The sequence below is a fragment of the Stutzerimonas stutzeri genome (assembly GCF_013522825.1).
In the GTDB taxonomy this organism is placed as follows: Bacteria; Pseudomonadota; Gammaproteobacteria; order Pseudomonadales; family Pseudomonadaceae; genus Stutzerimonas; species Stutzerimonas stutzeri_AK.
The window spans coordinates 1-55867 of record NZ_JAAMQZ010000018.1; the positions used below are offsets into that span (position 1 = coordinate 1).

The window sequence follows — 55867 nt, forward strand, 5'->3', positions numbered from 1 at the left end:
CCGGCGCTTGAAGGGGTTTCGGCGTATATTCTCTCGCTTCGAGAAGCTTGATGTGATGTTCATCGGATTCATCAACTTCGCGCTAATAGTTGACGGACTGAAGATGTGTTAACACGCCCTAGCCGAAGGCGTAATCCGACGATCTGTCAGAACAGTACCTTGATCACGTCGCTGAAACGCTTGGCGAAATGTACCGTCAGGCCCTCTTTCAAATAATCGGGCAGCTCCTGAAAGTCGCCGCGATTCGAATCCGGAATGATCAGCTCGTACAGCTTCAGGCGTCGCGCGGCGATCACCTTCTCGCGCAGGCCGCCGATGGCCAGCACCTGGCCGGTGAGGGTCAGCTCGCCGGTCATCGCCACGCCCTTCTTCGGCGCCTGGTTGCGCGCCAGCGAGAGCAGGGCGCTGGCCATGCTGATACCGGCGCTGGGGCCGTCCTTGGGCGTCGCGCCTTCGGGCACGTGCATGTGGACGAAGGCCTGGTCGAAGAAAGCCGGGTCACCCTTGAACTCCTTCAGGTGCGCATTCACGTAGCTGTAGGCGATTTCGGCAGATTCCTTCATCACATCGCCGACCTTGCCGGTCAGCTTGAAGCCCCGGTTGAGAGTATGGATGCGGGTCGCCTCGATCGGCAGTGTCGCGCCGCCCATGCTGTTCCAGGCCAGGCCGGTGACCACGCCGATCCCGCTGAGCAGCTGTTCGGGATGCCAGAACGGCAGGCCCAGGTAGCCTTCGATGCTCTTGGGGCCGATCTTGATGGTGCTGTCCGGCTCGTCGAGCAGCTTGACCACCGCCTTGCGCACCAGCTTGCCGAGCTGCTTGTCCAGTTGGCGCACGCCGGCTTCGCGGGCGTAACCCTCGATCAGCGTGCGCAGGGCCGCGTCGTTGATGGTCAGGCGATTCTTCGGCACGCCGGCCCGCTGCAGCTGGCGGGGCCAGAGATGGCGCTTGGCGATCTCCAGCTTTTCCTCGGTGATGTAACCGGACAGGCGCACGATTTCCATGCGGTCCAGCAACGGGTCGGGCACCGAATAGAGCGTGTTGGCGGTGCAGATGAACAGCACCTTGGACAGATCCAGGCGCAGATCGAGGTAGTGGTCGAGGAAGCCAGCGTTCTGCTCGGGGTCAAGGGTTTCCAGCAGCGCCGAGGCCGGGTCGCCCTGATGGCTGTTGCCGAGCTTGTCCACTTCGTCGAGCATGATCACCGGGTTCATCACCTCGACTTCCTTCAGCGCCTGCACCAGCTTGCCGGGCAGGGCGCCGATGTAGGTGCGCCGGTGGCCCTTGATCTCCGCCTCGTCGCGCATGCCGCCGACGCTGAAACGATAGAACGGTCGCCCCAGGGATTCGGCGATGGATTTGCCGATGCTGGTCTTGCCGACACCGGGTGGCCCCACCAGCAGCACGATGGAGCCGGAAATCTCGCCCCGGAAGGCGCCGACGGCGAGGAATTCGATGATGCGACTCTTGATGTCGTCGAGCCCCGCATGGTGCTTGTTGAGCACCTTGCGCGCATGGGCAAGGTCGAGCTTGTCCTCACCATAGACGCCCCAGGGCATCGAGGTGGCCCAGTCCAGGTAATTGCGTGTGACGGCATATTCGGGCGAGCCGGTTTCCAGCACCGAGAGCTTGGTCAGCTCGTCGTCGATGCGCTTCTGCGCTGCGGGCGGCACCACCTTGCCTTCCAGTCGCGAGCGGAATTCGTCGGCATCGGCGCTGCGGTCATCCTTGGTGATACCCAGTTCCTGCTGGATGATCTTCAGCTGCTCCTTGAGGAAGAATTCGCGCTGGCGCTCGCCGATCTTGCGATTGACCTCGCCGGTCAGCTCCTTCTGCAGCTTGGCGACCTCGACTTCCTTGCGCAGCAGCGGCAGCACCTTCTCCATGCGCTTGAGCACCGGCACGCTGTCGAGCACCTCCTGCAATTCATTGCCAGGCGCGGTGGTCAGCGCTGCGGCGAAATCGGTCAGTGGTGAGGGCTCGTTGGGGCTGAAGCGGTTGAGATAGTTCTTCAGCTCCTCGCTGTACAGGGGGTTGAGCGGCAGCAGCTCCTTGATCGCGTTGATCAGCGCCATGCCATAGGCCTTGACCTCGTCGCGCGGGTCTTCGTCGCTTTGCGGGTAGTCCACTTCCGCGAGGTACGGCGGCTTGCGCCGCAGCCAGCCGCGGATACGCACGCGCGCCATGCCCTGGGCCACGAACTGCAGCTTGCCGCCTTCACGCGAGGCGTGGTGTACGCGCACCATGGTGCCGTGCTCGGGCAGGCTGTCGGGATCGAAGCTGGCCGCATCCTGCGCCGGGTTGTCCATGAAGAACAGCGCCAGGCGCTGGTGCGGCGTCTTGCCGACGAGCTCCAGCGTCTGCGCCCAGGGCTCTTCATTGACGATGACCGGCAGCACCTGGGCGGGGAAGAAGGGGCGATTGTGGATCGGGATGATATAGAGCTTGTCCGGCAGGTTCTGGTCCGGCAGCACCAGGCCGGTGGCGTTCTGCTCGAAGTCCTGATTGGTCTCGTCGTTCATGCGGCACCCAATGTCGATACATGACCTGTTAGATAGGTCTTGTGCGAATGATTTCAATCTCGCTCGATCGGTTGCCGCTCTATTGATGATTTCCTACCCCGGACTAAGCAGGAGTCACGGTCTGTCAGTCGTCAGTGATGAGGTTTTCTCGTTCATCCCTGGCGCCGGCTGCAATCAGGTGCTCGGCCTGGTCTTCGGGCAGGTGCACGCTGACGCTGTCGATATGCGCGACTGACATGCGTGCCTGCGGGTCGGTACTGATCCGGACATCCATGATCGCGCTGCGATGAGTGATGCCGTCGCGTGTGGTGGAGCAGGTGCCGGTGGCGGTGTCGATGCTGACTGTCATGGATGGCCTCCTGATGGCGCACGAAGCCGCGTGCGAATACACGCGACCGATACCCATCCGACCTTTTTCGGCTCGATCCGTTGCCAGGATGATGGCTCACGAGTTGTCGGCGGGAAAACGGTCGAGGCGCTATGCTTTGCAGCAGGCCGCTGAAAACGCAGGTGGTTTTCAGCGACCTGCCAACCCGATCATTCGTTGCCAGGGTCTTGCCCGCATTTGGCCAGTGGATGCGTGATGCAGGGCAACATGAGGAAAACCCAACATGAACATGAGCAACCCAACCCTGATCACCTTCGTGATCTATATTGCGGCGATGATCCTCATTGGCTTCATTGCCTACCGCGCCACCAAGAATTTCGACGACTACATCCTCGGTGGTCGCAGCCTCGGCAGTTTCGTCACGGCATTGTCGGCGGGCGCCTCGGACATGAGCGGCTGGCTGCTGATGGGCCTGCCCGGCGCCATTTTCGTTGCGGGTCTCTCGGAAAGCTGGATTGCCATCGGGCTGATCGCCGGCGCCTGGCTCAACTGGCTGTTCGTCGCTGGCCGTCTGCGTGTACATACCGAGCACAACCATAACGCGCTGACCCTGCCGGATTACTTCACCCATCGTTTCGAGGACAACAGCCGCCTGCTGCGCATCTTCTCGGCGCTGGTGATCCTGGTGTTCTTCACCATCTACTGCGCCTCGGGCGTGGTGGCCGGTGCGCGACTGTTCGAGTCGACCTTCGGCATGGACTACGGTACGGCGCTTTGGGTTGGTGCCGCCGCAACCATCCTCTACGTGTTCATCGGTGGCTTCCTGGCGGTCAGCTGGACTGACACCGTACAGGCGACGCTGATGATCTTCGCGTTGCTGGTCACGCCACTGTTCGTGATTCTCGCGCTGGGTGACATGGGCACCACCATGGCCACCATCGAGGCGCAGAACCCGGCCAACTTCGACATGTTCCGCGGCCTGTCCTTCGTCGCGATCATCTCGCTGTTGGCCTGGGGCCTGGGCTACTTCGGCCAGCCGCATATCCTGGTGCGCTTCATGGCGGCCGACTCGGTCAAGACCATTCCCAACGCACGCCGTATCGGCATGACCTGGATGATCCTCACCCTGGCTGGCGCGGTTGCGGTTGGCTTTTTCGGCATCGCCTATTTCGCCGATCATCCCGAACTGGCCGGGCCGGTCAGGGACAACGGCGAGCGGGTCTTCATGGAACTGGTGAAAATCCTCTTCAATCCCTGGGTCGCCGGTATCATCCTGTCGGGCGTTCTTGCCGCCGTGATGAGCACGCTCAGCGCCCAGCTGCTGGTGAGCTCCAGCGCTCTGACGCAGGACTTCTACAAAGCCTTTCTGCGCAAGAGTGCCTCGCAGGGTGAGCTGGTCTGGGTGGGCCGTGGCATGGTGTTGTTGATTGCGCTGATTGCCATCAGTATCGCCTCCAACCCCGAAAGCAAGGTGTTGGGGCTGGTTTCCTACGCCTGGGCCGGCTTCGGCGCTGCCTTCGGGCCGGTGGTGCTGATCTCGCTGCTGTGGAAGCGCATGACCCGCAACGGTGCGCTGGTCGGCATGCTGGTCGGGGCCGTTACCGTGGTGGTCTGGAAGGAGTTCATCGGCCTGGGCCTGTACGAAATCATCCCCGGCTTCCTGCTCGCCAGCATCGCCATCTACGTCGTCAGCCTGGTGGACAAGGAGCCTGCCGCCTCCATCCAGCAACGCTTCGAGACGGCGGACGCGGAGTATCGAGCGGGTTGATCACCGACACCTGCCGCTGCGAACGGGTCTTTTAGCGTTCCGGCTGGGGTTCAGGCAAGGCTCTGACGGGTCTTGCTTGCTCCTTACTCAAACTTTCCGCGACCTTGTTCTGATGACTCCCATGCTCCAGCGTGAGGAGCATGAATCTTGCTTAAAGCCCTTAATTGTTATGATATAACATGGTAGATTCTTCGCCGCCTGTCTGACTGCCAAGCAGGGCGGTCGTTATTTCCTTGGAGAATCCCATGAAACTGAAGCGTCATCCTCTGGCCTGGGCTGTCAGCCTGGCTCTGGTTCCGGCTGCCTGGGCCGCCGATCCGGTCGAACTTGATTCCGTGGTCGTCAGTGCCAGTGCTCTTGGCCGGCAAAGTCACGAAATGACGATGCCTGCGGCGGTCATAGAAGGAAGCGAGCTGGTGATGCGCCGGGAGGCAACGCTGGGGGAAACGCTGCAGGGGCTGCCGGGAGTGCATTCCAGCAGTTTTGGTGCCGGTGCTGCGCGACCGGTCATTCGTGGCCTCGATGGCGCACGAGTGAAGGTGCTGAGCGATGGTGTGGAGTTGCTCGACGCATCGACCATCAGCCCGGATCATGCGGTAGTCAGCGAACCGTTGCTGGCCGAGCGTATCGAGGTGTTGAAGGGGCCGGCGAGCCTGCTGTATGGCGGCGGCGCCATTGGCGGTGTGGTCAATGTGATCGATCGCAAGGTGCCGACCCGAGTGCCTGAGAAGGGCTATGAGGGTGAGCTGGAATTGCGTGCCAACAGCGTCGCCAATGAGGGGGCCGGTGTCTTCGGCATCACCGCCGGTAGCGGCAACTTCGCGGTGCGTGCCGAGGGCGCCAAGCGTCAGGCCGACGAGTACGAGATTCCCGGCTCGCCGAGCAGGCAGCCAGGTTCCTACAACGACACCGATAGTTTCACCCTTGGCGCCAGTTTCATCGGTGCGCGCGGTTATCTCGGCGCGGCCTACACCGAGCAGAACAATCGCTACGGGCTGCTGGCCCATGAGCACGCCGACTGCCATACCCATGGCAGCGACTGGCACTGTGGCGGTCATGGGCACGGCCATGACCATGGCCATGATGACCACGAGCATGAGCATGACCACGAACATGGCAGTGTGCCTTATGTCGATATGCAGCAGAAGCGCTGGGATCTGCGTGGCGAGCTGAGTGATCCGCTACCCGGTTTCGAACTGGCGCGCCTGCGTGTGGGGCACAGCAACTATCAGCATAAGGAAATCGAAGGCGGTGAGGTCGGCACCCGTTTCGATAATGACGCCACTGATGCGCGTCTGGAACTGACTCATCAACCATTGTTCGGCTGGCGCGGGGTGCTGGGTGCGCAAACCCTGCGCCGCGATTTCGAGGCCTCAGGTGAGGAGGCCTACGTTCCGCCGACATTGACCCGCAACCATGGCCTGTTCCTGCTGGAGGAATACACTGCCGGGGCATGGCGCTACGAAATCGGCCTGCGCCATGAATGGCAGGATATCGATGCCGATGGCCAGCGCGACACCGATCACAGCGGCACCTCGGTTTCTGCCGGTGCAGTCTGGACCTTCGCACCGCAATACTCGCTGGGCTTCTCGCTGTCACGCTCCCAGCGCCTGCCCACCGCTGAAGAACTCTATGCCTACGGTCCCCATGCGGCGACCCGCACCGTCGAGCTGGGCAATGTCGAACTGGACGAGGAAACCTCGCACAATGCTGAACTGACCTTGCGCAAGTTCGCCGGGCGCACCACCTTCAGCTTCAGCCTGTTCCGCAATCAGGTGGATGACTTCATCTTCGCCGCCGATACCGGGCACGACATCGGCGGTGGCTACCGTGAAATCGAGTATCGCCAGCAGGATGCCGTACTCACCGGAGCGGAAGGTGAAATACGCTTCCAGGCGAGCGACGCCACTGCGTTTACCCTGTTCGGTGACCATGTGCGCGGCAAACTGCGCGATGGTGGCGGCGATCTGCCGCGTATTCCGGCAGACCGGCTGGGCGTGCGCCTCGACCAGAGCTTTACGCCCGCGCTCAATGGGCAGCTGGAGTTCTACCGTGTACAGCGCCAGGACCAGCTGGCCGATTATGAAACCGAAACCGGCGGCTACAACATGCTCGGTGCGGGTTTGAGCTATGCCGGTTCGCTGAAGCAGAGCGACTACCTGGTCTATCTCAAGGGCAACAACCTGCTGGACGAAAAGGCTCGCCAGCACACGTCCTTTATCAAGGATGAGGTGTTGCTGCCTGGTCGCAATCTGACCCTTGGGGTGCGCCTGGCGTTCTAAGCGTTTTCAGCGGCCAGTTACGCCGGCACGCCGACAATCACGCTGGACGCCTTGAAGATGGCCGTAACGGTCTTGCCTTCCTCCAGGTCCAGCGCGCGGCTGCTTTCGTTGGTGATGATCGCGGCCAGCGTGGCGCCGCCCGGCAGATCCAGTATCACCTCGGTGTTCACCGCACCGGGGTGGACTCGCGCAACGCTGCCGGTCAGGCGGTTGCGCGCCGAGAAGCGTGCGCCGCCCACATCGCTCATGAGAATGACCGATGACGACTTGATCAGCGCCAGGGCCTCGGCGCCGGGCTGCAGGCCGAGTTCCGTGGTGCTTTCATGGGTGACGATGGCCACGAGCTTCTGGCCGCCGGGAATCTCCAGCTCGATTTCATCATTGACCGCCCCGGTTTTCACCTGGACCACCTTGCCGCGAAACTGATTGCGTGCGCTGGTTTTCATACTCATCCTGCGGATCAGAAGATAGTCATCGGCAATGCCAGTGGCTTGCCGGCTCAGTTGCTCGACGAAGCGCAGGTGTTCGCGCTCGATCAGGCGAAAGTTCTCCACCAGTTGCTCGCCGCGCCGGGTCAGGCGCGTGCCGCCACCACCCTTGCCGCCGGCGACGCGCTCCATCAAGGGTTCACCGGCCAGGTTGTTCATGGCATCGATGGCATCCCAGGCGGCCTTGTAGCTCATTTTGATTGCCTTGGCGGCCTGGGTGATGGAACCGCATTCGGCGATCTTGGCGAGCAGGGCGATACGCTGTTCGCCTCCGAGCTTTTCCCCGGCGACGGTCAGCCAGACTGAACCTTGCAGCTCAATCGCGCGATCTTTTGTATCCATGAGCATTCCACGGTCGTTGTGTGGTGTGCCGGAAGCATAAGGGATTCAAGCCGGGAGGGGTGAAGCTTCGGGCATGTCGAGGGTTCCATCGCGCAGATGCAGTACCTGATCGCCGAACACCTCGGCGTCCTCCTGATCGTGGGTGATCAGCAGCATGGGTACCTGCAGGCGCCGCTGCAACTCATCGAGTTCCCGGCGCATATGGCTGCGCAGCGCGGAGTCCAGGGCCGAGAAGGGTTCGTCCAGCAGCAATGCTTTCGGTTTCGCCACCAATGCCCTGGCCAGTGCGGTGCGCTGGCGCTGGCCTCCGGACAGTTCTTCGGGCAACTGGTCGGCGACCGGCTGCAGATGGAAGGTTTCCAGCCAATGCTCGACCGTCTCGTGATACCGGTCCGAGCGTGGATTGAGCAGGCCGTGAGTGAGGCCGAAAGCGATGTTCTGTCGCACGCTCAGGTGTGGGAACAGCGCGTAGTCCTGAAACAGGTAGGCCATTTTGCGCTGCTGTGGCGCAAGATCGATCTTCGCCGCCGCATCGAACAGGGGCGTGCCGTCCAGGCGGATATGTCCGTGATCTGGACGCATCAATCCGGCGATGGCTTTGAGCAGCAGGCTCTTGCCCGAGCCGGACGGCCCGAGCACGACCAGCCGCTGGCTGCTTGTCTGGAAGCCCAGTTGTAGCTGGAAGACGCGCTTGCCGGAGCGAAGGGTCTTGCTGATGTCGATGTCGAACAGCACGGGTAGCTCCGTCAGCGATTGGCGATACGTCCGGGCGCCAGGCGTCCGGCGATCAGTAGCACGGTCACGCAGACCAGCGAGGTAATCAGCACCAGGGTGTTGGCCACGTCATCCTGACCGGCCTGGACCGCCTCGTATACGGCGATCGACAGGGTCTGCGTCTTGCCGGGAATGCTGCCCGCCACCATCAGGGTGGCGCCGAATTCGCCCAGCGCACGGGCGAAGGCCAGCAGCACGCCCGCCAGGATGCCGCGCCAGGCCAGCGGCAACGTCACCCGAAAGAAGATTGCCAGCTCCGAGATGCCAAGCACCCGCGCGGCGTTTTCCAGCTGCCCGTCCACACCCTCGAATGCCGCCCGCGCGGGTTTGAATACCAGTGGAAAGGCGACGATGGCGGCGGCGATCACGGCGCCCTGCCAGGTGAAGATCAGGTTGATGCCGAAACTGTCCTGCAACCAGGCACCAAAGGTACTGCGCCGTCCCAGCAGCACCAGCAGGTAATAACCCAGCACGGTGGGCGGCAGCACCATCGGCAGGGTCAGCAGGGTGTCGAGCAGGTCGCGACCGGGAAAGCGCAGACGCGCCAGCAGAAATCCCGTGGCGGTCCCCAGCACCAGAGTGATCGCCGTGGCAAAGCCGGCGACCTTGAGCGAGAGGGCAAGTGCTGTCCAGGCCGATTCCATGTTCTTCTCAGGCCGAGTTCAGGGTTTCAGAAAACCATGCCGGGCAAGAATTTCCTGTCCGGCGGGTGACTGCACATGGGCGATGAAGCGTTTGCCTTCCTCGGCATTGGCGCTGTCGCCGAGCTGGGCAATCGGGTAGCTGATCGCTACATCCAGTGGTACGGCGAAGGCAACCTTCACCTTGTCTTTCATGATGTGGGCGTCGGTGGCATAGACGAATGCCGCCTCGACCTCGCCTCGGGCTACGTAATCCAGCGATTGGCGTACGTTCTGGGTATTGATCGCCTTGGCCTGCATGGCTTCCCAGAGATTGGCCGCTTCCAGGGCGCGTTGGCTGTATCGGCCCACGGGGACGCTGGCCGGATTACCAATGGCGACCCGTTCGACGGCGGGTTGCTGCAGGTCGGCCAGCTGCTCAAGCTGGATCCGGCTGTCGTTGGGCACGATCAGCACCAGCGCATTTTGCGCAAAATCCTCACGGGTTCCGGCTGCAAGCAGGTTCTGCTCGGCTGCCATGTCCATCGTCTCCTGATCGGCGGAAGCGAACACGTCTACCGGCGCGCCCTTGGCCATCTGTTGCAACAGTGCTCCGGAAGCAGCGAAATTCAGCAATACCTTGGCGTCTGGATATTCGGCTTCGTAATTGCGGGCGATTTCCTGAAAGGCATTGGTCAGGCTGGAGGCGGCTGAAACCGTCACTTCGCCTGCCTGGGCCAGGCCACAGGAAAACGCCAGGGCAATACCGACTCGTTTGACCCATGAAATACGCATGACTTTCTCCGGTGCATGATGATTTGAGCGCCATATAAGCACTTGTATAGCGCCTAAGGAAATAGCCTACGAAGAAAATGACTGGAATCGGGGGCATCGCATGGATGTGGTGACTTGAGCCGGTTAAGTGCTCGCAGGACAAGTCCAGTTGCCCGATATCAAGCGCGACGCTGTGGCGTTGGCATGCTGCGGAAACGAAAAAGCCCTGTAAAAACAGGGCCTTAGCTTTTCGATTCTGGAGCGGGCGATGGGAATCGAACCCACGGCTCTAGCTTGGGAAGCTAGGGTATTACCATTATACGACGCCCGCGCAGGGAGCTTTGTACCAGAAGGCTGGCTGAAATTGAAGCGGTTTCAGATTTCGCCGCGAAAGGCTCAGATTAGAGCGATTTCTTCCGCTGTCAGGTGCCGATATTGGCCGGGCTGGAGTTGCGGGTCCAATGTCAGCGGGCCCATGCGCTCGCGGTGCAGGCGGGTGACCTTGTTGTTGAAGTGGCCGAACATGCGTTTGACCTGATGGTAGCGACCTTCATGCAGCGTCAGACGGGCCTGGCGCGGGCCGAGCAGTTCGAGTTCGGCGGGGCGGGTGGTGAGGTTCTCGAAGCGGAAGTAGAGACCTTGGGCGAAGCGTTCGATGCAGATGGGATCGATCGGGTCTTCGGTTTCCACCCGGTAGGTCTTGCCCAGCAGGCTCTCGGGCTGGGTCAGGCGGCGGGACCAGAGGCCGTCGTTGGTGATGATCAGCAGCCCGGTGGTGTTGAAGTCCAGGCGACCGGCAATATGCAGTTCGGCCTTGTCCGGCTCGTCGAGCAGGTCGAGAACCGTCGGGTGCTGCGGGTCGGAGGTGGCGCTGACGCAACCGGTCGGTTTGTGCAACATGAAGAAGCGCGCGGCCTTGCCTGCCTGTAGCGTCTGGCCGTCAAGCGACACATGATCGAACACTCGGATATCGCAGGTGCCGTCGCGTACCGCCTGGCCATTCACTTGCACCTGTCCCGACGCCAGCAACAGGCGGGCTTGCCGATGGCTGCAGTGGGGCTGGTTGGCGAGGAAGCGGTCGAGGCGCATCAGCTATCGGAAGATGACTCGCCGCGGGCGCAGCGCGCACAGAGACAGGTCTTGTTCCGTGCCTCGCTGGGAATCCGTTGGCGAGCATCCGGCGCGATGATGGCGCTGAAGCACCAGCAGGGCTGCTCGGCGCCCTGCGGTTCGCACTGGCCGCACTGGTTGGGCTGCCCGCACAGCGGGCAGCAAGTGGGGGCGCAGGCCTGGACTGTCACTTCACCCGCTGACCGGGCTTGGCCCCGCTGTCGGGGCTGAGCAGGTAAATGTCCTCACCGCCGGGGCCGGCGGCCAGCACCATGCCTTCGGATACACCGAACTTCATCTTGCGCGCCGCGAGGTTGGCCACGTACAGGGTCAGGCGGCCTTCAAGCTTGCTCGGGTCCGGGTAGGCGCTCTTGATGCCGGAGAAGACGTTGCGCTTGGCATCGCCGATGTCCAGGGTCAGGCGCAGCAGCTTGTCGGCGCCTTCGACGAACTCGCACTTCTCGATCAGAGCGATGCGCAGATCGACGGCGGCGAACTGGTCGAAGGTGATCTCGGCAGCCAGCGGATCTTTCTCCAGCTCGCCATTACCTGTCGGCACAGTGCTTTCGCTGGCGGCCAGGTCTTCCTTGGAAGCTTCCACCATGGCTTCGATCTTCGCCGGTTCAATACGGGTCAGCAGCGGGTTGAAGGCGTTCAGCTGATGATTGGCGAGTAGCGTCTGGTGATCGTCCCAGGCCAACGGCGCGACGTTGAGGAAGCGTTCGGCATCGGTGGCCAGGTTCGGCAGCACCGGCTTGAGAAAGATCACCAACTGGCGGAACAGGTTGATGCCGGTGGCGCAGATCGCCTGGACCTCGGCCTGCTTGCCTTCCTGCTTGTTCAGTGCCCAGGGCGCCTTGTCGGCGATCCAGGCATTGGCGCGGTCGGCCAGGGCCATGATCTCGCGCATGGCGCGGGCGAAGTCGCGGCTCTCATAAGCTTCGGCGATCGACGGCGCGGCGCTGCGGAAGGCGTCGGTCAGCTCCGGCGCGGCGTTATCGGCGACCAGCATTCCGGCGTTGCCCTTGTGGATGAAACCGGCACAGCGGCTGGCAATATTGACCACCTTGCCGACCAGATCCGAGTTGACCTTCTGCACGAAGTCTTCGAGGTTCAGGTCAAGGTCATCGACGCCACGCCCGAGCTTGGCTGCGTAGTAGTAGCGCAGGTACTCGGGGTTCAGGTGGTCGAGGTAGGTGCGGGCCTTGATGAAGGTGCCGCGCGACTTGGACATCTTCTGCCCGTTCACCGTCAGGTAGCCGTGCACGTTGACGGCGGTCGGCTTGCGGAAGCCCGCGCCTTCGAGCATCGCCGGCCAGAACAGGGTGTGGAAATTGATGATGTCCTTGCCGATGAAATGGTACAGCTCGGCGCTGGAGTCCTTGTTCCAGAAGGCGTCGAAGTCCAGTTCCGGGCGGCGCGCGCAGAGGTTCTTGAAGCTGGCCATGTAGCCGATCGGCGCATCGAGCCAGACATAGAAGTACTTGCCCGGCTCGTCGGGAATCTCGAAGCCGAAATAGGGCGCATCGCGGGAGATGTCCCATTCGTGCAAGCCGCTGTCGAGCCATTCGGCGATCTTGTTCGCCACCGAATCCTGCAGGGTACCGCTGCGGGTCCACTCCTTGAGCATGGCCTCGAACTCGGGCAGCTTGAAGAAGAAGTGCTTGGAGTCGCGCAGCACCGGTGTCGCACCGGAGATGGCCGAGCGCGGGTCTTTCAGGTCGGTGGGCTCGTAGGTCGCGCCGCATTTCTCGCAGTTGTCGCCGTACTGGTCTTCGGCGGCGCATTTCGGGCAGGTGCCCTTGATGAAGCGGTCGGCGAGGAACATGCCCTTCTCGGGGTCGAAATACTGGGTCACCGAACGGGTGGCGATATGCCCGGCATCGCGCAGCTTGCCGTAGACCAGCTCCGACAGCTCGCGGTTTTCCTCGGAATGGGTGGAGTGGAAGTTGTCGAAATCCACCAGGAAATCGGCGAAGTCGGCACTGTGTTCGGCCTGGACGTTGGCGATCAGCTGTTCCGGAGTGATGCCTTCTTTCTCCGCGCGCAGCATGATCGCCGAGCCGTGGGCATCGTCGGCGCAGACGTAGATGCACTGGTTGCCGCGCAGCTTCTGGAAGCGTACCCACATGTCCGTCTGGATGTACTCCAGCATGTGGCCAAGGTGGATCGAACCGTTGGCGTAGGGCAGGGCGCTGGTAACGAGGATCTGACGAGCTTCGGACATGGAAATGGCTGCACCGGTAGAACGAGAAGTCCGCAACTATAAAGGAAGCGACCGCATGCAGGCCACCGCCGGGCAGTGAGGACGGGATGTCGCAAGGGCGCGCGCCGGCGTTGTCGCTGCTGTTAATATGGCCTCCTGTTTTACTCGGTCTTTCCTTGGAGTAGTCATGTCCGTCACCCGTGAAGCTGTGGAAGCGGTACTGCGTCAGTACACCGACCCCCATTTGAACCAGGATCCGGTCAGCGCCGGATGCGTGCGTTCGATCGAGATACAGGGCGAGCGCGTCAGCGTGCAGCTCGAACTCGGCTACGCGGCCGGACTGTTTCGCAGTGGCTGGGCACAGACGCTGGCCATGGCCATCGAGCAGCTCGACGGCGTGAGCCGCGCGGACGTACAGGTCGATTGCGTGATCAAGCCGCACAAGGCGCAGGACCAGGTGCCGGCGCTGGCCAACGTGAAGAACATCATCGCGGTGGCGTCCGGCAAGGGCGGGGTGGGCAAGTCCACCACGGCGGCCAACCTGGCGCTGGCACTGGCCCGTGAGGGCGCGCGGGTCGGCGTGCTGGACGCCGATATCTATGGGCCGAGCCAGGGCATCATGTTCGGTATTCCCGAGGGGACCAAACCGGAGATTCGCGACCAGAAATGGTTCCTGCCGCTGGAGGCGCATGGCGTGCAACTGATGTCCATGGCGTTTCTCTCCGACGACAAGACGCCGATGATCTGGCGCGGCCCGATGGTGTCCGGCGCGCTGCTGCAACTGATCACCCAGACCGCCTGGAAGGATCTCGACTACCTGGTGGTGGACATGCCGCCCGGAACCGGTGACATCCAGCTGACCCTGGCGCAGAAGGTGCCGGTGACCGGCTCGGTGATCGTCACCACGCCGCAGGACCTGGCGCTGCTGGACGCCAAGAAGGGCGTCGAGATGTTCCGCAAGGTGAATATTCCGGTGCTGGGCGTGGTGGAGAACATGGCCGTGCACATCTGCTCCAACTGCGGCCATGCCGAGCACCTGTTTGGCGAAGGAGGCGGCGAGCGACTGGCGGATGAGTACAACGTCGATCTGCTGGCGTCGCTGCCGCTGTCCATGGCCATCCGCAGCCAGGCCGATGCGGGCAAGCCGACGACCATCGCCGACCCGGAAAGCCAGATCGCCATGATCTACCAGGAAGTGGCTCGTACCGTCGGGGCGCGCATCTCGCAGAGTGGGCAGATCATCGCCCAGTCGATGCCGAACATCGTGGTGACCGACGACTGATCGGTTTCAGGGCGGCGTGGGTCGGGTTGGCCGAAGGCGTAATCCGACAACCCCCAGGCACAGCCCCGCGCTCGTGGCGTAACCTTGGCGCCGCTTGTCGGGTCGATAAAGCGTGACCCGACCTACAAAGGCGTAATCCAATATTTTGCAGCTACAAAAAAGCCCCGCCGAAGCGGGGCTTTTTCAGAGAAGACTCAGGTTAGATAACCTGAACTTCCTCAGCTTGCATGCCTTTCTGGCCGCGGGTAGCGACGAAGGAGACTTGCTGGCCTTCTTTCAGGCTCTTGAAGCCGTCACCCTGGATGGCACGGAAGTGAACGAAGAGGTCGTCACCGGATTGCGGAGTGATGAAGCCGAAGCCTTTTTCATCGTTGAACCACTTAACGGTACCGGTTTGGCGATTGGACATTTGAAATGTCTCCTTGAACAAGGTGTAGAGATTGTTTGAACGGGCAAATACCCCGAACGGTGACTGTGTGCAAGGAGTTAAAGGAGTCGTAGCAATGATCGGATCGAAATCTAAACATGTAGCGATTCACGGTGACACATGCATCAGCAGCCAACGCAAGATACCGTATTTGCGTAGCAATGCGAGCATTATTTTCAGTTTCTGCCAGGCGCCCGGTGGAAGCGGTATACGGTCCCAGGCTGCGGGCTTGGAGAAGGCTGCACAGGGCCGGTAATATGCACCTCTTTTTTATTGACCAACCAGCACAATCAGGACGCCTGCCATGAGCATCAAATCGGACAAGTGGATTCGCCGGATGGCCCTGGAGCAGGGCATGATCGAGCCCTTCGTCGAGCGCCAGGTGCGCAACGAGGGCAATGAACGCCTGATTTCCTACGGTGTATCCAGCTATGGCTACGATGTGCGTTGCGCCGATGAATTCAAGGTGTTTACCAACATCAATTCGGCGACGGTCGATCCGAAGAATTTCGACGAGAAAAGCTTCGTCGACATCAAGAGCGACGTTTGCATCATCCCTCCGAACTCCTTCGCTCTGGCCCGCACGGTCGAGTACTTCCGCATTCCGCGCAACGTGCTGACCATCTGCCTGGGCAAGAGCACCTATGCCCGCTGCGGCATCATCGTCAATGTCACGCCGCTGGAGCCGGAGTGGGAAGGCCACGTGACGCTGGAGTTCTCCAACACCACCACGCTGCCGGCGAAGATCTACGCCAACGAGGGCGTGGCGCAGATGCTGTTCCTCGAATCCGACGAGGAATGTGAAGTGTCTTATCGCGATCGGGGCGGCAAGTACCAGGGCCAGCGTGGCGTGACATTGCCCAAGGCCTGATTTTCTCTGCGATCTGATCGCTGTCGATGCGGGTGGCTGCCGAAGGGCGCCACCCGCATCGTCGTTTCAGGGTGCTGCTTTACCAGGGCAGCGCTTGGCCCTGATAGTCGATGAAGCGATGCCCGCCCTGGCCAGCGGAACGGGTGACCTGCTCGACCATCCCCCGGCAGCTGGTTTCCACATCCAGTGGCGCCTGGTCGCCGCCCATCTCGGTTCTTACCCAGCCCGGATGCATGGAAAGCACTGTCAGGCCGCTGTCTTCGCCGAGGCTGGCGATAAAGTTGCGCGTCAGATGATTGAGCGCCGCCTTGCTGGCGCCGTACAGTGGCATGCCCATTCCGGGGCCGAGTTCGATGCTGCCCATGATCGAGCTCATGAAGGCGATCACGCCGCTCCGTGACTCCATCAGTGGCAGCAGGCGCTCGGCCAGGCGAATCGGCGCTACGGCGTTGGTCATGAAGAGTGCGCCGAGGTCTTCCAGGTTCACGTCACTGGCCGAAGCGTTGCGTGGGCCGGAAATGCCGGCGTTGACGAAGAGCAGATCCAGTTGCGTACCGGCCAGACGCTGGGCCAGCGCATCGACGCTTGCGGTATCGTCGATGTCCAGTGTTTCGATACGAACATCGCTCAGGGCGCGGAGTGCGTCGGCGCGTTGCGGGTCACGGACCGTGGCGATCACCTGCCAGCCTTCGGCGTGCAGTTGTTTGACCAGCCCGAGGCCAAGGCCGCGAGAGGCGCCAATGACGAGTGCGGTTTTGGGCATGACAGCAGACTCCGTACGGGTTCCAGAAACGAAGAATGCCCGGCTCATGAGGAGGCGGGCATTCTGGTGCATGCATCACGAGGGATGGCCGGCAGGCTGTTGAAAAACTACCTGCGTTGGCAATACGGCGTTAAAAACAGGCTCGGAATGCTCATTTAGACCACTAAACTCCGCTTCCTCGCCTGTTTTTGCCTTGTCTTGCCTGCCTCGGCTACATTTTTCAACGGCCTGCCAGACTACCCGTGGCAGGCATGGTGGCTCAGCCGGCGAAGTTCTTCGCGACGAAGTCCCAGTTGACGACGTTCCAGAACGCCTCGACGAACTTCGGACGGGCGTTGCGGTAGTCGATGTAGTAGGCGTGTTCCCAGACGTCGCAGGTCAGCAGGGGCTTGTCACCGGCGGTCATCGGGTTGCCGGCGCCGATGGTGCTGGCCAGGCCGACGCTGCCGTCGGACTTCTTCACCAGCCAGGCCCAGCCGGAGCCGAAGGTGCCGATGGCGGTCTTGGTGAATTCTTCCTTGAACTTGTCAAAGTCACCGAAGGCGGCGTTGATGGCATCAGCCAGGGCGCCGGTCGGCTGGCCACCGGCGTTCGGTGCCATGCAGTTCCAGAAGAAGGTGTGGTTCCAGACCTGAGCGGCGTTGTTGAAGATGCCGCCGGATGAGGTCTTGATGATGGTTTCCAGGTCCTTGCCTTCGAACTCGGTGCCTGGGACCAGGTTGTTCAGGTTGGTCACGTAAGCCTGGTGGTGCTTGCCGTGGTGGTACTCGAACGTCTCGGCGGAAATGTGCGGTTCGAGGGCATTCTTTTCAAACGGAAGCGGCGGCAATTCGAAAGCCATGATGTATCTCCTGATCAGTGTCGAGAATGCATGCGCTCAGATTGGAGGACGACAGTCCGCGCTGATGGCCAGCGCGCGGCAAAACGGCAAAAAACTGTAAGGCTCGCCGTCCGTCGGAGTTGTCTTTCCCTTCGCTGGCTCCATGCGTGGGTAATCTTTTGGCCGTTCACGGGCGACCGGGTAGCGGGCTGAAGTATTTCACTGCATGCCCGCGAATCAAGGATCATAGCACCCACCCTGCGGCAAAACCACGCGGCAACCGTGTGGGAAAGCTTGCGCCAGAGCCTTTTTAATCCATGAGATGCGTAAGGGCATGCGAGTGTGCCCTCTGCGTGGACCACGGGAAAAGCCTGCCGTTCCTCAGGCGCTGAGGACCAGTTGCGTGGCGATGGCGAACATCATGCCGGCGACGCCGAGGTCGATCAGGCGCCAGGTCAGTGGGCGCGCCAGCCAGGGGGCCAGCCAGGCGCCGCCGAGTGCCAGAAGCAGGAACCACAGCGTCGATGCGCTGGCCGCGCCCAAGGTGTAGGCGCCGGGTTCGGGCTGCTGGGCGCCGACCGAACCGATCAGCAGGACGGTGTCGAGATAGACATGCGGGTTGAGCAGCGTGACGGCCAGCGCCGCGAGCAGCACGCTGCGCCGTGAGCGTGGGCTGCGTTGCGCCTCCTCGCGCAGTGCCTGCGGACGCGCGGCACGGCGCAGGGCGACGATGCCATAGAAGGTCAGAAAGATTACGCCCCCCCAGCGGGTGACTGCCAGCAGCAGGGGATTGGCCGCCAGTACCGCAGCCAGGCCGAACACGCCGACCGCCACCAATAGAATGTCGCAAAGAATGCACAGCGCCGCGACCGGCAGATGGTGTTCGCGGCGCAGGCTCTGGGCGAGGACGAAGGCATTCTGTGCGCCGATGGCGATGATCAGGCCCGCCGCCACCAGCAATCCGTTGAAGTAACTCTGCCACATGGCCTCTCACCTGTTCGCGCCGAAGGAAGGCTCGCAGTTTCGGAGGTTCAGGCGTATAAGAAAAACGAAATTTGGTAATGCCGCATAAGGAAAATCGATGTTCGATTACAAGTTGCTGGCGGCCCTGGCGGCTGTGGTCGAGCAGGCCGGCTTCGACCGGGCGGCCCAGACGCTGGGCTTGTCGCAATCGGCTGTATCCCAGCGGATCAAGCTGCTGGAGGCACGGCTGGGGCAGCCGGTCCTGCTGCGTGCGAGCCCGCCGCAACCGACCGAAGTGGGCCGGCGACTGCTCAACCATGTGCAGCAGGTGCGATTACTGGAGCGTGACCTGCAGGCGCGGGTGCCGGGAATGGATGCCAACCGACTGCCCGAGCGGCTGCGTATCGCGCTCAATGCGGATAGCCTTGCCACTTGGTGGGCGCCGGCGGTGGCGCCGTTCTGTGCCACGCATGGAGTGGTGCTCGATCATGTGCTGGAAGATCAGGAGGTGGGCCTCAAGCGCATGCGGGCCGGTGAGGTGGCCGCTTGTGTGTGTGCCGTGGAGCGGCCTCTGGCAGGGGCTCGCAGCGAGTTTCTCGGGGCGATGCGTTATCGCGCTCTCGCCAGCCCGACCTTTATGGCGCGGCATCTGGATGGCGATGTGTCGGTCGAGGCACTGCTGCGCGCGCCGGCAATCGTCTTCGGCCCGGATGATCTGCTGCAGCACCGCTACCTGGCTTCGCTCGGCCTGAATGGGGCCTTCAGCCACCACCTGTGTCCCTCATCCGAAGGCTTTGTGCGTCTGCTGCAAAGCGATCTCGGCTGGGGGCTGGTGCCCGAGTTGCAGGTGCGCACTGAACTGGCAAGTGGAACGCTGGTCGATGTGTCTCACGGCCCGCCCATCGATGTACCGCTTTACTGGCATCACTGGCGTAATGGCGGCGAGTTGCTTGCCGAGCTGACCCGGCAGCTCACCCGTTCGGCGCATCGGTGGCTGATTGCTTGAGGGATGGTTCAGTTGATGATCCGCTGGCCGCGATAGATGCGTATCGAGGCCTGCCGAACTTCGTCAGCCGGTGAGGCCGAGATGGGGGGTACAGGTAAAGGCTGGTCCCTGTAGGTAGCCAATTGCTTGCCGAGGTCGCGTGTCAGTTCGTCGCTGGAGCAGAGGCAGGCTGCCAGCATGGCCGAGATGGCATCAGGCTGACTGAGGCGGATATCGAGATGCTGTTCTTCGCGCAGCCGGCGGCGCAGCATTCGCATGCAATCGAGTACAGCCTTGTTGAACTCCATGTCGATCCGCTCCTCTGAGGCGTTGTTCATGGTCCGACATCCCTGTCGGAGGAGCCATCCAGGCGGCCATGAGCTTCAAAGCAACAGCCGTACCAATCATGCGTACTGGCCTGCCAGGCCCCGCCATGGCTGGTGTGGGAAGAGTGCCGCACTTCAGGCGCAGGGTTGCATGCTGCACCTCCGAGGATCAGATGTCGCGAACATGCCTGGTCCTGGTGCGCCCTGAAGCGGTATCGCTGAAATCGTTATACTGCGCGCTGTTTTTCGCTACGCGCCATCGAAGGTATCCCATGCGCAACGATGCTCACGACGAACTGGACCATATTCCCAGCCTGACCGCCGATCGGAAAAGGCCTTATCCGGAGCCGGAGTTCGAGCCCCTGCACAGGCCAGGCGACAGCGGCCTGGATCATGACCGTGCGCGCAAGAAGCGGCGCAGCACCAATGCCGCGCCGTTATGGATCCTGATTCTGATGCTCTGCGGCGCGTTGCTGGCACTGGGCTGGTGGGGCAAGGGACAGATCGAGCGCCTGGAGGCGCAACTGGTGGCCACTCAGGAGAGCTTTGCGCGTATCAGTGAAGATGCGGCGGGGCGGCTACAGGATATTTCCGGAAAGATGGTGGCGACCGAATCCAGCGTCACCACCGAAGGCGAGGCCTTGAAGCTGCGTATCAAGCAGCTTGAGAAGCAGGCCATCGAGCTGCTGGAGCAACAGCGCGCCATCACCACGCAGCAGCAGAGCCTGGTGGGCAGGCAGGGCAATCAGGATCAGCGGCTGGAAGAGCAGGCCGGGCGTGTCGAGGCTGTGGCGACCGAGATACGCAAGCAGCAGGCTGCAACGGCCACCTTCACGCAGAGTCTGGAAGGACTGAACAGCGAGCACGCCAAGTTGAATGCCGAAGTGAGCGGCCTGAAAGGTTCGCTCGACGGTCTGGGCAAGGTTTCCGCTCGTATCGATAGCATCGACAAGGAGATCGCCGGCCTGAAGCGTCAAAGTGACCCCGCTCAGGCCATCAGCCGTCTGGAGCAGGAAGTGCTGATCCTGCGTAGCGAAGTGGATAACCGTCCCGCCGCCACTCCCGGCGTGAAAACCGCCGAGTTCGACTCATATCGGGCGCAGATGACGCGCAGCTTCAATACCCTGCAAAGCCAGATTGCCAATCTGCAGGAACAGATCGACCGCCGTTAGGGTGAAATTATTGGTTACAAATTATCAGGGTCTGATGCTTTTGAAACGGACGCAGCAGCCGTTAGCCCTGGCTCAAGCGCTATTTGATACAAGGTATCTGGAGCCGTTTTTCGGCGAATGCTGGGCGAACAGAGATGGGACGGATGGTTGCGCTCAGTCAAAAATGAACTGGTATCAAGGTGCTACCATCCGGCGCGACTGACACAAGCACGTGGAAAGTCCGCTTACCAGCCAGTTCGGGTGACAATAAAAATGCCGTCGCTGATTGATCTTCTTTTAAGCCGCCTGGCTACATTGCTGCCCAGTGAGCTCAAGCCCAACGAGCTGAAGCAACTGCTGATCCCGCATCGCCATTCGATGCTGCTGACACAGCGCCGCGCGACGCTGATCGTCAATCGCGTCCGTCTGTTCGCCTTTCTCTTCGCGGTGCTGACACCGGTATGGGGCATCATCGATCTGATGGTGTTCAGCTATCCGCTGTGGCTGGGGCTGGCGGCGTTTCGCCTGCTTGCCTGCGGGGCTTTTGCCTGCCTGCTGCTGTTCTATCGGCCCAGCGGCAACCTGTTCGATGCCTACCGGGCGATCGCCATTCTGTTCGCTATACCCACGGTGTTCTATATCGCTTCGCATACCCTTTTGGGCGGCTATCAGTTGACTCAGATTTCCGCGATGGTGGCCACGGGTTATGCGTTTCTGCCCTTCGTACTGATGGCCGGCCTGGCGATATTTCCGCTCACCCTGGTGGAAAACCTGGTACTGGCCTGCATTCTACTGCTGGCCCAGGCCCTAGCGGGATATCTGAGCTGGTCGACCTTGAACTGGCCTTCGTTCGCTGGCGCCTTCTGGCTGTTGATCCTCATTGCCGGGGTTACCGCCCTGGCGAGTCTGAGCCAGCTGGCATTCATGATCGCGCTGGTGCGTCAGGCCATCCGTGATCCGCTGACAGGTGTTTTCTCGCGCGGCAGCGGCCAGGAAATCATGCGGCTGCAGTGGGATACCGCGCGGCGTCACGGGAGCGGCCTGGCTGTGGCTTTCGTCGATCTGGATCATTTCAAGTCGATCAACGATACCTTCGGCCACGATGCAGGCGATCAGGCATTGCGTGATTGCACCCGGCATATCCTGACCAACCTGCGCAGCACTGACAGCCTGGTGCGCTGGGGCGGGGAAGAGTTCGTGGTGATCATGCCTGATACCGATATGGAACAGGCACGCCTGGCGCTCGGTCGGATGGTTCAGAAAGGCTTTGGGGCGCGTCCTGATGGTCTGCTGCTTACAGCCAGCATCGGTCTTGCCGAGCGCTGTGCCGACCAGGCCGAAAGCGGACAGCAATTGCTGGAATTGGCCGACAAACGCATGTATCTGGCCAAAGCGGGCGGTCGCAATCGGCTCTGTAGCGAAGCGGATGATGAACTCGACCCAAGCGCAACAAAAGAAAAGATATCGGGATATGCGACTCTGGTTGGCCGCGATCGATCCAAACTATCTGTCTGAAAGTTACTTGAACAGTAACGGGCCTGTAATTACTTGGAAATCTTCGTTTTTCTGATAGCACTTTTGACAAAGTGTAAGAATTACAGGAAGAGTTAAGGCCTGATGGAAATTAATGCCTATATGCATCATTGGTAAAGTTTGCGTTGAGGTAAATGAAAAGAGGGCAAGGATGTAAATCCTTGCCCTCTTCACAAGTCGCATCAGCTATTGCTGTTGCGACCACCGCCGTGGCTGTTCTGGCCGCCTTTGCGACCGGCTTCGGAGGCTTTTTCGCGATCATTGGCGAAGTTGCCGCCGCTGTTCTGGCCGCCTTTCTTGCCTGCTTCGGAAGCCTTCTCGCGGTCGTTTGCAAAGTTGCCGGGATTTTTGTTTGTCATCTTCATTTCTCCTGAAAGGGGATAGAGACTCTTGCGGGCTGCACGACTTCATCAGCCTTCAGGGTTTAAGAACCGGGCGGCTGGCAGGAGTTTCCCATTAGAACAAACGGCAGACGAATGGTTGTCAGTAGCAACAGTAAGTATATGGCGAAATGACGGCTCAGCGAAACGGTAGTTGATATGAGAAAGAGTTATTGCGGTAATAACTTTTTTATATGAAGAAACGCGAGCCTGCGCCCAGGCTCGCGCCGGTTCATTGCAGCGCCGAAGCGGGGCCGAAGAACTCGTGGCGTAATTGTTGCTCTGGTACGCCGAGGGTTTGCAGTTGCCGACGGATTGCTGCCATAAAGGGTTTGGGGCCAAGGAAATAAGCGTCCAGGTCCCGGTTGTCCGGCAGCCAGGTGTCCAGACGTTCGGCTGTCATCAGACCAACGGCATCCGGCTGGGTGTCTTCACCTTCGTGCTCGTCGTAGCAATAGAAACGTTTGAGCTGGGCATGACGCTCGGCCAGCCCATCTACCCATTCGCGAAACGCATGCGCGCCAGCATTGCGCGCGCAGTGGATGAAGTGCACCGGACGTGAGGTTTGCAGTGCTTCTTCGAGCATTGCCAGGGTCGGCGTGATACCTACGCCACCGCTGATCAGTACCAATGGCTTGTCGCTCGGCTCCAGGATGAAATCCCCCGCAGGCGCGAAGAGATCCAGGCCGGCACCTTCGGCCATGGCATGCAGCGTATTGGAGGCCAGGCCGCCGTCCTCGCGCTTGACGCTGATGCGGTACTCGCGGCCATTGCTGGCGGCGGACAGCGAGTAGTTACGCCGTACCTCTTCGCCCTCGATGATCAGGCGCAGGCCGATGTACTGACCGGGTTTGTGGACCAGCACCGGGCCGCCGTCTTCGGGTTGCAGGTAGAAGGAGGTGATCTCGTCGCTTTCGACCACTTTGCGAGCAATCCGGAAACGACGCGCGCCGCGCCAGCCGCCGGGGGCGTCGGCAGTGGTGCTGTAGATCCGCTCTTCGGTTCCGATGAGGATATCGGCCAATTGCTGGTAGGCCGCAGCCCAGGCGGTGATTACCTCATCGGTGGCGATATCGCTGCCGAGTACTTCGCGGATGGCGCGCAGCAGGCAGGAGCCGACGATGGGGTAATGCTCCGGCAGTACCTGCAGGGCCACATGCTTGTTGACGATCTGCGATACCAGCCCGCCGAGCTGCTCCAGCCGGTCGATATGCTTGGCGTACATCAGCACGCCATTGGCCAGCGCGCGTGGTTGATCGCCGCTGGCCTGGTGGGCCTGGTTGAAGAGTGGGCGCACCTCGGGGTGCTCGGCCAGCATCAAGCGATAGAAATGAGTGGTCAGGGCTTCGCCACCGCTTTCAAGCAGGGGGACGGTGGCTTTGATCAGGGCACGTTGTTCAGCGCAAAGCATGGATTACTCCGTTCGTTATAGGGCCGTCTCTATACGGCTCGCACCATGGCGAGCCTTCGGACAGGCTGCTGTATGTCTTTCAATAATCGTTCCAGCCTGTAATTGATCAGAATCAAGGGCGTACAGAAAGGACTGGGTAGATATAACCCTGTCTTTTGGGGTTTTAATGACTGTCTGGGGTGATAATTACCGTGGCATTCACTCCATCGGCAACAAGCAGCGAACCACGATGGCGTTGGCCACTCCAAGGCGTATCGTTGATTCAGCTTGGAGAGCAGCATGGAGAACTATCACATCACTCACGAAGATGATCGCTGGGTATTGCGTGAGGAAGGCGACAAGCGCGCCCTGATCGAGACCCTGACCAGGGAAGACATCCTCAATGAGACTCGTGATTACATGAAACTGCGTACCGCTTCGGTGAAAGTCCACAACGAGAGCGGTGAAGTGGAGGAAGAGCGCTGCTACCCGCGTGATCAGGATCCGCGGGAGACCAAGGGCTAAACGCGCTTACTTCGATACCAGCGACTCCCCAGTGCTGCCAGCCAGCAAGCCAGGATGAACGGCATGGTCAGCGGCGGCAGGCCCAGCCGGTCGAATCCTGCCCTGAGCAGCACCGCCGCGATGATCGCCAGCAGGGGCGCCACCCACGCACGATGGACCTGGCTGGCCGCCAGTGCAGCGAGTGCCGGGTTGTAGCCGGCCAGCCCGGCCAGCACCTGTTGTTCCGGAGCGCCTATCGCCAATCCCATGAGCATTCCGGCGAATGAGCCGCAGAGCATCCAGGCCGCGGCCCTGCGATCGGCCAGCCATACGGCCACCAGCAACAGCAACCCGGCCAGCGGTTGGCTGAGGAAGATGACCTGGCCGATGCCGGATGCGACGGCGAAGAGCAGTCCTTGACCGTTCAGTATCAGCGGCGCATCGAGCCGCGCCTGGGTGACCAGATCGAGCGCCCCGGCCAGCGCAAGCCAGCCGAAAAGCACGAAGGGCAGGGTGAAGCCGGGCAGCCAGTTGCGTTCGCGCATGGCGGCCATCAGGCGCACCTGCAGCAGATTGGTCACCACCGAGCCGAGCGCGATCAGCCCCAGCGTGAGTGTCGACAACCCCAGCAGCAGAACGAACAGCAAGCCCAGCAGCGCCGCGTTGTAGCCGTAGAGGCCGATAGCGATATCGGACTTGCGGTAACCCAGTGCGACGGCGCTGAAGGTTCCCACCAACGCGCCGGCCATGGCCCCGATCATCAGGCCGGGGCCATGCAGGGTGATCGCCAGCAGGATCAGCAACCCGCAGCCGGGATGTGTCTGCAGGAATATCTGGCTGAAGCCGTTCAGAACGGCAAGGGTGCAACGCGATGGGCTGAGAGTGGGCATTTGCGGCTGTGGCAGGAGGTTAGGTGCTGCGTTGCAGGAAGAGGATCGCTCGGGTAAACGAGGAACGGCGAGCCGAAGCTCGCCGTCTGGATGGTCGCAGCCGCCGTGGTCGTGCCGGCTAGCGTTCCTGTTGTGGTCCTCAGTCAAGCGTCTCGATGCGCAGCGAATTGGTGCTCCCCGGCTGACCCAGCGGCACGCCGGCAGTCACTATTACGGTGTCGCCGGTGCCGGCCATTCCCTGTGCGCGTGCCAGTTCCAGCGCATTGGTGCAGACCTGCTCCATGTCGCGCATGGGCGCATCGAGTACCGAATAGACGCCCCAGGCTACCGTCAGCTTGCGCGCCGTGGTGATGCTCGGTGTCAGGCTGAGAATCGGCGTGCTGGGCCGCTCACGCGCTGCGCGCAGGCTGGAACGTCCGGATTCGGTGTAGTTGACCAGTACGGCGACCGGCAGAATCCCGCTGATCCGGCGGATCGCGCAACTGATCGCATCGGACAGCGTCGCTTCGGCGCTCGGGCGATTCACGTCGAGTTGAGCCTGGAAGTCCGGGCCGCTTTCCACCTGGCGGATGATCTTGCTCATCATGCTCACGGCCTCCAGCGGATAGTCGCCCGAGGCGGTTTCCGCCGAAAGCATCACTGCATCCGCGCCTTCGGCGACGGCGTTGGCCACATCGGTGACCTCGGCGCGGGTCGGCGCAGGGGAGAAGCGCATGGATTCGAGCATCTGCGTCGCCACTACGACAGGACGCCCCAGCTGACGGCAGGTGCGGACGATGTTCTTCTGGATGCGCGGCACGCTTTCAGCCGGTACCTCGACGCCCAGATCGCCGCGCGCGACCATGATCGCATCGCACAGGCGGGCGATTTCGCGCAGATGCTGCACGGCGGACGGCTTCTCGATCTTGGCCATCAGGAAGGCGCGGTCGCCGATCAGTTCGCGTGCTTCGTGGATATCCTGCGGGCGCTGCACGAAGGACAGTGCCACCCAGTCGACGCCCAGTTCCAGGCCGAAGCTCAGGTCGCGGCGGTCCTTCTCGGTCAGCGGGCTCAGTTCCAGCACGGCTTCCGGCACGTTGACGCCCTTGCGGTCGGACAGCTCGCCGCCAGCCACCACGCGCGTTTCGATGGCGTCGGCCTGCTTGCCGATCACTGTCAGGTGCAGACGTCCGTCATCCACCAGCAGGCTCATGCCAGGCTGCAGTGCGTCGATGATTTCCGGGTGCGGCAGGTTGACTCGCGTGCTGTCGCCCGGTGTCGGGTCCAGATCCAGGCGCAGGGTCTGCCCGCGCACCAGCTGCACCTTGCCTCCGGCGAAGCGTCCGACGCGCAGCTTCGGGCCCTGCAGGTCCATGAGGATGCCGATCGGCTGGTTCAGTTCGCGCTCGACTTCACGAATCCAGCCGAAGCGCTCAGCGTGATCGGCATGCTCGCCGTGGCTGAAGTTGAGGCGGAACAGGTTGACCCCGGCTTCCACCAGCGCACGCACGTCATCGATGCTGCGGGTGGCCGGTCCGAGGGTGGCGAGGATCTTGACTTTCTTGTCGGGTGTCATGGCAGGTTCCGTTGGCAGTTATCGTTATGGGATACGCGCGCTGGGGCCGTTTCAGGCGGACGGTGGCAGCACCAGAATCGCGCGGAAGTCGTTGACGTTGGTGCGTGTCGGGCCGGTCATCAGCAGCGCGTCGAGCGCCTGGAAATAGCCATAGCCGTTGTTGTTGGCCAGTTCGCCGGCGGCGTTGAGACCGAGGGCTTCGGCGCGGGCGAAACTGTCCGGCGTCATCAGGGCGCCGGCATTGTCTTCCGAGCCGTCGATGCCATCGGTGTCGCCGGCCAGGGCATAGACGCCGGGCAGGCCCTTGAGATTTTCAGTCAGGCTCAGCAGGAATTCGGCGTTGCGCCCGCCGCGGCCTTCGCCACGAACCGTCACCGTGGTTTCGCCGCCGGAGAGGATCACGCAGGGCGCCGGGAGCGGCTGGCCATGCAGCAGCACCTGACGGGCGATGCCGGCATGGACCTTGGCCACTTCCCGCGACTCGCCTTCCAGGTCGCCAAGGATCAGCGCCGGGACGCCAGCGGCGCGGGCCTTGACCGCCGCCGCTTCCAGCGACTGCTGGGGCCTGGCGATCAGCTGGAAATGGCTGCGCGACAGGCAGGGGTCGTCCGCCTTCACGGTTTCCGAGCGCGGGTCTTCCAGCCACTGGCGTACGTTGGCCGGGATCTCGATGTCGTAGCGAGTGAGGATTTCCAAGGCTTCGGCGCTGGTGGTGGGGTCCGCCACGGTCGGGCCGGAGGCGATCACCGTGGCCTCGTCGCCGGGTACGTCGGAAATCGCGTAGGTATAGACGCTGGCCGGCCAGCAGGCCTTGGCCAGGCGGCCACCCTTGATCGCCGAAAGGTGCTTGCGCACGCAGTTCATCTCGCCGATATGGGCGCCGGAGCGCAGCAGCGCCTTGTTGATCGCCTGTTTATCCGCGAGGCTGATGCCCTCGGCGGGTAGGGCCAGCAAGGATGAGCCACCTCCAGACAGCAGAAAGATCACCCGGTCGCTCTCTTCGAGGTTGCTGACCATTTCCAGTACGCGGCGGGCGACGCGCTCACCGGCGTCATCCGGCACCGGGTGCGCGGCCTCCACCACTTCGATCTTGCGGCAGTCGGCGCCGTGACCGTAGCGGGTGACTACCAGACCGGAAATCTCGCCTTCCCAGGCTGCTTCGATGGCCTCGGCCATGGCCGCTGCGGCCTTGCCGGCGCCGATGACGATGGCCCGTCCAGTGCGGTCGGCGGGTAGATGATCGGCCAGTACCTGGCGGGGGTGGGCGGCATCGATGGCGGCGCTGAACAGCTCGCGCAGCAGGGCTTGGGGATCGCGGTTCATGTGTGGCTCCTTGTATGAGGAATGGCGCCGATTTCAGACCTTAGCTCTCGTGGATGCAAGCGCTAAGGTATGAAATCGACCCGCCCGGCAATCGGGCCGTGACTCCTTCTGCCGGACGAATCGAAAGGGTGCCGCCCGAGGGCGACGGTTGAAACACTGGATATGCAGAGCCCAGGTCGTGGGGGACGTGATGATTCCGGCCCTGCGTATCCGTGGTTCAACTCTCGTGGCGCCGCTGTGCGAAAGTTCGCGTTAACCCACCACCCGGGTTCTGTCTGTCCTGAAGGTGGGTTTGCTAATTCTGCTCAGCGGGCCGGAGCTTTTTTACTTCTTGCGGATCGAGAAGTTGGACATGTGTTCCAGCCCCTTGATCAGCGCCGAGTGGTCCCAGCCGCTGCCGCCGATCGACGCACAGGTGCTGAATACCTGTTGCGCGTTGGCGGTGTTGGGCAGGTTCAGGCCCAGTTCGCGCGCACCGGCCAGCGCCAGGTTGAGATCCTTCTGGTGCAGGTTGATGCGGAAGCCCGGATCGAAGGTGCCCTTGATCATGCGCTCACCGTGCACTTCGAGGATCTTCGAGCCAGCGAAGCCGCCCATCAGCGCCTCGCGTACCTTGGCCGGGTCGGCGCCGTTCCTGGCAGCGAACAGCAGGGCTTCGGCCACCGCCTGGATGTTCAGCGCGACGATGATCTGGTTGGCCACCTTGGCGGTCTGGCCGTCGCCATTGCCGCCGACGCGGGTGATGTTCTTGCCCATGGCCTCGAACAGCGGCAGGGCGCGGGCGAAGCTTTCCTCGCTGCCGCCGACCATGATCGACAGGCTGCCGGCCTTGGCGCCGACTTCACCGCCGGAGACCGGAGCGTCGAGGTACTGTGCGCCGGTGGCGTTGATCTTCTCGGCGAACTGCTTGGTGGCGGTGGGGGAGATCGAGCTCATGTCGATCACGATCTTGTTCGCCCCGACGCCTTCGGCGATGCCGTTCTCGCGGAACAGCACGTCTTCGACCTGTGGCGTATCCGGCACCATGACGATGATGAATTCGGCTTCTTGAGCCACTTCCTTGGGGTTGGCCAGGGCGACGGCGCCGCCTTCCAGCAGTGCGGCTGGAGCCTTGTCGTGGTGCTCGGACAGGAAGATGTCGTGACCGGCTTTCTGCAGGTTCTGAGCCATGGGCAGGCCCATGATGCCGGTGCCGATGAATCCGATTTTAGCCATGATTTTTTCTCCTTCTGATTCGGTTCAGATCGCGTTGTGTGCTTTCATCCAGCCGAGGCCGGCTTCGGTGGTGGTGGCCGGCTTGTACTCGCAGCCGATCCAGCCCTGATAGCCGATGCGGTCCAGGTGCTCGAACAGGAAACGGTAGTTGATCTCGCCGGTGCCCGGCTCGTTGCGGCCAGGGTTGTCGGCCAGCTGCACGTGGTTGATCACCGCCAGGTTGTTTTCCATGGTGCGGGCCAGGTCACCTTCCATGATCTGCATGTGATAGATGTCGTATTGCAGGAACAGGTTGCTGCTGCCGACCTTGTCGCGAATCTCCAGCGCCTGCGAGGTGTTGTTGAGGAAGAAGCGCGGGATGTCGCGGGTGTTGATCATTTCCATGACCAGGCGGATGCCAGCTTCTTCGAGCTTCTTCGCCGCGTAGCGCAGGTTCTCGATGAGGGTCATCTCCAGCTTGCCGATATCCGCACCCTTGGGGGCGATGCCGGCCAGGCAGTTGACCTGGGTATTGCCCAGTACCTTGGCATAGGCGATGGCCTTGTCGACGCCGGCGCGGAATTCCTCGACCCGCTCCGGATCGCAGGCGATGCCACGATCACCGCCCGCCCAATCACCGGCTGGCAGGTTGAACAGCACCTGGGTCAGGCTGTTGGCGTCCAGCTGGGCCTTGATCTCCTCGGCGGGGTAGTCGTAGGGGAACAGGTACTCGACACCGCTGAAACCGGCCTTGGCGGCAGCGGCGAAACGGTCCATGAAGTCCTGCTCGGTGAAAAGCATGGACAGGTTGGCGGCAAAACGTGGCATGGGTATCTCCTTGTGATCTGTAGGGATCATTTCGGACAGGTTTGAAGCTACTGCGCTTGGCTATGCTGCGTTGGAACCGAACTCGGGTGCGAGCCCAGTCAAAATGCTCATTTACATAAGTAAACTCCGCTTTTTCGTTCGCTTCCGCCTTGCCTAGCCTGCGCTCGTAACGCTTCCAATCCCGCCCGTCGGTGTTGTGGTGGATGTGCTGTGCGACATCCACCCTACGGGGTGCTGCGGTGTTGCGTTGCGGTGGATATGCTTCGCGATGTCCACCCTACTTTCACTTCGTAGGGTGGACGACCGCGAAGCGTCGTCCACGCGTTTGGTTACGGTTGCCTCAATCCAGCAGCGCGATCGCGGTCGGTGCATCTTCGCGGCCTTCGGCCAGCGCCTCGAACTCGTTGATGGCGTCGATCTCGGTGCCCATGGCGATGTTGGTCACGCGCTCCAGGATCACTTCGATCACCACCGGCACCTGATGCTCGGCCATCCAGGCCTGGGCCTGTTCGATCGCCGGTTGCAGTTCTTCCTGCTTGAACACGCGGATCGCCTTGCAGCCCAGCCCCTCGACCACCGCGACGTGGTCGACGCCGTAGCCTTCCATGCCGCTCTGGTCGGCATTGATGTTCTCGAAGCCCAGCTGCACGCAGTAATCCATCTCGAAGCCGCGCTGCGCCTGGCGAATCAGGCCCAGGTAGGCGTTGTTCACCAGGATGTGGATGTAGGGCAGTTTGAACTGCGCACCCACGGCCAGCTCCTCGATCATGAACTGGAAGTCATAGTCGCCCGACAGCGCCACGACCTTGCGCGACGGGTCCGCCGCGACCACACCCAGCGCCGCCGGAATGGTCCAGCCGAGCGGGCCGGCCTGGCCGCAGTTGATCCAGTGGCGCGGCTTGTAGACGTGCAGGAACTGCGCGGCGGCGATCTGCGACAGGCCGATGGTGCTGACGTAGCAGGCATCGCGACCGAACGCATTGTTCATGCACTGGTACACGCGCTGCGGCTTCATCGGCACGCTGTCGAAGTGCGTCTTGCGCAGCATCGTGCGCTTGCGCTCCTGGCAGTCGGCGGCCCAGGCATTGCGATCCGGCAGCTTGCCCGCGGCCTTGCGCTCCTTGGCGACTTCGACGAACAGCTTCAGCGCGGCGCCCGCATCGGAAGTGATGCCGAAGTCCGGCGAGAACACCCGACCGATCTGGGTCGGCTCGATATCCACGTGTACGAACTTGCGGTCCTTGGTGTAAACCTCGACCGAACCGGTGTGGCGGTTGGCCCAGCGGTTGCCGATACCGAGCACGAAATCCGAGGCCAGCAGGTTGGCGTTGCCGTAGCGATGGCTGGTCTGCAGACCGCACATGCCGGCCATCAGCGGATGGTCATCGGGGATCGAACCCCAGCCCATCAGGGTCGGGATCACCGGCACGCCGACGGTTTCGGCGAACTCCACCAGCAACTCTTCGGCGCCGGCGTTGTAGATGCCGCCACCGGCGACGATCAGCGGGCGCTCGGCGGCGCAGAGCATGTCGATGGCTTTCTCGATCTGCTTGCGGCTGGCTGCCGGCTTGTAGACCGAGAGCGGCTCGTAGGTGTCGACGTCGAATTCGATTTCGGCCATCTGCACGTCGAACGGCAGGTCGATCAGCACCGGGCCGGGGCGACCGGAGCGCATCACGTGGAAGGCCTGCTGGAACACGCGCGGCACCAGTGCCGGCTCGCGCACGGTGACGGCCCACTTGGTGACCGGCTTGGCGATGGACTCGATGTCCACGGCCTGGAAATCTTCCTTGTACAGACGGGCACGCGGTGCCTGGCCGGTGATGCAGAGAATCGGGATGGAGTCGGCCCAGGCGGAGTAGAGGCCGGTGATCATGTCGGTGCCGGCGGGGCCGGAGGTGCCGATGCACACGCCGATGTTGCCGGCCTTGGTGCGGGTGTAACCCTCGGCCATGTGCGAGGCGCCTTCGACGTGACGCGCCAGGATGTGGCGGATGCTGCCGTCAGCGCGCAGGGCGGAATACAACGGGTTGATCGCGGCACCGGGGATGCCGAAGGCGGTATCGATGCCTTCCTTGCGCAATACCGCGACGGCGGCATCGATTGCTCTCATTCGGGCCATGGATCATTCCTCCTACGTTTAATTCGATAGTTTTTATACGTGGCCCAAGGATGCAGGGCTGGAATGAAAGGGGGAATTGGTCGAAACTTCAGTTCTGTCGATATCAGGAGTATCGAATGGATCGTTATACAGCCGTACATAGCTTCGTTTTAGTCGCTGAGGCCGGCAGTTTTGCCGCCGCCGCATTGAAGGAAGGCGTGACGCCCGTGGTGATGGGCCGCCGTCTCGATGCGCTGGAGCGCCACCTGGGCGTCAAGCTGATGCACCGCTCCACCCGTGGCCTGGCGCTGACCGACCTGGGTGAACAGTACCTGGAACGTGCGCGCGCTTTGCTCAAGGATTTCGACGAGGCTGATGCCAGCATCGCCAAGGACCGCACCTCGGTGCGCGGCCACCTGGTGATCTCGGCGCCGGCGGCATTCGGTCGCAAGCATATCGGCCCGCACGCGCCGGCCTTCCAGGCGCGCTTCCCGGACCTGCAGCTGTCGTTCAACTTCACCGACAGCGTGGTCGATCTGGTGCGCCACGGCTACGACATGGGCATCCGCATCGGCGAGGTCACCGACCCCAACTATGTGGCGGTCAAGCTGTTTCCCAATCGCCGGGTGGTCTGCGGTGCGCCGGACTACTTCGAGCGCCAGGGCGTACCGCGCGAGCTGGAGGACCTGGCGCGGCACAACTGCCTGGCCTTCAACCTGCAGGGCGGGCAACAGCGTGGCTGGACCTTCCTGCGCGACGGCAAGCAGGTGGCGGTGCGGGTGGACGGCAACCTCGACTGCAACGACGGCGAGCTGCTGTTCGACTGGGTCAAGCAGGGCCTGGGCATCGGCTGGCGCTCGACCTGGGAAATCCAGGCCGAACTCAAGCGCGGCGAACTGGTGACCGTGCTCGACGAGTATGCACTGCCGGCCTACGACATCCAGGCCGTCTACCCGCAGCAACGCTACCTGCCGGCCAAGGTGCGCTTCTTCATCGATTACCTGAAGGCGATCTACAACGCGCCCGGTTACTGGGAAACCCGCTGAGCCGAACCACGTCGCGTGGTTGCTGGTCGTAGGGTGGATGTCGCGTAGCACATCCACGCGCGGTGGCTACCGAAAAAACGCAGCCTTCGCCATGAGGTGCATCGTGGATCGTCTGAAAATCGCCACCTTCAACATCAACGGCATCCGCGCGCGGCGGACCAACCTGCTCGAATGGCTGCAGCGTGAGCAACCTGATGTGGTCTGCCTGCAGGAGTTGAAGGCGCAGGACGCGGACTTTCCCATCGACGACATCCGTGCCGCCGGCTACGGCGCGATCTGGCATGGGCAGAAATCCTGGAATGGCGTGGCGATCCTGTCGCGGGGCGACGATCCGCTGGAGATCCGTCGCGGCCTGCCGGGCGATCCCGACGACAGCCACAGCCGTTACCTGGAAGCGGCGGCCCATGGCGTCATCGTCGCCAGCCTCTACCTGCCCAACGGCAACCCGCAGCCGGGGCCGAAATTCGACTACAAGCTGGCCTGGTTCGAGCGACTGATCGAACATGCCGAAGGGCTGCTCGCCAGCGGCCATCCGGTGGTGCTGGCCGGTGACTACAATGTGGTGCCCACCGACGAGGACATCTACAACCCGCGTTCCTGGACCAGGGATGCGCTGTTGCAGCCGGAAAGCCGCGAGTGCTACCAGCGCCTGCTTGCCCAGGGCTGGACCGATGCCCTGCGCGCCAGATACCCGGACGAGCGCATCTATACCTTCTGGGACTATTTCCGTCAGCACTGGCAGAAGAATTCCGGCCTGCGCATCGATCACCTGCTGCTCAGCAAGGACCTGGCGCCCCGCCTGAAAGAGGCGGGCGTGGATCGCTGGGTTCGCGATCAGGAACACGCCAGCGACCATGCGCCGACCTGGATCGAACTGGCTGCCGACGAGCCCCGAAAACAGCCGGCCAAGCGCCGGTCGTCGTCAAAAGCAAGCTAAGGCAAAAGGGGCGCTAGGCTCAGGATAGGGCTGTGCTTCCCAAGCTGCAGAACGCCTTGATTTCCGATGGAAGATGGCGAGGGGTGCTCATCATGAACCGCTATTCCGATGTGCTTGCCGACAGCGAGCTGCCGTTGATGGTCGACGAGTTTGAGCGTGCCAATCTATCCATCGGCGAAATGCTTGCCGAGGCGCTGGACTCGGTTCGCCGCCATCTGCGAATGGAGGTGGCCTTCATCGGCGAATTTCGGGACGGCAGGCGCGTGTTTCGCCATATCGAAGGGCAATATCATTCGATGGCGCTGGCCCTCGGCGAGGGCAGTCTGCTGGAGGAAAGCTACTGCCAGCGAATCGTCGATGGTCGCTTGCCGGAGCTGATCCGCAATACCGCCGAATTTAAGGAGGCGCTGGCATTGCCGGCGACCCGGGCGTTGCCGGTCGGCGCCTACATGAGCGTACCGATTCGCTTCAGCGACGGTTCGCTCTACGGGACCTTCTGCTGTTTCAGTACGCACCCCGACGACACTCTGAGCGAGGCCGACCTGGAAACCTTGCGCCTGTTTGCCCGTTTCGCCGGGAGAGTGCTCGAGCGCCACGCGCTCAGCGAACAGCAGCGCAATGAAAGGATTGATCGCATCAAGGCTGTAATAGCCAAGCGTGATTGCTGGATGGTCTACCAACCGATATTCCACCTGGTACACAACACCATCATCGGTTACGAAGCGCTGGCCCGGTTTCGTCCCGAGCCCTATCGCTCACCGGACCTCTGGATCGAGGAAGCAGGCGAGGTCGGGCTACGCCCGCAACTGGAAATCATGCTGCTGGAAACGGCCCTCGAAGCGCTGCCGTTGATTCCCGATGATATGTACCTGTCCCTCAACGTCTGTCCGGACGCACTTTTGGATGGCACGGTGGTAAAGCTGCTCTCCAGGCAGCCACTGCAGCGTCTGATGCTGGAAGTCACGGAGCACACCTCCATTGTCGACTACGCGTTGATCGCCGCGATTCTCGAACCGCTACGTCAAGAGGGGTTGCGGCTGGCGGTCGACGATGCGGGTGCCGGCTATGCCAGCTTTCGCCACATCCTCAAGCTAAAGCCTGATGTCATCAAGCTCGACCGGAGCCTGATCAGCAACGTCGATAGCGACAACGATACCTGCGCACTGGCTGCGGCGCTGATCCGCTTCGCCGAGCAGACCGGTAGCAAGATCATTGCCGAAGGTGTCGAAACGGATGCGGAACTGGCGACCCTGCGCAGCCTGCAGGTGACCAAGGCGCAGGGCTTTCTGCTTGGAATGCCGCAACCGCTGGAAGAGGCGGCTGACTGAACCGCTGAAATGTCTGATCACTTTGCCGGTGAGCCTATCGTCGCATCAGCCGGGCTGAGCCGTCAGCGCTCGGCACCGGCCTGCCAGCCACCGCCGAGCACCTGATAGAGGTTGATCAGTGCATTGAGCTGGCTTTCGCGTAGCTGTACGGCGGTCAGCTCGGTATTGAACAGGTTGCGCTGGGCGTCGAGGGTTTCCAGGTACGACGAATAGCCCGCACGATAACGATCCTCAGCGAAGGTCCGTGACCGTTCGAGCACAGCGCGGCGAGCCTCGGCGCGTTCGATCTGCTGCCGCAGATTGCTTATCGCAGACAGGCTGTTCTCCACCTCGGCGAACGCTTCCAGTGCAGTCGCGCGATAGGCGAAGGCCGCCTGATTGCGTTGCGCGACGGCGATGTTAAGGCCCGCTTCCAGGCGTCCGGCGTCGAAGATCGGTGCCAGCACGCTGGCACCGATATCCCAGACACGAACCGGGTCGTAATCCAGGGAATTGACGAACAGCTGGCCAAGGCTGGCCGAGACCTGCACCTGAGGCAGAAACCGGTCGCGCTGGGCTTGCAGGTTGAGGTCGCTGGCCGCCAGTAGCAGTTCGGCCTGATGAATATCCGGCCTTCGCCGCAGCAGCTGCGAAGGCAGAGCGCCGGGCACCGCAGGCGGTTCGATGGCGAGCAGTCCGGCGCCGCGCCGTACCGCGCCAGGCAGCGCCCCGGTGAGCAGGCGCAAGGCATGTTCCTGTTCGCGAATCGCCTGCCGCAGTTGGGGCAGCAACTGCGCCGCGGCTTCGTACTCGGACTGCGCCTGGGTCAGCTCCAGTTGCGAGGTGTAGCCAAGGCTGGCGCGGTCTTCGGCGACCCGCAGCGCCTGCTGTCGCGACTCGACGGTTTCCTGAGTCACGTACAGCTGCTGGTCCAGCGACAGCAGCGAGACATAGGCTCGTGCCGTGGTGCCGGTCACGGCCAGGCGCACCGCGTCGCGTTCGGCCTCGCTGGCCCGGTACTGCAATTGTGCGGCTTCGCGCAGACGCCTTAGCCGACCCCAGATATCCAGCTCGTAAGATACTTGCAGCGAGGGCTGCACCGCCGTGGTGTGGGCGATGCCGAGCACGCTGAGTTCGCGCGCGCGTTGCACCCCCAGCACCGCGTCGAGATTCGGCAGCAGCGAGGCGTGGGACAGGCGGATCTGTTCGCGTACCTGTTCGACACGCGAAGCAGCGATCAGCACGTCGGTGTTATGCGCCAGCGCGGCTTCGATCAATGTCGTCAACTGCGGATCGCCAAACGCCTGCCACCAGGTGACGGAGATTTCGCTCGTCCGCGCCGCCTCGTCGCGCCATTGCATGGGCGGGGTGAACGCGGCATCTGGCGGTATCGGCTGTCGTGCTGGCATGCAGCCCGCCAACGTGAGCAGCAGCAGGCTCGAAAGCAATTCCGGAACGCGAACCTGACGATTCATTGCCCTTTGCCCGCCGCGGTTTCAGTGGCCTCGGCGTCGCTGCTGGTATCCACATGGGTGACCACCGATAGCCCAGGTCGCAGACGCTGGCTCAGTGGCTGGTCCGGATCGATGGAAATGCGCACCGGTATCCGTTGCACCACCTTGGTGAAGTTGCCGGTGGCGTTGTCCGGGCGCAGCACGCTGAACTCCGAGCCGGTGGCTGGCGCCAGGCGCTGGACACGTCCGGTCAGGCGGGCGCCGTCCAGCGCGTCGATTTCGATGGTCACCGGCTGGCCGGGGCGCATGGCGAAGGTCTGCGTTTCCTTATAATTGGCGATGACCCAAAGCTGCTCCGGTACCAGATAGAGCAACTGCGAGCCGGCCGAAACGTATTGACCCTGGCGTACCGTGACCTCGCTGACCTGGCCGTCGCGCGGCGCCTCGATGACCGTGTTGTCCAGATCGATCCAGGCCCGTTTCAATGTTGCCTCGGCGATTTCCACCTGCGCCTGCAAGCCGCCACGCGACACATCGCTGGCCTTGAGGGTCTGCTCGGCAATCGCGATGGCGGCGCGGGCCTGTTTCACGTTCGCCGTCGCTGCGCGGGCACTGGCGCGGGTCTGGTCACGCTCGCGAATCGAGACCGAGCCGCGTTCGGCCAGCTCGTTGACGCGCTTTTCGTCGGCCAGCGCGCGCTGCCGTTCGGCTTCGGCGGCGGACAACTCGGCGCGGCGTGACTCCAGCGTGGCGCGGTTGGAGGCCAGGGTCTGTTCGAGATTTTCCAGCCCGAAACGCTGCGCGGCCAGCTCGGCACGGCGCTGCTCGACCAGCTGGCGATACTGTCGGTCGTCGATGCGCACCAGCGGTTGGCCGCGCGCGACTTGCTCGAAATCCTGCACCAGCACCTCGGTGACGTAGCCGTTGACCTGCGGCGCCAGCACGGTGATCTGTCCGCGCACGTAGGCGTTTTCGGTGACTGCCACCCGGTCGCTGAACGGCCAAAGCTGCCAGGCGTAAAGGATCGCCAGGACGCCGGCCAGCGCGACCAGCATCATCAGAATGACCGAGCGGCGGCTCGGCTTGATCGTCTTCGGCGGATCGTCCGGTGCCGGGCCTGCGTCCGTCGCAGCGGCAGAGGGCTGTGGCGGCTGAGCCGTTTGCAAGGTTTCGTCGTCTGCGGGTTGCCTGGTTTCGCTCATGGAGACGGTGCGTTCCTCTTTTGCCGCGCAAGGCGCAGGGTGTGATAGAGCGTCCAGCCGAACACGCCGATGGAAAGCATGCTGATCAGCCGGAATACATCGTCGAAGGCCAGCACGTTGGCTTCGCGGGTGGCGGTCTGGCTCAGCTGCGCCGCGCTCTGCGCCTGGCGCAACTGCGGGTCGCTCTGACGCGGGATGAGCGCCTGACTCTGCAGTTGCAGCCGCTGCGCAATACGCGGATCGCCCGGCACCACCTGCTCGGTCAGGTGACTGGAATGGTATTTCTCACGCACCACCTGATAGGTACCGAACAAGGCCGGCGCCGCCAGCCCGCCGAGGCTTTGGGTCATGGTGAACAGCACGATGAAGCTGACCAGGTAATTCGGCCCGTTGCGCAGCGCCTTGCCGATGCCGGTGATCAGCAGCGGGCCGAGAAACATGCCGCTGGCGAAGGCCAGCAGGCCCTGGCTGAGAAACATGTCGTGCGGGCGGGTCAGGTTGGTGGCGTCGATGTCGAGAAAGCTGGCGATTGCGATCAGCATGATCGACAGCAGGATTTGTGGCAGGGCTGTGCTCGGGCTGAACGTCATGGCGCTGCCGGCAATACCCATGCTCAGCCCGAGCAGGATCACTGCGTACAACGGCTGTAACTGTTCGGTACCCATGCCCAGCGCCTGCAGCAGCCCGACCGCGCCGTAGGTCTGCTCCGACAGCAGCAGGCGTAGGGCAAGTGCGCCGAAAGCGAAGCGCAGCATTTCCGCCGTGCCCAGCCAGCGCGTGTGCAGCAACGGGTTGCGTCGGTGATGTTCGATCATGAACGCCATGCAGAGCAGCAGCAGAGCGGCTATCAGCGCGTAGCCGAGCCAGGGTTGTTCGGTCCACCAGAGTATGCGTCCCTGGGCCAGCACCGCGGCAATCAGCGCCAGAGCCGGGGCGAGCAGGGCGAAGGTGAGGAAGTCCAGAGGCTCGAAGACCTTGATGCGTTCGCCCAGGGGCAGCTTGAGTACTACCACTGCGGCCAGCGAACACAGCGCCAGGCCGCTCTCGAACACGTAGAGGCGGTGCCATTCGCCCATATCCAATAATGCCGGCGACATCAGCCAGGCCAGCGGCGTGCCCAGCTGGGAAATTCCGAAACCGAGAATCACCCCCTTGGGCAGGTCCGCTTTGCGGAACGCCTGCAGCATGTAAAACAGGCCCAGGGAGGAGGTTGTAGCCGCTGCCAGACCGCTGGCGGCACGCACGAAGATCGCCATCTCCAACCCTTCGACGAAGACATGAGCGATGCTCAGCGTTGCATAGAGCGTCAGGCCGATCTCGGCGAAGCGACGCAGGCCGTACTGCTGGCGGAACTTGATCATCAGCAGGTTGGCGGAGACGTTGACCATGAAGTAGGCCGCCGGCAGCCAGGCGGCTTGCGATGGCGTCAGGCCCAGGTCGCCCTGGATGCTCGGCAGGTTGGCGATGAACAGCGCGTTGCCCAGACCGCCGGTCAGCCCGACGAGCACCGCGACACAGGCGTAGGCGATACGCATCGGCATCGGATGCAGCAATATCGCCGGCGAACCGGGCATGGAGGGGCGTTCGTGAGGTTCCCAGCGTGGAACGGGGGCAAGGTATTCCGGCATGTTTCGCAGGCTCGACGGCGATGACCCGGCGCTATGGGCGCTGCTGCCGAGTCGGCAGACATTGTTGGGACAGTCGCGAGCGCGAAACGGTTGGTCGAAGTTGCGTCGGCGGGCAAATCATCGGTCGGACCGGCTGAACCTTTGCCGAAGCGGGGCAGTCGATTTAACAGGTTGGCCGTGCTGCTTCCGGCCGTTCTTGGCAAGCTCTAAGAGGACTGTTCAATGGATACCCAAGACACCATTTCCGTACTCAACGATCTCATCGAAACCAGCAAGGACGGCGAAAAAGGTTTTCGCGAATGCGCCGAAGATCTCAAGCGCGCCGATCTCAAGACCACCATGATGCAGCGTGCCCAGGATTGCGCCACGGCGGCGGCCGAGCTGCAGCAGCTGGTTCGCTCCCTGGGTGGCGATCCGGAAACCAGCGGGAGCGTGGCCGGCGACCTGCACCGGCGCTGGGTCGATTTGAAATCCATGGTGACCGGCAAGGATGACGAGGCCATTCTCAACGAATGCGAACGCGGCGAAGACGTGGCGATGAAGAGCTACCGCAAGGCGCTCGACAAGGATCTGCCAGCCGAGATTCGCGTCGTCGTCCAGCGTCAGTTCCAGGGCGTTCAGCGCAACCATGATCAGGTCAAGGCGCTGCGTGACGCGGAGCGCGCCCGCAGCTGACCGGCGCCTGGTTTAAAGAAAAACGCCAGCGTGATGCTGGCGTTTTTTTTGGAGCCTCGAAGGGTGTCGCTTTTTACATCCACAGGACTGTAGCCGAATTCATTCGACCGGGTTTGCACCAGGCCCTACGGCTCCTGCACTTCACAGCCCTTGATCACCATGCGGATGATGGTCTCGGCGGCGGCCTCGTAGTCGGCATCCTCCAGCTTGGCTTTGCCCGTCACGACCGATATCTGCCAGTCGAAGTCGGCGTAGGTCTGGGTCGCCGCCCAGATGCTGAACAGCAGGTGGTTGGGGTCTACCTTGGCCATCAAGCCCTGATCGATCCAGCTCTGGATACAGGCGATGTTATGCGCGGCCTGGGCGTTGAGCTGCTCGGTGCGCTCGGCGGACAGGTGCGGCGCGCCGTGCATGATCTCGCTGGCGAAGACTTTCGAGGCGCCGGCATGCTCGCGCGAGATGCGGATCTTGGTGCGGATGTAGGCGCGCAGTACTTCAGCGGGATGGCCGGGCTGATTGAACGGTGCAGAGGCTTCGAGCAAGGGCTCGACGATGCTTTCCAGCACTTCGCGATAGAGGTTTTCCTTGCTCTTGAAATAGTAATAGACGTTGGGCTTGGGCAAGCCTGCGCGGTCGGCGATATCGCTGGTCTTGCAGGCGGCGAAGCCCTTTTCGGCGAACTCTTCGCTGGCGGCGCGCAGGATCAGCTCTTTGTTGCGCTCACGGATGCTGGACATTGGGCCTATTCGATTCGCTACGAGGAGGCCGGCTGGCCTGGCGCAGAATGCTAGCACCGGCCTCCGACTTCTCTCAAGCCAAGCTATGAAAGCTGCCCGATCGATAGATTGCGTGCTTGTTTGTATACACTTTATGTGGCGTTCTGATACTGTTTTTTGCGGCCCTGTCTGTCGGCGCGCCCGGTCAGTGGCGACTGCAGCCGATCAGGCCATGGCGGAGGCAATCGTGCTTTGTCTCGTCGTGCGGGCCTCACAACAAGAACAATGAGTCAACAAGGAGTCACCATGAAGCACATGCTCGCCGCTGCAGCGCTCATGTTCGCTGCTCATGCGGTCGCCGAATCGACCTATGTCGTCGGCGTCGAAGACGCTCGATTCATGCCGCACTACAGCCTGGACGCCCAGGGCCAGTATCAGGGCTTCGCGCGTGAACTGCTCGATGCCTTCGCCGAAGAAAGCGGCGTGCGGCTGATCTATCAGCCATTGCAGGTCGACGAACTACTGCCGGCGCTGCTCGACGGGAGTGTCGACTTCAAGTACCCGGACAACCCCTCCTGGTCCATCTCCAACAAGAGCGGCCATGGCGTGCATTACAGCCAGGCGGCGGTGGCCTATGTCGACGGCGTCATGGTCGCGCCGCGGCGCGTGGGTCTGGGTGTCGAACAGCTGAAACGGCTGGCGGTGGTCGATGGCTGGACGCCCAAGGGTTACGAGGCACGGATCGATACCGATCAGGTGCTGCTCGTCGGCAGCAGCGACCTGCCGCGGATGATCCGCCAGGCGATGCTCAAGGACACCGATGGGGCCTACTACAACGTCGTGGTAGCGATGCACTATCTGAACAACGTCCGTACCAAACCCGGTGCGCTGGTCTTCGACCCGAAGCTGCCGCACACCCGGGGTGCCTACCATCTCTCCAGCGTGCGGCATCCGGAGCTGATCCGGCGCTTCGACCGCTTTCTCGACGAACGTCGCGAAGACGTCGCCGAGCTCAAGGCCAGGCACCAGGTGGAGGTCAACCTCGACTCGGAATACATCGGCATGGAGCAATGGAAGGTCGACTTCCTGGAGCGGCAGAAGGCCAGGAATGCGGCGGGTGGCTGATCGCCGAGCTTCGCTCAGCCGCGCCGAATCAGCCAGACGCCAGCGAAGATCAGCAATATGCCGCCGACCTTGCCAAGGCTGATCGACGCCTGGCGATAGCCGGCCCAGCCGTAATGATCGAGCAGCAGTGCCATCAGCAACTGCCCGGCCAGCAACAGCGCCATGAACAGCGAGGCGCCCACCCGCGGTGCGGCGAAGGCTGCCGTGGCGATGAGGAAGACGCCGAGCAAGCCGCTGCTCCAGTGCCACCAGGTAATCCCGCGCAGGCCTTGCAGGGTCGGCAGATCACGCTGGGCCAGCACGATGACGAGCAGCGCCAGCGTGCCGACCGCAAAGGACACCAGCGCGGCATTCATCACGCTGGACAGCTGGCGCGCAACTTCGCCGTTCATCCCGGCTTGCAGCGGCAGCATCGCCCCGGCAATCAAGGGCAAGGCGAGCAACCACCAGGCAACCGTGGGCATGGAATTCCTCCGAGAGAGTGCTTTGGAAGTGAAAGAGGGGGCGGCAGTGGTGCAACCTGAGGTGGAAACGTCGGAACTGCGACCGCTGAATCGATAAAGTTGTACACAAGATACTGACGATAATTGCCCGGAGCAATGACTATCTCAATGCCGGCGGCTACCTTCCTGCAAAGCTACCGCTTCAGCGAGATAGGCTTTCAGAGCGGATGAACCGGCGATCCGGGACCGCGCATGGAGTCGTTGCATTATTCGTTTCGTTCGGATGACTGACATTAAGGATCTGGCTGTCAGTGCCGATAACAATCAAGCGACGTTAATGTTGTATACAATCTAATGGATGCTAATAAAAACCAGAACGAGGACTACGCCATGCGCTTCATGCAACGCAGTATCCAGTGGCAACTGATCGTCAGCATGGGCGCGGCCCTGTTGACCAGCATGCTGATCGTCATTGTGGTGTATTCCTCGGCGGTCAATCGCCTGGCTGAGCGCTATCTCATCGGTGAAGCGCTACCAGCCAATATCACCGCGATCCGCAACGATATCGAGCGCACCCTGACGGAGCCGGTCACGGCTACCTCCGGTATCGCCACCAATACGCTGGTTCACGACTGGTTGCAGCATGGTGAGAGCGCCGCACAGGCGGCGGCGATGACCCGTTACCTGGAGGGTGTAAAAACGCAACAGGGCGCGCTGACGACCTCCATCGCTGTGCTCGGGAGCGGTCACTACTACTCGGAAGCCGGGCTGACCCGGACCCTGGATCGTAGCAATCCGGCCGAACGCTGGTTCTATAGTCTGATCGAGGGCAGTGCAGATCGTCGTGTCGATATCGACATCGACAAGGCCACGCGGCAGCTGACGCTGTTCATCAATCAGCGTATCAAGGTCGACGGCAAGGTGCTGGGGGTCGTTGGGTTGGGCTACAGCCTCGATCGCATGTCCAAGCTGATCAGCGGCTTTCGTTTCGGTGAGCGCGGCGAGGTCTACCTCGTCGGTGGCGATGGTCGGGTCAAGGTCCATTCCAGAAGCGATTACAATGACAGCGCCGATCTCGCTCAGCTCATGGGGCGTGATGCCGCGGATCGGCTGTTGGGCGGTGAACGGCAAACGGTCGAGTTCGAGCGCGACGGTGAGCATTTCCTGGCCATGGCGCAGCCGCTGGAAAGTCTTGGCTGGACGCTCGTCAGCGAGGTGCCGGAAGTGCAGATTTTCGGTGATGCACGGCGGACCATGTGGATTACCAGCCTGATCGGCACCTGCATCACGCTGTTCTTTCTCGCGCTGGTGGTGCTGCTGGCACGCGGGCTGGTCAAGCCGATTCGTCAGGTCACCAGTGCGCTGGTGGAGATCGGTGGCGGTGGCGGCGATCTGACGCGGCGTCTGGACGAGAGCCGGGCCGATGAACTGGGCGACCTTGCACGTGGTTTCAACCGCTTCATCGGCAGCCTGCGTGAGCTGATCGGCGATGTGCTGCGTACCAGCGAGCAATTGCGTAGCGCAGTGGGGCAGGTGTCGCACGTGGTCGACAATACGGCGGGGCGTGCCGGGCGCCAGCACGAGATGACCGACATGGTCGCCACGGCGGTGCATGAGATGGGTTTGACCGTGCAGGAAATCGCCCGCAACGCCAGCAACGCGGCGCAGGCCTCGCAAGGCGCCCGCAGCGAAGCCATGCAGGCGCGTACGGTTGTGGGTGAATCCATTGCACATATCGAGAGTATGTCCAGCGAGATCGGCCAGGCAGCGGATGCAGTGACCGACCTTGCCCGGCAGGTCGCGACCATCGACAAGGTGCTGGCGGTGATTCGAGGTATTTCCGAGCAGACCAACCTGCTGGCGCTCAATGCCGCCATCGAAGCGGCCCGGGCTGGTGAAATGGGCCGTGGATTCGCTGTGGTCGCCGACGAGGTGCGCACCCTGGCCAGCCGGACCCAGGCCTCGACCGATGAGATCCAACAGATGATTCAGGGCCTCAATAAAGGCGCCGATAACGCCGTCAGTTCGATGCACGCCAGCCAGGCGGCGACGGGCACTGGCGTGCAGGCCAGCCAGCGTACCGGGCAATCGCTGGCCACCATCACCGAGCAGGTCGAGGCGATCAGTGACATGAACACCCAGGTGGCGGCGGCGACCGAGGAGCAGAGCAGCGTAACCGAGGAAATCACTCAGAACGTTCAGGGTATCGCGGATCTGGCTCAGGCGACGGCAAGCGAGGTGCAAAGCTGTCTGGAGGATTGCCGCGCGCTCAGCCGCCTGGCCGATGATCTGACCCGGCAGATGGGTAGCTTCAAGCTCTAGCGAGCCTGTGGGTCCTTGCTGGTGATCGGTGACGCTATTGTGGCCGGATCGCCAGCGAGCTGACTCTTGCAGCGGCGGCGCTGGTACGTGGCCGTAGGGGCGGGATTGTCCGAGACCTGGCGGGCTTCGGTGCATGTGATGCGTGGAGCGCAGCCTGCGTCGAGGCGGTGCCCGATACTGGAAGCAGTCTTTGCTTCACAGCTACAACCTGTCGGCTTGGTTGCAGGGAGGCTTCGCAAACGAAGCTCTGGCACGGGTGGCCGCAAATAAAAAAGGTGGCGCAAGCGCCACCTTCCAACAACCTGCACCGTCTGCCCGGCGCTGTCGATTCGCTTAAAAGTGCGCCTTGACGATCGCACTGAAGGTGTTCTGATCGGTCTTGAACGGCAGGGAGCCGTCTTCCAGGCCGTATTTGTCGGACCAGTAATCGTATTCGATACCCACGTAGAGCTTGCCCGGGGTCATGTCCAGCGCCTTGCCCAGGTCGTACTTGACCTGTGGGTTGATGTGCAGGTTCTTCGACACGAAATCACCCCGGCTCTTGGAGCCCGCATCGTTGACCACCCAGTCGATGTAACCGTCGAAGAGAATGTCGGATTTGCCCACCGGAATGGTAATCGCCCAGGTCGGCGTGACCTGCCACTGGCCGGAAGGCTTGCCGGTGCTGCCGTCCGGTTTGCGGTAATAGAAGTTAAAGGCCAGGCGATCGAAGCCGGGCGCATCCAGATCGAAGCCTGGGCCAAGAAGGTAGATCTGATTGCCACCCTCGCCGCGCTCATAGGTAGCCGCAACCAGCACATCCTTGACCGGACCGAACGACATGTCCGCCCCCGAAATCTTGCCGAGCGACAGGCGCGGGGCGAACTCGCCGTAATAGGTATGGCCTTCGCCGCCGGACAGGCCGTTGTACCACTTGTTATCGACAAACAGGAACATGTCGCCCCAGCTCCAGCCGCTGGCGTGCTCGAAAGTGATGGTCTGTTGGATGGCCCCGGCATCGACCTTGAAATCCTTGCCGTAAAGGTAGGTCAGGCTGTTGTTCTGCCAGTGCATTTCGGCGAAGGCCGGTGCGGCGAGCAGACTGCCGGCCAGGGCGAGGGAGAGCGGAGCGAGTTTGAAGTTCATCTGGATACCCTTGGTTTTTTATTGTGGTTTGACGGTAATTTCAGCGCGCAGTCACATGCCGCGTTGAAAGGGGGCGGGATCAGGCTGATCGGACAATGGGCTCGTTCGAGGCGCAGACATCGGCTCGCTGGAAGCCCGGTCTTGTTGTCGCTGATGACGTGGGAGCCATGAGACTCCTGAATTCGCTTGCGCACATGGTTCAGCCTGCCTGGTATTTATTGTTCGGTCATGGGCTTCAGGACTGCAGTCTGATCCGTCCGGATGTTGTCCGGGCGGTCAGCTATTTTGACTATAGCAATTGTAGACACATTGCAAAACAAATAATTTTATTATTGTGCACAATTTTTGGAGCTGGTGATCAGCCAGGAGCTGCCAGCCGATAACAGACAGCCCGCACGTGGCGGGCTGCAGTTCGTAGCATGGAAACCGCGAAGCGCTTTCGGTGCTGCTGGCGGATCGCGGGGCTGCCAGCGCAGGTCAGGCCTCAGTTGATCTGCGCCCCCTGTGCGATCCAGTTGGCCAGCAGGTCACGCTCTTCCTGGGTCATCTGGGTGATGTTGCCCAGCGGCATGATCTGACTGGCAATGGTCTGTGCATGGATCTTGGCGGCCATCTGCTGGATCTGTTCGGGGGTATCGAACATCACCCCAGCCGGCGCTGCGCTGAACAGTGGGCTGGTGGGGGTTGCCGAATGGCAGACGGTGCAACGCTCTTCAATGACGCTGCTGACCTTGTTGAACTCGTTGTGGTCTGTCGCGCCGCTCTTTTGCTCGCTGATGCTCGCCTGCTCCGGAGTGGTCGGTGCCAGGTTCTGCGGAACGGGCTGGCGGTTCGGCGAGAGCACGAAGGCCAGGCACACCATGCCGACCGCTGCCGCTGGCAGTGCCCAGGCGAAGCGGTTGCTGTCGTGGCGAGTGTTGAAGTAGTGACGGACCAGTACCGACAGCGCACCGAGTGCCGCCAGGATCAGCCAGTTGTACTCACTGCCGTAGGTGCTCGGGAAGTGGTTGCTGATCATGATGAACAGCACCGGCAGGGTGAAGTAGTTGTTGTGGCGCGAGCGCAGCAGGCCCTTGGCCGGCAGCAGCGGGTCTGGCGTGCGGTTCTGCTCGATGGCCGCCACCAGCGCGCGCTGGGCCGGCATGATGATGCGGAACACGTTGCCGACCATGATGGTGCCGATCAGTGCGCCGGTATGGATGTAGGCGGCGCGACCGCTGAAGATCTGCGAATAGCCCCAGCAGGCGGCGATCACCAGCACGAACAGGACCAGGCCGAGCAGCGCCGGCGTCTTGCCCAGTGGCGAGTCACAGAGCAGGTCGTAGATGAACCAGCCGACGATCAGCGAGCCGAAACCGATGGCCACTGCTGCGGCGGGAGAGAGGCCGCTGCCTGGCAGGACCAGGTAGAGACTGGGGTTGAGGTAGTAGACCACCATCAGCAGGGCGACGCCCGACAGCCAGGTGGTATAGGCCTCCCATTTGAACCAGTGCAGGTTCTCCGGCATCTGCGGCGGGGCCAGCTTGTACTTTTCCAGGTGGTAGATACCGCCGCCGTGAATCGCCCAGAGGTCGCCCGACAGGCCTTCTCGGGGGTTGGCGCGGTTGAGGTTGTTTTCCAGCCAGACGAAGTAGAACGAGGCACCGATCCAGGCGATGCCGACGATCATGTGAATCCAGCGAATACCCAGGTTCAGCCATTCGGTGAGATGTGCGTCCACGATTATTTACCTCTTGCGCGGCCGGCGAACCGACCGTTGTTTCTTGTTATTCGACTCGTCGCGAGCGGCCAGTGCGGCGCTCACTCCGAGTCCCGGTGGGGGTCGAGGAACAGCTCATCCTCGCTGAAGAAATGCTCGTCGCAGTTGTTGCCAGAACCGCTGCGATCGACCACCAGGAATTCATCCCGCTTTTCGATCGTCAGCACCGGGTGGTGCCAGACGCCGCGGTGGTAGTTGACGCCCTGCCTGCCGTTGCTGCGGAAGGCACGGACATTACCCGGTACAGGTGCATCGCCAGCGGGCGCGACCACGACCAGAAAGGGGTTGCCGAGCAGCGGGATGAAAGCCTGGCTGCCCAGCGGATGACGTTCCAGCATCTGGATCACGCGCGGCATTTCCAGCATCTCGGCTGCGAAAATGCTGATGATCGCCTGGTCTTCAGGCTGCGCGGTCTCGACCGTCGCCAGCTTGTGGTAGCGGCGGGTGGAACCGTTGTTGATCATGAAGAACTCGCTGCCTTCGGTCTCGATCACATCACCGAACGGGGCGAAGGCTTCCTTGGTCAACGGCTCTATCTTGAGTGTGCGCATGGCTGGGGTCTCACTATCGTTATTCGAAGGCAGGCTTACATCGCCTGCAGGCGGAACAGGGCGATCTTGTTGATCTCGCTCACGGCACGGTCGAATTCCTGCTCGGGGGTGTTGTGCAGGCGCTCCTCGAACGCGGCGAGGATCTGGTGCCGATTGCTGCCCTTGACCGCCATGATGAAGATGAAGCCGAACCTGTCCTTGTAGGCTTCGTTGAGTTCGGTGAAGCGGGCGAACTCCTCGGCGGTGCATTCATGGATGCCGGCGCCGGCCTGTTCCGAGGTGCTGGAGGCGGTCAGCTCGCCGCGTACGGCGGCCTTGCCGGCGAGGTCCGGGTGGGCGTTGATCAGTGCCAGCTGGGTTTCGCGCGGGGCGTTCAGCAGAATCTCGGACATGCGCCGATGGAGCGTCTCGATGTCGTCGAGGCTTTCGTCGACGCCCTGGTCATAGGCCTGTTCGGCGACCCACGGCGAGTGCTCGTAGATGTCGGCGAAGGTGGCGACGAAGGCGTCGCGGTCGAGGCTGGACGGCGTGATCGTCTGGAAGCGGCTCATTTCGCGCTCTCCTGGGTGAACGGGTGGGTGGCGTGCCAGTGGCGGGCGATATCGACGCGGCGGGCGAACCAGACCTGCTCATGGCTTTGTACGTATTCGATGAAGCGCTGCAGCGCGGCCATACGGGCGGGGCGGCCCAGCAGCCGGCAATGCATGCCGATGGTGAGCATCTTCGGCGCTTCGGCGCCCTCGGCGTAGAGCACGTCGAAGGCGTCCTTGAGGTAGGTGTAGAAGTCGTCGCCGCTGTTGAAGCCCTGGACCTGGGTGAAGCGCATATCGTTGGTGTCCAGGGTGTAGGGGATCACCAGGTGCGGCTGCTCCGGCGTGCTGGCCGGGTCCCAGTAGGGCAGGTCGTCGTCGTAGGTGTCGCAGTCGTAGAGGAAGCCACCTTCCTCGCGCACCAGCCGGCGCGTGTTCGGCCCGGTGCGGCCGGTGTACCAGCCCAGCGGGCGCTCGCCGGTGAGTTCGGTGAGGATGCGGATGGCCTCGAGCATGTGCTCGCGCTCCTGCTCCTCGTCCATGTACTGGTAGTCGATCCAGCGATAGCCGTGGCTGCAGATCTCGTGGCCATCGGCGACCATCGCCTCGATCACCTGCGGATGGCGTTGTGCGGCCATCGCAACGGCGAAGATCGTCAGCGGGATGTCGTGCTTCTTGAACAGCTTGAGCAGGCGCCAGACGCCGGCGCGGCTGCCATATTCGTAAAGCGATTCCATGCTCATGTGACGCACGCTCTGTAGCGGTTGTGCGGCCACCATCTCGGACAGAAAGGCTTCGGATTCCTTATCGCCGTGCAGTACGCAGCGCTCACCGCCTTCTTCGTAGTTCAGCACGAAAGACAGCGCGATGCGGGCGTTGCCAGGCCAGTGTGGATGGGGAGGGTTGCCGGCATAGCCGATGAGGTCACGAGGGTAGTCGGCGCTCATTTATTGTTTTTCCTTGGTGAGATGCGAGGTCGTCGGGGACGGGATGGCATGCGACCGTATGGGATTATTGTATACAAAAGCTTTTGAGGTTTGTAAATCAAAACCCTGAGAAAAAATGATGGATGGCGTTTCCGGGGGAGAAAGCGGTCCCGGAAACGCCCCTGTAAATGCGTAAAAGCCCGCGTACAGCGGATATTCTGGGCAGGCAAAAAAGACAGATCAAAAACTGTGTACAATTTTAATCGAAACTGTCTTTTATATGGTTGCGTGCATGCTATGCTCCTGCCAGACCCACAACATCGACAAGAGGAGGCAGGCGCCTGCAGAGGGACTTCGCTGCAACGCCGGAAATCTATGGGACGTTTGACTACTCATGTGCTGGACGCCGCGCACGGCTGTCCGGGCAGCGACATCAAGATCGAACTTTATCGCGTCGAGGACGCCGGCCTGGAGCTGGTTGCCAGCCGGCAGACCAATGCCGACGGGCGCTGCGATGCGCCATTGCTGGAAGGCGACGAGTACCGCTCCGGCGTCTATCAGCTGCAATTCAGTGCTGGCGATTACTACCGCGCGCGCGGCGTGCAGCTGGCCGAGCCGGCCTTCCTCGACGTGGTGGTGCTGCGCTTCGGCATCAGCGCCGAGCAGGACCATTACCACGTGCCTCTGCTGATCTCTCCGTACAGCTACTCGACTTATCGCGGCAGCTGACAACGACCCGAACCATGCTCTGATGGCTCCATTCGTGAGCCTGCCACCCGCCCTCAAGGCGGGTGTTTTTTTATCAGGAGTGCCTGGAGCATTTTTGCTTGCGGGCTCAGCGCCGGGGGCGCTGTCCGGGTGCGCAGGATGTCCTCACGAACTGCCGAACCACCTGGGTAGCCCGTGAGCTGAACTATTCTGCGCCGGCTGCCTTATCGCCATGTGTACGGCGAGCCACGGCGCCGGTGCGTTTCACGCTGGCGCCAGGGGCGTCGTCCGGCTGCTGCAGCCCGTCCAGGATCGGGCAGTCCGGTCGCTCATCCCCCGCGCAGCAACTGACCAGGGTTTTCAGCGTCTCCGCCATCTGTCGCATGTTATCCATGCGGCGCTCCAGTTCGGCGATATGCTCCTGGGCCAGGCGCTTGACGTCCGCGCTCTGACGCGACTTATCCTTCCACAGACCCAGCAGGTTGCCGATCTCGGCCACCGAGAAGCCGAGATCGCGGGCACGACGGATGAAGTGCAGACGGTGGATGTCGGCCTGGGTGTAGGCGCGATAGCCCGAGTCGGTCCGGTCCGCCGGTGGCGTCAGGCCGATCTGCTCGTAGTAGCGGATCATCTTGGGTGAGACCCTGGATGCCTTGGATGCTTCACCGATGTTCATGGCGATTCTCCTCGCTCAATGGGCGGTATCCGCTGCCAGCGGTGGCTGGAAACGCCGCAGCCGTAGCGCATTGCCCAGGACGAACACACTGGACAGCGCCATCGCACCTGCCGCGAAGATGGGCGACAGCAGCAGTCCGTAGGCCGGGTATAGCACACCCGCGGCCAGTGGAATCAGCGCTGTGTTGTAGCCAAAGGCCCAGAACAGGTTCTGGCGGATGTTGCCGAGGGTGGCCTTGGACAGCGCGATGGCGTTGGGCACACCCTGCAGGTTGCCGGACATCAGCACCACGTCGGCGGATTCCACCGCCACGTCGGTGCCGGTGCCGATCGCCAGCCCCACGTCGGCTGCGGCCAGCGCCGGCGCGTCGTTGATGCCGTCGCCGACGAAGGCGATCTGGCCGTGAGCCGCTTTCAACCGGCGCACCGCTTCCACCTTGCCCTCGGGCAGCACTTCGGCCACGACCTCATCGATGCCCAGTTGCCGGGCGATGGCCTGTGCCGTGTGCGCGTTGTCGCCGGTGATCATCGCCACCTTCAGGCCCAGCTGGTGCAGCGCGGCGATGGCGGCGGGGGTGCTGGGCTTGATCGGGTCGGCGACCGCGACGATGGCGGCCAGCCGGCCCTCGATGGCGGCATACAGCGGCGACTTGCCTTCGCCGCCCAGGCGTTTGGCCGTCCCGGCGAAGCCGCCAACGTCCAGGCCCAGTTCACGCATGAAGCGGTCAGCGCCGACTTCGACGCGCACGCCATCCACGTTGGCACGCACGCCCATGCCGGTGACCGACTCGAAACCGGTCATCAGCGGCAGCTCGATAGCCGTTTGCTCGGCAGCCTCGACGATGGCACGGGCGATCGGATGTTCCGAACGCGCTTCCACGGCGGCGACCTTGGCCAGCACTTGGTCGCGGTCGAAGCCTTCGGCGATCTCCAGGTCGGTCAGCACCGGGCGGCCTTCGGTCAGCGTGCCGGTCTTGTCCACGGCCACCACCCGAGCGTCCTTGAGCAGTTGCAGCGCCTCGCCCTTGCGGAACAGCACGCCCATTTCGGCGCCCCGGCCGGTGCCGACCATGATCGAGGTCGGTGTCGCCAGCCCCATGGCGCAGGGGCAGGCGATGATGAGTACGGCTACCGCGTTGACCAGGGCAAAGGTCAGCGCTGGCGACGGTCCGAAGACCAGCCAGACCAGGAAGGTCAGCGCCGCCGCCAGCATGACCGCGGGCACGAACCACAGCGTCACCTTGTCCACCACGGCCTGGATCGGCAGCTTGGAGCCCTGGGCCTGTTCGACCAGCCGGATGATCTGCGCCAGCATGGTCTGCCCGCCCACGGCGGTGGCGCGCAGCGTCAGGGCGCCGTTCTGGTTGACGGTGCCGCCGACCAGCGTGCTGCCGGCGCGCTTCTCCACGGGAATCGGCTCGCCGGTGATCATCGACTCGTCGACGAAGCTGCCGCCCTCGGTCACTTCGCCATCGACCGGCACCCGTTCGCCGGGGCGTACTTCAACGAGGTCGCCCAGGACTACCTCGGTGATCGGGATGTCCACGGTGCGGCCCTCGCGCACGACATGCGCCACCTTGGCCTGCAGCCCGACCAGGCGCTTGATGGCTTCGGAGGTGCGCCCCTTGGCGCGGGCCTCGAGGAAGCGCCCCAGCAGGATCAGCGCGACGATGACAGCCGCCGCCTCGTAGTAGACGTTCACCGTACCGGCTGGCAGCAGGCCGGGAGCGAAGGTGGCGACCAGCGAATAGCCGAACGCGGCAGCGGTACCGACGGCGACCAGCGAGTTCATGTCCGGCGCCAGGCGTACCAGGGCGGGGAAGCCCTTCTGATAGAAACGCCGGCCGGGAATGACCAGTACCAACAGCGTCAGCGCGAACTGCAGATACCAGCTCTGCTGAAGGCCGATGGTCGCCATGACCCACTCGTGCATGCCGGGAATCATGTGCGAGCCCATTTCGAGCACGAACACCGGCAGTGCCAGCAGCGTGGCCAGGATCAGGTCGCGCTTGAGTTCGACCCGTTCGGCGTCCTTCTTTTCCGCAGCCTGGTCGTCGGCCTGCGCGGCGCTATCGACAGCGCGGGCCTCGTAGCCAACCTTGCCGACAGCGGCGAGCAGATCCTCCACGGCCACCACGCCACGCACCCTGGCCCGTTCGGTCGCCAGGTTCACCGTGGCTTCCGCGACGCCGGGCACCGCCTTGAGTGCCCGCTCGACACGGCCCACGCAGGAGGCGCAGGTCATGCCCTCGATCGCCAGCTCGACGGTATTGGCGGGCACGTCGTAGCCGACCTTTTCGACCGCCCGGACCAGCGCCATGCGATCGACGGGACCCGCCAGGCGAATGTCCGCTCGTTCGGTGGCCAGGTTGACGGATACACTGTCCACGCCTTCGATCCTGGCCAGGGCCGCTTCGACACGACCGACACAGCTGGCGCAGGTCATGCCTTCGATGGGCAGACTGATGGATGTGGTGGCACGAACATCACTTGTGTTTGACGTGCTCATGGTTCGTTCCCATTGGTTGTATTCGAGATGGCGACAAGCTAGGCCTTGCCATCGTGGGAAGGTCAAGTACTGTGCGTTCTTTAACGGCGAAAGGGCAGGGCTTTCCAGATATGTCTTCCAACAAACGGGGTGACGCCCATGGTGAAAGTGTCGACCTGGCTTCCCTGTCACAGAATGATGTGACCATCCTTGCCGAGACCTTTCGCCTCCTGGGCGATCCCTCGCGCCTGAGGATCATGCTGCGCTGCATGCAGGGCTCCTCTCCGGTTGGCGACATCGCCGAGAGCCTGGATCTCTCGCAATCGCTGGTCAGTCACCATCTGCGACTGCTTCGCGGCGCCCGCCTGGTCAAGGGCGTGCGCCATGCCAAGCATATCTTCTACGAGGTCGACGACAGCCATGTGAGCCAGGTGCTGCTGGACATGGCCAGCCACATCGCCGAGGACCGTGGCGAAGAATAGCCTGCAGCCAGTTCAAGAGGCGCAGGGTTGTTTTTTAAAAAAACATATGAATATATGTTCATGTGTTATGGTTGCTGCATATGCAACCGACTGTCCGAGGCTCAGATGTCCCGCTCTCACTCGCATCATCATGGTCACCACGACCACACGCCGACCGTGACCAGCGCCAACGAGCGTAAGGTCCTCCTGTCCTTCTTCCTGATCTTCACCTTCATGGTGGTGGAGGCGGTCGGCGGCGTGCTGTCCGGTTCGCTGGCACTGCTGGCCGACGCGGGCCACATGCTGACCGATGCGGCAGCGCTGGCCCTGGCCTATGCCGCCTTCCGCTTCGGTCGGCGCGCCGCTGACAGCAAGCGCACTTTCGGCTATCTGCGCTTCGAGGTCATTGCCGGTTTCCTGAATGCCGTGACGCTGTTCGGCATCGTCGCTTGGATCGTCTATGAAGCGTGGCAGCGCCTGTCGGCACCCCCGGTGATCCTGGCCGGGCCGATGATGATCGTTGCCGTGCTCGGCTTGCTGGTGAACCTGCTGGTGCTGTGGATCATGACTCGCGGCGAGACCGACCACGTCAATGTGAAAGGCGCCATCCTGCACGTGATGGGTGATCTTCTGGGCTCGGTCGGTGCCATCGTCGCCGCGGCCGTCATCTACTTCACGGGCTGGGCGCCGATCGATCCCATCCTGTCGGTGGTCGTGGCGGTACTGATCCTGCGCAGCGCCTGGAAACTGCTGGCCAAGTCGCTGCACATCCTGCTGGAAGGCGCACCCGAGGAGGCGTCGCCGGAAAAGGTGGCGCGTGGCCTGCTGGATTCCGTTGCAGGCCTGGCGGCTGTCAGCCATGTACATGTATGGCAACTCACTTCCGGGCGGACGATGGCCACGCTGCACGTACGCCCGCACCTGGACGAGGAAGCGAAGGCGGTGGTCAGGCTCGTCGAGCAGGCGCTACGGGAGCAGTTCGGCATCGAGCATGCCACCGTCGCGATCGACTGGAACTCGGAGGAGGGCGGGCCACATTGCAGCCTGCAACGGACTGCCGGGTGTCCCGGTCATGATCATTCGGCTGAAGGCCACAGGCATTGAGCCTGTTTCCCTGTCCAAAAACGAAGCCCCCGACGCAAAGGCGTCGGGGGCTTCGTTTGCCGGCTGCGCTTCCTGATCAGAGGAAGGCGAACTTGGCGATGAACACGATGCACAGTACGTAGAGGCTTACCGAAACCTTGCTGGCCTGGCCGGTCAGCAGCTTCAGCGTCGCGTAGGTCAGGAAG

52 protein-coding genes, 1 tRNA gene and 1 pseudogene (1 of these 54 cut by a window edge) are annotated in these 55867 nt (G+C 62.4%); 18 read left to right on the top strand and 36 right to left on the bottom strand.

From position 1 onward, the window contains the following. A pseudogene (locus G7020_RS12715) lies at positions 1–112 on the top strand (IS5/IS1182 family transposase); the annotation flags it as partial. Positions 113–146: 34 nt separating this feature from the next. Here the strand turns inward: G7020_RS12715 and lon are convergent. Together lon and G7020_RS12725 are read right to left on the bottom strand one after the other, a co-directional pair. Continuing rightward, on the bottom strand, positions 147–2522 hold the full coding sequence (lon, locus tag G7020_RS12720; RefSeq protein WP_181084930.1) for an endopeptidase La: 2376 nt from the start codon (positions 2520–2522) through the stop codon (positions 147–149). 124 nt (positions 2523–2646) lie between these two features. Further along, a complete protein-coding gene (locus G7020_RS12725; protein ID WP_181084932.1) occupies positions 2647–2871 on the bottom strand; it encodes a DUF3203 family protein in 225 nt (74 codons plus the stop codon). A gap of 262 nt (positions 2872–3133) precedes the next feature. On the opposite strand from G7020_RS12725, the gene putP reads away from it, so the two are divergent. Further along, positions 3134–4618: a sodium/proline symporter PutP gene (gene putP / locus G7020_RS12730; protein ID WP_181084934.1), complete on the top strand. Its 1485-nt coding sequence runs from the start codon at positions 3134–3136 to the stop codon at positions 4616–4618. A gap of 245 nt (positions 4619–4863) precedes the next feature. Continuing rightward, positions 4864–6900: a TonB-dependent receptor gene (locus tag G7020_RS12735; protein ID WP_181084936.1), complete on the top strand. Its 2037-nt coding sequence runs from the start codon at positions 4864–4866 to the stop codon at positions 6898–6900. A 17-nt stretch (positions 6901–6917) separates the two neighbouring features. On the opposite strand, the gene G7020_RS12740 is transcribed toward G7020_RS12735, so the two are convergent. From G7020_RS12740 to metG, 8 genes are all read right to left on the bottom strand, one after another. Continuing rightward, positions 6918–7730: a TOBE domain-containing protein gene (locus G7020_RS12740; protein WP_181084938.1), complete on the bottom strand. Its 813-nt coding sequence runs from the start codon at positions 7728–7730 to the stop codon at positions 6918–6920. A gap of 45 nt (positions 7731–7775) precedes the next feature. Further along, positions 7776–8465, bottom strand: a complete 690-nt coding sequence (locus G7020_RS12745; RefSeq protein WP_181084940.1) for an ATP-binding cassette domain-containing protein — start codon at positions 8463–8465, stop codon at positions 7776–7778. Positions 8466–8476: 11 nt separating this feature from the next. Next, positions 8477–9148, bottom strand: a complete 672-nt coding sequence (gene modB, locus G7020_RS12750; RefSeq protein ID WP_181084942.1) for a molybdate ABC transporter permease subunit — start codon at positions 9146–9148, stop codon at positions 8477–8479. 18 nt (positions 9149–9166) lie between these two features. After that, positions 9167–9919 carry a molybdate ABC transporter substrate-binding protein gene (modA, locus tag G7020_RS12755; protein ID WP_181084944.1) on the bottom strand — a complete coding sequence of 251 codons (753 nt, stop codon included), beginning with the start codon at positions 9917–9919 and terminating at the stop codon, positions 9167–9169. 236 nt (positions 9920–10155) lie between these two features. Continuing rightward, positions 10156–10229 (bottom strand) — tRNA-Gly (locus G7020_RS12760). 65 nt (positions 10230–10294) lie between these two features. Then, positions 10295–10987 (bottom strand): pseudouridine synthase, encoded by a 693-nt coding sequence (locus G7020_RS12765; protein WP_181084946.1) that lies wholly within the window; start codon positions 10985–10987, stop codon positions 10295–10297. Beyond that, positions 10987–11199, bottom strand: coding sequence for a cysteine-rich CWC family protein (locus tag G7020_RS12770; RefSeq protein WP_181084948.1), 213 nt, complete (start codon positions 11197–11199; stop codon positions 10987–10989). Before G7020_RS12770 ends, G7020_RS12765 begins: the two co-directional genes overlap by 1 nt. Next, positions 11196–13235, bottom strand: coding sequence for a methionine--tRNA ligase (gene metG / locus G7020_RS12775; protein WP_181084950.1), 2040 nt, complete (start codon positions 13233–13235; stop codon positions 11196–11198). Before metG ends, G7020_RS12770 begins: the two co-directional genes overlap by 4 nt. 166 nt (positions 13236–13401) lie before the next feature. Between metG and apbC the strand changes: the two genes are divergently transcribed. Beyond that, on the top strand, positions 13402–14496 hold the full coding sequence (apbC, locus tag G7020_RS12780) for an iron-sulfur cluster carrier protein ApbC (RefSeq protein ID WP_181084952.1): 1095 nt from the start codon (positions 13402–13404) through the stop codon (positions 14494–14496). A gap of 199 nt (positions 14497–14695) precedes the next feature. On the opposite strand, the gene G7020_RS12785 is transcribed toward apbC, so the two are convergent. Further along, a complete protein-coding gene (locus tag G7020_RS12785; protein WP_003282211.1) occupies positions 14696–14905 on the bottom strand; it encodes a cold-shock protein in 210 nt (69 codons plus the stop codon). Between the two features lie 322 nt (positions 14906–15227). Between G7020_RS12785 and dcd the strand changes: the two genes are divergently transcribed. Further along, positions 15228–15794, top strand: coding sequence for a dCTP deaminase (dcd, locus tag G7020_RS12790; protein WP_181084953.1), 567 nt, complete (start codon positions 15228–15230; stop codon positions 15792–15794). A gap of 79 nt (positions 15795–15873) precedes the next feature. Here the strand turns inward: dcd and G7020_RS12795 are convergent, their stop codons facing one another. The 3 genes from G7020_RS12795 to G7020_RS12805 all read right to left on the bottom strand — a co-directional run bounded on the left by G7020_RS12795 (position 15874) and on the right by G7020_RS12805 (position 18361). After that, the gene (locus G7020_RS12795; RefSeq protein ID WP_181084955.1) at positions 15874–16557 is read right to left on the bottom strand and encodes an SDR family oxidoreductase; all 684 of its coding nucleotides are present in this window, start codon (positions 16555–16557) and stop codon (positions 15874–15876) included. 259 nt (positions 16558–16816) lie between these two features. Further along, entirely contained in the window at positions 16817–17398 is a 582-nt protein-coding gene (locus G7020_RS12800) for a superoxide dismutase (RefSeq protein WP_181084958.1), read from the bottom strand. Positions 17399–17758: 360 nt separating this feature from the next. Further along, on the bottom strand, positions 17759–18361 hold the full coding sequence (locus tag G7020_RS12805) for a LysE/ArgO family amino acid transporter (RefSeq protein WP_181084960.1): 603 nt from the start codon (positions 18359–18361) through the stop codon (positions 17759–17761). A gap of 97 nt (positions 18362–18458) precedes the next feature. Between G7020_RS12805 and G7020_RS12810 the strand changes: the two genes are divergently transcribed. Further along, entirely contained in the window at positions 18459–19346 is an 888-nt protein-coding gene (locus G7020_RS12810) for a LysR family transcriptional regulator ArgP (RefSeq protein ID WP_181084962.1), read from the top strand. Positions 19347–19354: 8 nt separating this feature from the next. On the opposite strand, the gene G7020_RS12815 is transcribed toward G7020_RS12810, so the two are convergent. After that, positions 19355–19633: a hypothetical protein gene (locus tag G7020_RS12815; protein WP_181085094.1), complete on the bottom strand. Its 279-nt coding sequence runs from the start codon at positions 19631–19633 to the stop codon at positions 19355–19357. A 290-nt stretch (positions 19634–19923) separates the two neighbouring features. Here G7020_RS12815 and G7020_RS12820 point away from each other — a divergent pair, with 290 nt between their 5' ends. Continuing rightward, positions 19924–20823 carry an ATPase gene (locus G7020_RS12820; RefSeq protein ID WP_181084964.1) on the top strand — a complete coding sequence of 300 codons (900 nt, stop codon included), beginning with the start codon at positions 19924–19926 and terminating at the stop codon, positions 20821–20823. A gap of 252 nt (positions 20824–21075) precedes the next feature. After that, positions 21076–22317, top strand: coding sequence for a GGDEF domain-containing protein (locus tag G7020_RS12825; protein WP_181084966.1), 1242 nt, complete (start codon positions 21076–21078; stop codon positions 22315–22317). Between the two features lie 200 nt (positions 22318–22517). Here the strand turns inward: G7020_RS12825 and G7020_RS12830 are convergent, their stop codons facing one another. Both G7020_RS12830 and hmpA read right to left on the bottom strand, forming a co-directional pair. Next, a complete protein-coding gene (locus tag G7020_RS12830) occupies positions 22518–22700 on the bottom strand; it encodes a general stress protein (protein ID WP_181084968.1) in 183 nt (60 codons plus the stop codon). A 247-nt stretch (positions 22701–22947) separates the two neighbouring features. After that, on the bottom strand, positions 22948–24126 hold the full coding sequence (hmpA, locus tag G7020_RS12835; RefSeq protein WP_181084970.1) for an NO-inducible flavohemoprotein: 1179 nt from the start codon (positions 24124–24126) through the stop codon (positions 22948–22950). Between the two features lie 279 nt (positions 24127–24405). Between hmpA and G7020_RS12840 the strand changes: the two genes are divergently transcribed. Then, positions 24406–24630 (top strand): DUF2188 domain-containing protein, encoded by a 225-nt coding sequence (locus G7020_RS12840; protein ID WP_181084972.1) that lies wholly within the window; start codon positions 24406–24408, stop codon positions 24628–24630. Here the strand turns inward: G7020_RS12840 and G7020_RS12845 are convergent. The 6 genes from G7020_RS12845 to gcl all read right to left on the bottom strand — a co-directional run bounded on the left by G7020_RS12845 (position 24627) and on the right by gcl (position 32521). Further along, positions 24627–25499, bottom strand: coding sequence for an urea transporter (locus G7020_RS12845; protein WP_181084974.1), 873 nt, complete (start codon positions 25497–25499; stop codon positions 24627–24629). The two genes, G7020_RS12840 and G7020_RS12845, sit on opposite strands and share 4 nt — an antisense overlap. A 139-nt stretch (positions 25500–25638) precedes the next feature. Continuing rightward, positions 25639–27054, bottom strand: coding sequence for a pyruvate kinase (pyk, locus tag G7020_RS12850; RefSeq protein WP_181084976.1), 1416 nt, complete (start codon positions 27052–27054; stop codon positions 25639–25641). Positions 27055–27105: 51 nt separating this feature from the next. After that, positions 27106–28377 carry a glycerate kinase type-2 family protein gene (locus tag G7020_RS12855; protein WP_181084978.1) on the bottom strand — a complete coding sequence of 424 codons (1272 nt, stop codon included), beginning with the start codon at positions 28375–28377 and terminating at the stop codon, positions 27106–27108. Positions 28378–28701: 324 nt separating this feature from the next. Further along, positions 28702–29592 (bottom strand): 2-hydroxy-3-oxopropionate reductase, encoded by an 891-nt coding sequence (locus G7020_RS12860; RefSeq protein ID WP_181084980.1) that lies wholly within the window; start codon positions 29590–29592, stop codon positions 28702–28704. Between the two features lie 24 nt (positions 29593–29616). Beyond that, positions 29617–30399, bottom strand: a complete 783-nt coding sequence (gene hyi / locus G7020_RS12865) for a hydroxypyruvate isomerase (protein ID WP_181084982.1) — start codon at positions 30397–30399, stop codon at positions 29617–29619. Positions 30400–30739: 340 nt separating this feature from the next. Then, positions 30740–32521 carry a glyoxylate carboligase gene (gcl, locus tag G7020_RS12870; RefSeq protein WP_181084984.1) on the bottom strand — a complete coding sequence of 594 codons (1782 nt, stop codon included), beginning with the start codon at positions 32519–32521 and terminating at the stop codon, positions 30740–30742. 116 nt (positions 32522–32637) lie between these two features. Between gcl and G7020_RS12875 the strand changes: the two genes are divergently transcribed. The 3 genes from G7020_RS12875 (at position 32638) to G7020_RS12885 (ending at position 35811) form a co-directional block, all read left to right on the top strand. After that, positions 32638–33546, top strand: a complete 909-nt coding sequence (locus tag G7020_RS12875; RefSeq protein ID WP_181084986.1) for a LysR substrate-binding domain-containing protein — start codon at positions 32638–32640, stop codon at positions 33544–33546. Positions 33547–33649: 103 nt separating this feature from the next. Further along, entirely contained in the window at positions 33650–34483 is an 834-nt protein-coding gene (locus G7020_RS12880; protein WP_181084988.1) for an exodeoxyribonuclease III, read from the top strand. A gap of 92 nt (positions 34484–34575) precedes the next feature. Further along, complete coding sequence (locus G7020_RS12885; protein ID WP_181084990.1) at positions 34576–35811, top strand: sensor domain-containing phosphodiesterase; 1236 nt, start codon at positions 34576–34578, stop codon at positions 35809–35811. Between the two features lie 62 nt (positions 35812–35873). On the opposite strand, the gene G7020_RS12890 is transcribed toward G7020_RS12885, so the two are convergent. From G7020_RS12890 to G7020_RS12900, 3 genes are read right to left on the bottom strand one after another with little or no spacing between them, the layout of a single operon-like run. Next, on the bottom strand, positions 35874–37265 hold the full coding sequence (locus G7020_RS12890; protein ID WP_181084992.1) for an efflux transporter outer membrane subunit: 1392 nt from the start codon (positions 37263–37265) through the stop codon (positions 35874–35876). Further along, positions 37262–38446 (bottom strand): HlyD family secretion protein, encoded by a 1185-nt coding sequence (locus G7020_RS12895; RefSeq protein WP_181084994.1) that lies wholly within the window; start codon positions 38444–38446, stop codon positions 37262–37264. Before G7020_RS12895 ends, G7020_RS12890 begins: the two co-directional genes overlap by 4 nt. After that, entirely contained in the window at positions 38443–40020 is a 1578-nt protein-coding gene (locus G7020_RS12900; RefSeq protein ID WP_181084996.1) for an MFS transporter, read from the bottom strand. Before G7020_RS12900 ends, G7020_RS12895 begins: the two co-directional genes overlap by 4 nt. A gap of 276 nt (positions 40021–40296) precedes the next feature. Here G7020_RS12900 and G7020_RS12905 point away from each other — a divergent pair, with 276 nt between their 5' ends. Continuing rightward, positions 40297–40749 (top strand): PA2169 family four-helix-bundle protein, encoded by a 453-nt coding sequence (locus G7020_RS12905; RefSeq protein WP_181084998.1) that lies wholly within the window; start codon positions 40297–40299, stop codon positions 40747–40749. 125 nt (positions 40750–40874) lie between these two features. Here G7020_RS12905 and G7020_RS12910 read toward each other — a convergent pair whose 3' ends face one another. After that, positions 40875–41486, bottom strand: coding sequence for a TetR/AcrR family transcriptional regulator (locus G7020_RS12910; RefSeq protein ID WP_181085000.1), 612 nt, complete (start codon positions 41484–41486; stop codon positions 40875–40877). A gap of 285 nt (positions 41487–41771) precedes the next feature. On the opposite strand from G7020_RS12910, the gene G7020_RS12915 reads away from it, so the two are divergent. After that, positions 41772–42590 (top strand): substrate-binding periplasmic protein, encoded by an 819-nt coding sequence (locus tag G7020_RS12915; RefSeq protein ID WP_181085002.1) that lies wholly within the window; start codon positions 41772–41774, stop codon positions 42588–42590. A gap of 14 nt (positions 42591–42604) precedes the next feature. On the opposite strand, the gene G7020_RS12920 is transcribed toward G7020_RS12915, so the two are convergent. Continuing rightward, a complete protein-coding gene (locus G7020_RS12920; protein WP_181085004.1) occupies positions 42605–43054 on the bottom strand; it encodes a DMT family transporter in 450 nt (149 codons plus the stop codon). A gap of 369 nt (positions 43055–43423) precedes the next feature. Here G7020_RS12920 and G7020_RS12925 point away from each other — a divergent pair, with 369 nt between their 5' ends. Beyond that, positions 43424–45355, top strand: coding sequence for a methyl-accepting chemotaxis protein (locus tag G7020_RS12925; protein ID WP_181085006.1), 1932 nt, complete (start codon positions 43424–43426; stop codon positions 45353–45355). A 333-nt stretch (positions 45356–45688) separates the two neighbouring features. Here G7020_RS12925 and G7020_RS12930 read toward each other — a convergent pair whose 3' ends face one another. The 5 genes from G7020_RS12930 to puuE all read right to left on the bottom strand — a co-directional run bounded on the left by G7020_RS12930 (position 45689) and on the right by puuE (position 50267). Then, the gene (locus G7020_RS12930; protein ID WP_181085008.1) at positions 45689–46480 is read right to left on the bottom strand and encodes an outer membrane protein OmpK; all 792 of its coding nucleotides are present in this window, start codon (positions 46478–46480) and stop codon (positions 45689–45691) included. Positions 46481–46964: 484 nt separating this feature from the next. Continuing rightward, a complete protein-coding gene (locus G7020_RS12935) occupies positions 46965–48200 on the bottom strand; it encodes a urate hydroxylase PuuD (RefSeq protein ID WP_181085010.1) in 1236 nt (411 codons plus the stop codon). 80 nt (positions 48201–48280) lie between these two features. Then, the gene (locus G7020_RS12940; protein WP_181085012.1) at positions 48281–48790 is read right to left on the bottom strand and encodes an ureidoglycolate lyase; all 510 of its coding nucleotides are present in this window, start codon (positions 48788–48790) and stop codon (positions 48281–48283) included. A gap of 35 nt (positions 48791–48825) precedes the next feature. Then, positions 48826–49341, bottom strand: coding sequence for a 2-oxo-4-hydroxy-4-carboxy-5-ureidoimidazoline decarboxylase (gene uraD / locus G7020_RS12945; RefSeq protein ID WP_181085014.1), 516 nt, complete (start codon positions 49339–49341; stop codon positions 48826–48828). Then, the gene (puuE, locus tag G7020_RS12950) at positions 49338–50267 is read right to left on the bottom strand and encodes an allantoinase PuuE (RefSeq protein WP_181085016.1); all 930 of its coding nucleotides are present in this window, start codon (positions 50265–50267) and stop codon (positions 49338–49340) included. The genes uraD and puuE overlap by 4 nt, the downstream gene beginning before the upstream one ends. Positions 50268–50621: 354 nt before the next feature. On the opposite strand from puuE, the gene uraH reads away from it, so the two are divergent. Then, positions 50622–50975: a hydroxyisourate hydrolase gene (uraH, locus tag G7020_RS12955; protein WP_181085018.1), complete on the top strand. Its 354-nt coding sequence runs from the start codon at positions 50622–50624 to the stop codon at positions 50973–50975. A gap of 184 nt (positions 50976–51159) precedes the next feature. On the opposite strand, the gene cueR is transcribed toward uraH, so the two are convergent. Together cueR and G7020_RS12965 are read right to left on the bottom strand one after the other, a co-directional pair. Continuing rightward, on the bottom strand, positions 51160–51630 hold the full coding sequence (gene cueR, locus G7020_RS12960; protein WP_181085020.1) for a Cu(I)-responsive transcriptional regulator: 471 nt from the start codon (positions 51628–51630) through the stop codon (positions 51160–51162). A gap of 15 nt (positions 51631–51645) precedes the next feature. After that, positions 51646–54138, bottom strand: a complete 2493-nt coding sequence (locus tag G7020_RS12965; protein ID WP_181085022.1) for a heavy metal translocating P-type ATPase — start codon at positions 54136–54138, stop codon at positions 51646–51648. A gap of 110 nt (positions 54139–54248) precedes the next feature. Between G7020_RS12965 and G7020_RS12970 the strand changes: the two genes are divergently transcribed. After that, positions 54249–54599, top strand: a complete 351-nt coding sequence (locus tag G7020_RS12970; protein WP_181085024.1) for an ArsR/SmtB family transcription factor — start codon at positions 54249–54251, stop codon at positions 54597–54599. A 105-nt stretch (positions 54600–54704) separates the two neighbouring features. Beyond that, complete coding sequence (locus tag G7020_RS12975; protein ID WP_181085026.1) at positions 54705–55682, top strand: cation diffusion facilitator family transporter; 978 nt, start codon at positions 54705–54707, stop codon at positions 55680–55682. A 76-nt stretch (positions 55683–55758) separates the two neighbouring features. Here the strand turns inward: G7020_RS12975 and G7020_RS12980 are convergent, their stop codons facing one another. Further along, positions 55759–55867 carry the end of an NCS2 family permease gene (locus G7020_RS12980; RefSeq protein ID WP_181085096.1) on the bottom strand. Its footprint extends 1238 nt past the window's final position, so 109 of the gene's 1347 nt are visible here — the last part of the coding sequence; its start codon lies off the right edge, out of view; it ends in the stop codon at positions 55759–55761.

What these genes read in the sequence shown, in the direction of transcription:
- lon (WP_181084930.1), bottom strand. Translation starts at nt 2,522, where the DNA reads ATGAACGACGAGACCAATCAGGACTTCGAGCAGAACGCCACCGGCCTG.
- G7020_RS12725 (WP_181084932.1), bottom strand. Translation starts at nt 2,871, where the DNA reads ATGACAGTCAGCATCGACACCGCCACCGGCACCTGCTCCACCACACGC.
- putP (WP_181084934.1), top strand. Translation starts at nt 3,134, where the DNA reads ATGAACATGAGCAACCCAACCCTGATCACCTTCGTGATCTATATTGCG.
- G7020_RS12735 (WP_181084936.1), top strand. Translation starts at nt 4,864, where the DNA reads ATGAAACTGAAGCGTCATCCTCTGGCCTGGGCTGTCAGCCTGGCTCTG.
- G7020_RS12740 (WP_181084938.1), bottom strand. Translation starts at nt 7,730, where the DNA reads ATGGATACAAAAGATCGCGCGATTGAGCTGCAAGGTTCAGTCTGGCTG.
- modB (WP_181084942.1), bottom strand. Translation starts at nt 9,148, where the DNA reads ATGGAATCGGCCTGGACAGCACTTGCCCTCTCGCTCAAGGTCGCCGGC.
- modA (WP_181084944.1), bottom strand. Translation starts at nt 9,919, where the DNA reads ATGCGTATTTCATGGGTCAAACGAGTCGGTATTGCCCTGGCGTTTTCC.
- G7020_RS12765 (WP_181084946.1), bottom strand. Translation starts at nt 10,987, where the DNA reads ATGCGCCTCGACCGCTTCCTCGCCAACCAGCCCCACTGCAGCCATCGG.
- metG (WP_181084950.1), bottom strand. Translation starts at nt 13,235, where the DNA reads ATGTCCGAAGCTCGTCAGATCCTCGTTACCAGCGCCCTGCCCTACGCC.
- apbC (WP_181084952.1), top strand. Translation starts at nt 13,402, where the DNA reads ATGTCCGTCACCCGTGAAGCTGTGGAAGCGGTACTGCGTCAGTACACC.
- G7020_RS12785 (WP_003282211.1), bottom strand. Translation starts at nt 14,905, where the DNA reads ATGTCCAATCGCCAAACCGGTACCGTTAAGTGGTTCAACGATGAAAAA.
- dcd (WP_181084953.1), top strand. Translation starts at nt 15,228, where the DNA reads ATGAGCATCAAATCGGACAAGTGGATTCGCCGGATGGCCCTGGAGCAG.
- G7020_RS12795 (WP_181084955.1), bottom strand. Translation starts at nt 16,557, where the DNA reads ATGCCCAAAACCGCACTCGTCATTGGCGCCTCTCGCGGCCTTGGCCTC.
- G7020_RS12800 (WP_181084958.1), bottom strand. Translation starts at nt 17,398, where the DNA reads ATGGCTTTCGAATTGCCGCCGCTTCCGTTTGAAAAGAATGCCCTCGAA.
- G7020_RS12805 (WP_181084960.1), bottom strand. Translation starts at nt 18,361, where the DNA reads ATGTGGCAGAGTTACTTCAACGGATTGCTGGTGGCGGCGGGCCTGATC.
- G7020_RS12810 (WP_181084962.1), top strand. Translation starts at nt 18,459, where the DNA reads ATGTTCGATTACAAGTTGCTGGCGGCCCTGGCGGCTGTGGTCGAGCAG.
- G7020_RS12815 (WP_181085094.1), bottom strand. Translation starts at nt 19,633, where the DNA reads ATGGAGTTCAACAAGGCTGTACTCGATTGCATGCGAATGCTGCGCCGC.
- G7020_RS12820 (WP_181084964.1), top strand. Translation starts at nt 19,924, where the DNA reads ATGCGCAACGATGCTCACGACGAACTGGACCATATTCCCAGCCTGACC.
- G7020_RS12825 (WP_181084966.1), top strand. Translation starts at nt 21,076, where the DNA reads ATGCCGTCGCTGATTGATCTTCTTTTAAGCCGCCTGGCTACATTGCTG.
- G7020_RS12830 (WP_181084968.1), bottom strand. Translation starts at nt 22,700, where the DNA reads ATGAAGATGACAAACAAAAATCCCGGCAACTTTGCAAACGACCGCGAG.
- hmpA (WP_181084970.1), bottom strand. Translation starts at nt 24,126, where the DNA reads ATGCTTTGCGCTGAACAACGTGCCCTGATCAAAGCCACCGTCCCCCTG.
- G7020_RS12840 (WP_181084972.1), top strand. Translation starts at nt 24,406, where the DNA reads ATGGAGAACTATCACATCACTCACGAAGATGATCGCTGGGTATTGCGT.
- G7020_RS12845 (WP_181084974.1), bottom strand. Translation starts at nt 25,499, where the DNA reads ATGCCCACTCTCAGCCCATCGCGTTGCACCCTTGCCGTTCTGAACGGC.
- pyk (WP_181084976.1), bottom strand. Translation starts at nt 27,054, where the DNA reads ATGACACCCGACAAGAAAGTCAAGATCCTCGCCACCCTCGGACCGGCC.
- G7020_RS12855 (WP_181084978.1), bottom strand. Translation starts at nt 28,377, where the DNA reads ATGAACCGCGATCCCCAAGCCCTGCTGCGCGAGCTGTTCAGCGCCGCC.
- G7020_RS12860 (WP_181084980.1), bottom strand. Translation starts at nt 29,592, where the DNA reads ATGGCTAAAATCGGATTCATCGGCACCGGCATCATGGGCCTGCCCATG.
- hyi (WP_181084982.1), bottom strand. Translation starts at nt 30,399, where the DNA reads ATGCCACGTTTTGCCGCCAACCTGTCCATGCTTTTCACCGAGCAGGAC.
- gcl (WP_181084984.1), bottom strand. Translation starts at nt 32,521, where the DNA reads ATGGCCCGAATGAGAGCAATCGATGCCGCCGTCGCGGTATTGCGCAAG.
- G7020_RS12875 (WP_181084986.1), top strand. Translation starts at nt 32,638, where the DNA reads ATGGATCGTTATACAGCCGTACATAGCTTCGTTTTAGTCGCTGAGGCC.
- G7020_RS12885 (WP_181084990.1), top strand. Translation starts at nt 34,576, where the DNA reads ATGAACCGCTATTCCGATGTGCTTGCCGACAGCGAGCTGCCGTTGATG.
- G7020_RS12890 (WP_181084992.1), bottom strand. Translation starts at nt 37,265, where the DNA reads ATGAATCGTCAGGTTCGCGTTCCGGAATTGCTTTCGAGCCTGCTGCTG.
- G7020_RS12895 (WP_181084994.1), bottom strand. Translation starts at nt 38,446, where the DNA reads ATGAGCGAAACCAGGCAACCCGCAGACGACGAAACCTTGCAAACGGCT.
- G7020_RS12900 (WP_181084996.1), bottom strand. Translation starts at nt 40,020, where the DNA reads ATGCCCGGTTCGCCGGCGATATTGCTGCATCCGATGCCGATGCGTATC.
- G7020_RS12905 (WP_181084998.1), top strand. Translation starts at nt 40,297, where the DNA reads ATGGATACCCAAGACACCATTTCCGTACTCAACGATCTCATCGAAACC.
- G7020_RS12910 (WP_181085000.1), bottom strand. Translation starts at nt 41,486, where the DNA reads ATGTCCAGCATCCGTGAGCGCAACAAAGAGCTGATCCTGCGCGCCGCC.
- G7020_RS12915 (WP_181085002.1), top strand. Translation starts at nt 41,772, where the DNA reads ATGAAGCACATGCTCGCCGCTGCAGCGCTCATGTTCGCTGCTCATGCG.
- G7020_RS12920 (WP_181085004.1), bottom strand. Translation starts at nt 43,054, where the DNA reads ATGCCCACGGTTGCCTGGTGGTTGCTCGCCTTGCCCTTGATTGCCGGG.
- G7020_RS12925 (WP_181085006.1), top strand. Translation starts at nt 43,424, where the DNA reads ATGCGCTTCATGCAACGCAGTATCCAGTGGCAACTGATCGTCAGCATG.
- G7020_RS12930 (WP_181085008.1), bottom strand. Translation starts at nt 46,480, where the DNA reads ATGAACTTCAAACTCGCTCCGCTCTCCCTCGCCCTGGCCGGCAGTCTG.
- G7020_RS12940 (WP_181085012.1), bottom strand. Translation starts at nt 48,790, where the DNA reads ATGCGCACACTCAAGATAGAGCCGTTGACCAAGGAAGCCTTCGCCCCG.
- uraD (WP_181085014.1), bottom strand. Translation starts at nt 49,341, where the DNA reads ATGAGCCGCTTCCAGACGATCACGCCGTCCAGCCTCGACCGCGACGCC.
- puuE (WP_181085016.1), bottom strand. Translation starts at nt 50,267, where the DNA reads ATGAGCGCCGACTACCCTCGTGACCTCATCGGCTATGCCGGCAACCCT.
- uraH (WP_181085018.1), top strand. Translation starts at nt 50,622, where the DNA reads ATGGGACGTTTGACTACTCATGTGCTGGACGCCGCGCACGGCTGTCCG.
- cueR (WP_181085020.1), bottom strand. Translation starts at nt 51,630, where the DNA reads ATGAACATCGGTGAAGCATCCAAGGCATCCAGGGTCTCACCCAAGATG.
- G7020_RS12965 (WP_181085022.1), bottom strand. Translation starts at nt 54,138, where the DNA reads ATGAGCACGTCAAACACAAGTGATGTTCGTGCCACCACATCCATCAGT.
- G7020_RS12970 (WP_181085024.1), top strand. Translation starts at nt 54,249, where the DNA reads ATGTCTTCCAACAAACGGGGTGACGCCCATGGTGAAAGTGTCGACCTG.
- G7020_RS12975 (WP_181085026.1), top strand. Translation starts at nt 54,705, where the DNA reads ATGTCCCGCTCTCACTCGCATCATCATGGTCACCACGACCACACGCCG.